Genomic DNA, 44,471 nt, shown 5'->3' with positions numbered 1-44,471 from the left:
CGGCCCCGTGCCCATCCCCTACCCCGACTCCTCGTTCACCAAGGACCTCAAGGACGGGTCCAAGACCGTGCTCGTCGGCGGCAAGCCCATCGCGCTCAAGAGCTCGAGCCACCTGGCCAGCTCGCCCCTGGGCAACGAGGCCGCGACCAAGAGCTTCGGCGCGGGCGTGGTCTCGCACCAGATCACCGGCAAGACCTTCTTTGCGATGTGGTCGATGGACGTCAAGGCCCAGGGCAAGAACGTCTGCCGCCACCTCGACATCGCGACTTGCAACCACGGCTCGCCGGGCAACTCCCCGCCGATGCCCGCCGCCGGCAGCATGAGCGTGGGCGGGACCGGCAGCAGCGCGAGCACGGGGCCGCTGTGCGAGTGCTGCGGTCAGCCCATGCACGACGGGCAAAAGGACGACTCGGGCAACCCCGCGCCGACGGTCTCCGAGGACGAGTGGTATTGCCTCGACGAGCTGCCCGCGATCGAGGCCGCGATCGAGGCCCTCCCCACCGTCCACCCCCTCAACAAGACCGGCATGAAGCACCTCGAGGCCGATGAGGACAAGCTCATCAAGCGCTGGGAAGAGCTCGAGCAGCGCAAGGAGGCCGTCGCCAACGCCCGCGCCAAAGGCTGCGAGAGCCTGCCTGAGCCGCCCTGCAACGTGTACCGCGTCACACCAACGGGCTCGGCCGACAAGATCGCCAACGAGTGGGACGACTACCGCTCAGATTACCTGAGTGCAAACGGCTACCCACCGGGCACCAAGACCAACCACCGCGTGCCCAAAGTCGCGGGTGGGTGTCCGGGTAACGCTCATAGTCAGGGTAACCTCGTGCACGACTCGGAGCTCTCGGCGGACTGCCTGAAAGCGGACGACGAGCTGGGCAAGGCCCAATCCAGCGCTGCGCGGATCTGGGAGACGAGAGGACCACCGACACCGTGAGCAAGGGAAACCTCGACTTCGCCGGGCCTGGAGCCCTGAGAATCCTCGCCCGGGGCTACCGCTACGACTGGCCCGAGGGCTTCGACGCCGACTCGCAGGCGATCCTGCGCCACACCGACACCGGCGTCGTGCTCGTCGCGGCCCTCGAGCGCCTGCGCCTGCGCGGGGACGACTCGGCCCTGCCCACCGTGCTCGAGCGCTGCCTCGACGACGAGCACCCCGTGATCAACGCCGAGGCCCACCTCCTCCTCGGCCTCGCCGGCAGCCCGGAGCTGATCGCCAACCTGATCCAGCGCTTTTGGGCGCCCCTGCAGGCCGGGACCCTCGCGTGGTGGCCCGCGCTCTACACCGCCGAGGCCCTGCTGCACAGCGGCCTGAGCTGGACCATACCCATCGTGCTCGCCCTCTACCGATGCGCCGCGCGCAGCTCGGGCCGCAAGGAGCTCGGGGCCCTGCCGCTGCTCATCGAGCTCGCCCTCACGCCGCGCTACGAGAACGTGCTCTACCCCCACTACGAGCGCGGCGAAGACCTGGCCCTCATCGAGCAGGCCATGGCCTGGTGGCGGCCCCTCGACGAGGCCCACGGCCCCAACGCCAGCTTGCTGTTCGGCGCCCCCTTCGATCTCCGGACCCTCGCCGAGTCCCTGCGCGAGACCGCGACCCAGCCCAGCGTGCCCTTCCTGGGCTGGTACCGACGGCGCTACGAGGGCGCCACCGGCATCGACTGCTCGAGCTGGTACGGCCACGGCGGACGCAAGCGCGGGCTGCAAGCCGCCGCCGAGGCCGAGCGCCTGCTCGACAGCCCCGCCGAGCTCGACCGCTACCTCCCGGGCCAGCGCTACTTCCTCGGTCACCCCATCGGTCACGCTCCCGGTGCGGGGCCCGAGTGGACCCAGGCCGAGTGGGTCGCCGGGCTGCACGCGTGGTGGGGCGATGTCCTCGACGCAGATCGCAAGCTCGCAGGCGTCAGCGCGGCCCCGAACGACGACGACGAGGAAGACGACGAGGAAGACGACGACGATCCCCCGGGCTGGGACGAGTACCTCTACGGCCCCTTCCTCGACGCCCCCGCGGACCCAAAGGGCGATCCCTGGAGCCGGCTGAGCGCGGCGATCCAAGACGCCTACCTCGGCGAGTTCGAGGGCCTCACCCCCGCCGTGCTCGCGGCCCTCGAGCTCGGCGACCCCGACCGCGACTTCGACCTCCAAGCCGCCTACTTCCTCGGCGACGCCGCGCCCCTGTCTCAGCTCCAGGCCCTCGTCGAGACCCTCGCCCCGCGCCTGTTCGACGACGGCGCGGACGCCAAGGGCGACCCGCGCTGGCGAGAGCTCGCCATCCTCATCCTCGCCCGCGCCGCCATGCCCTGGACCCTGCGCGCCGGCCAGGCCGTGTTCGAGGCCTTCGTGCCCCAGGGCGAGTATCCCCGCTACCTGCGGCCGTGGACCTACTTCCAGGACGCCCTGCCTCCCCTCGGCGCCATGGAGGGCCTCCGCGAGCGGGTCCGCGTCGACCACGAGCGCCTCGGCGAGCGCCTGGCCGCCGCGCTCGAGGGCCTCGAGCCCAGCACCGCCTTGGTCCACGGCGAGCCCCTGCGTCTGAGCGAGCGCGTCGACGCCCTCGCGGCCGAGCTGGCCAAGGACGCGCTCCGGCCCGACCGCATCTACCCGCTGCGCCACCTGCTCGAGGCCAGCACCGGTGTCGACATGCAGTCGCTGTGGGTCAACGCCGAGATCGTCGATCGAGCCGCGGGCCTGGCCCTCGTCGAGACCCTGCGCGAGACGGACTGCGTGCGCGAGCACGAGCCGGGCGTGCGGCTGTTCGCAGGGCATCGCATCCCCGACTGACGGAGATGGCGAATCCGTCGTCAGCCCGCGTGGTGTTCGTACCTTTGAGCAGAGTCTCGCCACGACCATCGACCAAGCTCAGCCCGACCCATGGGCTATTTGTGTTCATCCCTCCGGCCACGGGCGACCGCAGCGTCGTCCCTTGCCTTAGAGTTCGCCCATGTCCAAGACGAAGCGCCGCCCGCGAACGGCAGTCCTCCTCGCCACCATGCTCCTCGCCGCGCCCGCGCTCGTCTCGGGCTGTGACAAACAGGACGACGAAGCGAAGGCGAAGCCCGTCGAGGTCATCCCCAAGCAAACCAACGGCTCCCCCGTCGCGGCCAAGTTCGTCCGCTTCGTCGGCGAGGGCGAAGAACGCGGCGTGGAGATCCTGCTCTACAACCACGGGGACCGCACCGCCGCCGGCATGGTCGTCTTGCTGCGCTACTACGACGCCAAGGACCAGCTCCTCGTGGTCAAGGAGGGCACGCCCTTCCAGAGCGACAGCGACTTCACCTCGGTCTCCGGCAGCCGCTACACGATCGAGCCGAGCAAGAACGCGACCTTCGAGCTCGACGGTCGGAGCTTGGGCGTGCCCGCGGCGGCGGCCCGCGCCGAGCTTGCGATCTCCAAGGTCGACGCGCTCGCGGGCGACGGCAAGACCATCGAGAACTGGTGGGGGCAGGACAACTTCAACGAGTGGCCGGCCGAGTAGTCCCCCGACTCCTCCCACCATGGCGCCCACCCTGCCCAAGCTCCCCTCCGAGCTGATCCCCTACGCCGAGTTCCGCGAGCGCCTCGACGCCCTGGGGATGACCCCGATCACCGTCTCCGAAGGCGGCAGCGGCCGGGCGCGCTGGACCGGGCCCGGGCTGAGCCTCGTCGTCGAGCACTCGGGCTACGGCGGCGGCTACGGCGGGCGACGCCCCGTCCGGGTCCGGCGCTACTTCGTCGAGCACGCCACCCTCCCCGACTCGCCCGAGCAGCACGCCCAGGTGTGCGAGGTGCTCGGCCGGCTCACCGCCCCCGGTCCTGCCGTCCACGCCTACCACCCCGCGAAGCTCGAAGAGCGGCTGCTCCGCTTTTGGGACGAGCACGACTGCTCGCGCTTTCGCCTCGTATTGGCCTCGGACGAGCTCTTGCTCGCGCCCACAGCCGAAGGCGCGACCTTGGCCGATCGCCTGCGCGTCTACGCCGGCGTGGCCACGCGGCTCGGTCACGAGCTCCGGATGCTCCGCTCGGGCAAGGGCCCTCCCGTCACCTGGCCCGTGCTCTACGCGGGCGCCGGGGCTGACCTGGCGCCGCGGATCGACGAGGTCGTGCGCGCGATCGGGTCGTCTCGCTACCTGCTCACCGTGGGGGCCGACCTGTCCGTCGAGGAGCCGCTCGCCGTGAGCCGAGAGCGAGCGCGCAGCTTGGCTCCCGAGATTGCGCGCCGCAAACGGCAGGGCGCGACCATCTACGTCGAGATCGACGCCCAGGCAGCCGAGGCGGTAGAGGTCCACGCGAGCGACGACGTCCCCGCGATCAAAGCGAAGCTGCGCGCGCTCGTCGAGGCGACCCAGGCCAAAGAGTTCGTCGTCGAAGGCGCGAGCGAGACCGTCGTCAAGCCCCGCAAGCTGCTCAAGCTCGCCACCACCTTGCGCGCTCGCGCCAGCGGTGGCGAGGCCCTTCGAGTCCGACCCAATCGAGCCTCCCGCCCATCGGCGCGCCTGGTGCTCTGACTCAGCGGGCGGCCTTCGCCTTCGCCCCCAGATAGGCCTCGTAGGCCTCCTTCGCCTCCTCGAACGCCTCCGTCTCCTCCTCGGCCTCCTCCACGAGCTCGGCCCACTCCTGCGCCCCGAGGTAGCCCTTCGGATCGGCGATCATCGCCTCCGCCTCGGCCTTGCTCATGTTGCCCTGGCGCCACTGCCAGTAGGCCTCGAGCACGACCCCGAGCTCCGGGTTGCGGTCCGGCCCCGAGAAGTCCATGGCCATGGACGCCTCCCAGCCGGGCTCGGTCCCATCGTTGTTGGTCTCGGGGATGATCCGCGGGACGTGGTCGTAGGGCGCAAAGTCGGGGACGGCCGTGAAGAAGTCCCACAGCGGCGCCGCGACGGCGTCGCGCCGGCCCACCGGCGGCACCCCGAGGATCCGGTCGATGGTCGCAAACACGCTCGCAAAGCCGGCGTGCACGTGGGAGACGTGCCCGCGCCGGGCCCAGGGCGAGGCCACGACCACGTAAGAGCGGTGCGCGTCGACGTGGTCGCCGCAGCCTTGCGGGTCGTCCTGAAGGATGATCACCGCGGTCTTGTCCCAAAACTCCGACTTGCTCACGGCGTCGACGACGATGCCCACGGCGACGTCGTTGTCGGCGATCATCGACTCGGGCGAGGGCGTGCCCGGGCTGGTCCCGTTGGTGTGGTCGTTGGGCAGCAGCAGGTAGGTGAAGGGCTTTAGGGTCCCGCCGCTGATCTTGTCGGCGACGTACTGGGCCTTGTCCTCGTCCTTGACCGAGTAGTTGAGGTAGGGCCCGCCCGGGAAGCCGCCGTCGATGTGCTCGAACACCGCCCCGTTGCCCTCCTTCGAGGCCGAGAGCGTGCCGACGACCTCGCCGTAGACGGTGAAGTCCACGCCCTCGTCGATGAGGTGCACGAAGTAGTCGCCGGGCCCGGCCGCCTCGAGCAGCTGGTAGCCCTGGAAGTCCTCGCCGGAGTAGCTCTCGATCCACGTGCGCTGGGCGTACTCGCTGAGGTGCCCGCCGGTCAGCCACAGGTGGCCGGTGTCGGACACCTCCGCCTCGGAGTAGAAGTTGTCGGACAGGGCGAAGGCCTTGCCGAGCTCGTGGGTATTGGGGGTGTAGTCGTAGCCCCAGCGCAGCTCGCTGGCGTCGGTGTCGATGTCCGGGATGTCCGAGTCGGCGAAGATGCAGTCGAAGGTCTTGTTCTCCTTGACGATCAAGATGACGTGCTCGATGGGCGAGACGTCCCCGGGCTTGCTCGGGATCGGGAAATTGTCGAGCTCGCAGGTGAAGGGGAACACCTCGCCGGGGCGACGGAAATTCGCCTGAGCCTGGTCCGTGAGCCCGTCGAGGTCGAAGCCGTCTTCGAGGTCGACGACGCTGATCGAGCCGGTCATCTGGTCCTTGATGCCCTCGCCCGCGTTCGGCCCGTACCAGCCGCCCTTGCCGTCGACGACGACGAGGCGGTCGAGGGTCGAGGTCAGGGCGACGTCCGTGGGCCACCAGCCGGCCGGGAAGGCGCCGAGGACCTCGAGGCTGCTGCCGTCGAGGACGCTGACGGCGTTGTCGGCCCCGCGGGTGGCGTAGAGGCGGTCGCTGACGGCGTCGTAGGTGACGGCGTTGACGTTCGAGAAGCGGTAGGGGTCGCCCTCTTCGTCGAGCAGCTCGCCGACGGCGGCCTCGGCCGTGACCGCGCGGGTCTCCGCGTCGATGGCCACGACCAGGTCCGTGCCCGCGACGGCGGCGTAGACCCGCTCGTCGTCCTCGCCCACGGCCAGGCCCGCGGGGCTGAGGGTCAGGTCGAGGACCTCGGCGACCGTGCCCGTGACCAGGTCGACGACGGCGATGCCCTCGTCGTCGATGGCCGAGACGTAGAGCTCCTGGCGCGAGGGCAGGTGGACGACGTCCCAGGCCCACAGCGGGAGCTCGATCTGCCGGACCTCGCTCAGGCTCTGGGTGTCGAACTCGAACAGCGTGCTGGTCTTGTTGGTGCCCGAGCCCTCGCCGCGCCACTGCCCGGCCCACAGCGTGTTGCCGTCGGGGGACAGGGCCAGGCCCGAGGGGTAGTCGCTGCACGGAAGATCCGCGGCCTTGGTCAGCAGGCCGTCCATGCCGACGTCGTAGACCTCGACGATGTCGTCGCCGCCGCTGCTCGAGTACAGCCGGCTGCCGTCGGCGGACAGCTCCAGACCGTAAAAGGCGTTGTCACGGTCGATGTCCTGGATGACCTCGTTGAACTCGAGGTCGACGACGAGCAGGCGCCGATCCTTGCGCGGGGTCGAGGTGACGTAGGCGACGTCGGCGAAGGGGTGGACGACGACGTCGGCGGGGAAGCCAGGGAGCAGGGCGTGGGGGCCGGCGTAGGCGATGCGGTGGCCGCCCGCGGCGAGGATGACCTCGCCGTCCTCGGTCTGGTTGGGGCCCATCCGGAGCATCGCCTCCGGGGGCGGATCGGCGACGCAGTCCTCGACGCCGGTCTCGCCCGTGTCCGTGTCCGTGTCCGTGGCGGTCTCGGTCCCCGTCTGCGTTGGATCCGTGTCCGCCGCGCCCATGTCTGGGGGCGTCGACGTGGTCCCGATCTCGTCGTCGGTCGAGGGCGTGTCGTCGGCGCACGCGGCGAGGCTCAGGCCGAGAACGACGAACGAGGCGGGCAGCGTGGCGCGGCGCATGGCCGCAATGTACAGCGCCCAGCGCGGTCGTGGTGAGCCGTCACAGCCTCGTCACTCAGACCGCGAGCAGACGCGCCGCGCAGGGGGCCACGACCTCCGCGAGGCCCATTCGCCGCCAGCGCTGACGCATCGAGCGCGACGGACACCCGAGGCGGAGCATCGCCGAGGCCGACTCCTCGACCGCCTCTTCCAGCTCGTCCACGGCACACACCCGCGAGGCGAGCTCGGCCAGCTCCGCCCGCAGCTTCGGGTGCGCCTCGACGGCCCAGGCGACGAAGCGCCAGGCCAGCACGGCGTGGCTGCGCTCGTCGGCGGCGATCATCAGCATCGCGTGGCGCAGCTCGAGGTCCTCGCAGGCCTCGGCGGCCAGCTCGAGCTCGTGGGCCGAGAGGGTCTCGGCGACGCAGCCCTCGACGAAGGCGTCGCGGACGGCCGCGGCCAGATCCGTCACGCCCTCGAAGCCATCGCGGGTTGCGAGCGGTCCGGGCTCGACGGGGGCGCCGGCGAAGTAGGCCGCGAGGCCAAAGGCGACGCGGGCGTGACGGACCTCGTCCCCCGCGGCCTCCAGCGCGCCGAGGACCAGCTCCGGCGGCGCGCCGAGGGCCTGCAGCTGAGCGACGAAGCGGGCGAAGCTGGCGACCGAGGCGTGCTCGGCCAACGCGACGCGGCGCCAGTGCGCGGCGAGCCGAGCCCGGGTCGCGTCGTCGAGGGCCTCGGTGGGGGGCCTCGGGCTGAGCCGGGACCAGTCCCCCGCCCTGCCCTGCCCCATCGCCGCGACGCGCAGCCCGCCCTGGTCTGGCCGGAAGGGGCGGCCCTCGACCAAACCGCCCGTGTCGGTCTCCCACCACAGCTCGGCGACGACGAGCGAGCAGCACAGGCCGAGGTCCGCGTCGAAATAGGGGCCGCAGACCTCGATGTAGTCGTAGTTGGGCACGTCGGCGCACCACAGCGCCCCACACAGCCCGCTGGTCTCGCACAGCGCCTCGCACTCCCCCTCGGCGCCTTGGATGCACGCCGTGAAGATGTAGGGCTCGATGAAGGTGTCGGGGTTGATGGTGCAGTCGGGGTAGTCGTCGAAGGTCATCGAGTCGCCCTCGGTGACGAGGGAACACGGCGGATCTCCCGTGGTGCCCTCGTCCTCGGTGGCCGACGTCGACGTCCCCGTCCCCGTCCCCGTCGACGTCCCCTCGTCCTCGGTCGCGCCCTCGCCTGGACCATCGGTGTCGAGGTTGCCCGCGTGCGTCGTCACGCCGGCCTCCTCGTCCTTCGGGCCCTCCCCGTTGCACCCCGCGCTAGCGAGGAGCAGGGGCCCGAGGGCGGCGAGGAGCTCGGCGCGAAGGCGGAGGGTCGGGGAGGTCGACGCGCGAGAGGCCATGGCTACGGGAGTGCCACAGCTCGGCGTTTCGATCACGCGTGATCCCTTCGCTCAGGCCGACCCGGCCACCAACGTCGTTCCATCCGCGATGTCGAAGGAGATGGCGACCTCGGGAGGCTCGTTCTCCGAGTAGGCCGTGAGCCCGTCGCTGCCGCTTTGAAGGCGCGCTGACGCCCATCCACCGACGGCGAGCCACAGGCCGCTCTTTCCGGCCTCATCTTCGAGCCCGAGGTCAGCGAGCGCGCCCCAGAGGGCATCCGAGATCTGAGCCGCCTGCGCCCTCCGGACCGCCTCGGCAGCGACCTCGACGCTGACGCTGTGTTCGTCCCCGAGCGTGTCGTCGTCGAGGGAAGCGACGGCAGCGGGAACGCCAACCACAATCGAGAGCTCGTCGGCGTCCTCCACGTTGTCGACCGGAATGAGCGCGACCAACTCCAGAGCCCCCGCGTGCTCGGCGAGGCGCTCCGCGAGGGCAGCGGGGTCGACCCCTTCTGCGAACAGGGCGCGACCATGGACGACAGCTGCATGACAGGCTGCCCGACGGTCCCAGTCGGGCAGCTCGATGCAAGCCGACGACAGCGAGCCGCAGATGTCCTTGGACCCGCACAGCTCCTCGCACTCGTCCTCGGCTCCGTCGAGGCAAGAGGTGAGCACATAGGGCGCGCCGAAGCTCGCGTAGTTGATGGAACAGTCGCCGGGATAGTCCGCGACGGTCATCTCGTCCCCCTCGTACACCGTGCCGTAGACCGAGCCCCCAGCGTTCCCGCCCTCGTCGAGGGCGGTCATGTCCGCCGTGGTCGACACGTCCTCCCGCTCCTCGAGGCTGCGATCGCTGCACGCCGCGGTCGCCAGCAGCAAGGGGGCGATCGCGGCGAGGAGCTCTGCCCGGAGGCGGAGCGTCGGAGAGGTCAGCGTGGAAGGGGGGCGATTGGCACCTGAGTGCCACTGTCCCTCGATCCGATCACCAAAGACCACTCGAACGTCAGATACCGCTCTCCTTGGCCAACCGCGCCCTGAAGAGGCTCATGACGAGTTGGAGCCCCTTGCGCGTCCTTCGTAGAAAGCCTGCCTCCGACATTGCGTTTGCGAAGCGGTAGACCTAGATTTTGCGGGTTCGGCGCGAGCGCGCGAAGCCCAGCGCGAGCATCAGCAGTCCGAAGCCCGCACCCGCGCCGCGGCTGGGCTCGGCGCTCGAGCACGCGCAGCCCGCATCGCTGAGGCCGCCGTCGGCCCCAAACTCATCCTCACCGCCGACCTCGTCCGAGCCATCGTCAGACCCAGGCTCCTCGGGAGCCTCCGGGGCCTCTTGGTCGACGCCGATGCCGATCGAGGCCGACGCGGTCTCGTTGCCCGACCAGTCCACGGCGACGACGTTGAACACGTAGCTGCCCGGCGGCAGGGCCAGGTCCCACTCCCACGGCTCGACACCGTCGACGCCGTTGGGGATGTCCTCGCCCTCGAGCTGCAGGCGGACCTCCTTGACCCCGCTGCCCTCGTCCGCGGCCTCGGCCCGGATCGTCGCCGCGGCCGTGTCGGAGCCGTTGGTCTCGTAGGTGGTGCCGTCCGGCGGATCGACGATCTCGACGGTCGGCGGGACCTCCTCGGTCTCGAAGGGGTCGCCGCAGATCGATGAGATGCCGCCCTTGGGCGCGCCCGAGCTGCAGCCGTTGGCCCACGAGCCGTGGGGGGTGCCGGGGTCCGTGGGGAAGCCCTGGCAGTACGGCGTCGGGTTCCAGGTCCCGTCGGTGTCGTGGCAGGGCGTGAGGTCGATGCCCTCGGACGCGAGCTCGCCCTCGAACCAGTCCATGCCGGTGTGCATCATCGAGTAAAAGGCCGGGCCGCCGCACTCTTCGCTGAGGCCGTAGGAGGTGATGCCGAACACCCGCCAGGTGTCGTCGCCCCCGGCCTCGGCCGGCAGCCGCACGTAGGCCGGGCCGCCCGAGTCGCCAAAGCACGAGCTCTCCCCGCCCCCGCCGACGCTCGCCTCGTTGTTGTTGATGCCGTTGAGGGTGGTCCAGACCTCGGACTGGCGGCCGTACTGCGGGGTGATGTCGGCCTGGCCAAAGCCGACCAGCACGACCTCGCGCCCGGGGGTCAGCACGCTGGTCTCGCAGCCCATCAAGATGGGCACGATCGGCACGTCGAGGACGGGCTCGGCGAGCTTGCAAAAGGCCTGGTCCGTCCCGAGCCCGCCGCCACCGTAAGCGGGGTTCAGCTTGCAGTACTCGGTGGGCACCACGCGCGCGGCCAGGGCCCCCTGGCTGGCCTCGCCGAGGATGACGTTGTTGTAGTTGGCGCCGCAGTGGGCCGCGTAGATGACCACCTCGGGGTGCACCAAGGTGCCCGTGCAGCTGCCCAGGCTCACCGTCGTCGGCCAGGCGCACACCTCAGAATTCACACCGCCATAAATGTGAGTCTCGCTCGACTCACCGAGGACCTCCGGCATGGCGGGGGCTTGCGGCTCCCCGGCCTGGGCCGCGCCGCCGGGGACGAGCAGCAGCGAGGCAGATAGACCCAGACCGAGACCAAAACTCAAACGATCGACGCGCACGCTGCATCCTCGGCTGTTCTGGGCGAGTCCACAAGCGGCGCCGTGATGAGCCTCCCCACCTCGGTACTCGAATCGTTCGCGAAGTTCGGACAGTTTTCGCGAGGACCAGTAAAGCGTCGCAACAAAGACTCATCGCGTAATTGGCGTGATGCTCAGGGCCCCGAGCCGGGCTTGCGATGACCAAAGCGCGGCGCTCGTTGGCCGCTGGCCCACAGCAATTGCACCACGCGATAGCGCTGACCCGGCCACGCGTCGAGGAGCTCGAGCATGCGCGCGTCGTCGGCCCGGGCCTCCCCCGCCAGCGCCCACGCGATCATGGAAGGCATCTCGTAGTCGCCGACGATCACCGCGTCCGTATCGCCGAGGGCGTTGGCCCGCACCGTGCCGCTCGTCCACGGGCCGACGCCCCGCAACAGTTCCAGCTTGGCACCAAAAGCGGCAGGGCTGAGGGTCTCGGCCCAGCGCTCGATGGTCCGCTCCCGCGAGGCGACCTCGAGCAGCGTGCGGGCCCGCTTGCGCTCGAGACCGTGGGCCGCGAGATCGACGGCCCCGAGGGTCGCCCACTGCTCCTTGCCCGGCGGCACCACGAGCTCGCCGAAGCCGGCGCTCGGCCCCGGCGCCGGCTCCCCAAGGGCGCGGATCAGGCTGCGCTCGGAGTTGACCGCGTCGCGCCAGGCCACGCGCTGGCGGATCACCGTGCCGACGACGCAGTCGATCACGCGCGGGACCCGACCCATGCGCACGCCGGGGCGCTCGCCCTGGAGCCGGCCCAGCTTGCCTTCAAAGCGCGGCGGGCGATCGTCGGCGCCGAGCAGGGCCGGGAGACGATCGAGGAGCCAGCCCTGGGCCGCGGCGTCCCCCCAGACCTCGGCGTCCACGACACGCGCGCTCGCGTCGACGCGCAGGTGCAGGCTCGCCGGGCCCTCGGGCGTTCGGATCGCGCGCAGCAGCTCGGCCCGGCTCGGCCCGCGCGTGCAGGGGTCGCGCGCGCCCACGCCGATGATGTGCATGGAGGCCCACAGGTCGTAGGGCTCGTCACCCAAGGCCACGCGGCGACGCTGGCTCATCGCCGCAGCATCGAGCGGCGCACCAGGCAGTTGCCGAGCACGATCGCGTCGGCGCCCAGGCCCATGAAGCTGCGCATGGCCTCGAGGGGCGTGCACACGATGGCCTCGCCGCCGCGGTTGAAGCTGGTGTTGACGACCATCGGGACCCCGGTCTGCTCGCCGAAGGCCTCGAGCAGCGCGGCGTAGCGCGGGTGGTGCTCGGGGTGCACGACCTGCGGCCGCGTGGTCCCGTCGTGGTGGACGATGACCGGGACCACGGCGCGCTTGTCCTCGCGCACGGTCACGGCGAAGAGCATGAAGCGGCTGTCCCAGTCCTCCTCGAAGAACTCGCCCTGATGCCCGGCGAGCACCGAGGAGCCGAAGGGGCGCCAGGCCTGCCGGCCCTTCATGTCGTTGAGCCGCGGCTTGAGGTCCTCGCGGCGCGGATCGGCGAGGATGCTGCGCCCGCCCAGGGCCCGCGGCCCGAACTCCATGGGCCCCTGGAACCAGCACACGATCTGGCCGCCGGCGATGAGCTCGGCGGTCTGCCTGCCGACCTCGCGCAGGCGCTGGAAGGGCACGCGCATGCGCTTGAGCTGCTGGGCGATGGCGGCGTCGGTGAACGCCGGGCCGAAGTGGGTGTGGCCCATGTCCAGCCGGGGCAGCTCCCCGGTCAGCTCGCGGTGGGCGATGAGCGCGGCGCCGATGGCCGTGCCCGCGTCGTTGGCCCCCGGCGGCACGGCCATGTCCTTGGGCGCGAAGCGCTTGCGCAGCAGCCCGTTCATCTTGCAGTTCAGCGCCACGCCGCCGGAGTTGGCGAAGTTTTGCCCCTCCATGGTCTTGCCGACGTGCTTTTCGAGGTAGGCGATGACCGTGTCCTCGAGGGCCTTTTGGACGGAGGCCGCGAGGTCGTGGTGGGTCTCGAGCAGGGGATCCGAGCGCTTGCGGACGTCGTCGCCGAAGCGGTGCTGGGTGGTCCACTCCGAGAGCACCGGGGAGCCGTCGGCGTCGACGCCCATGCAGTCGGACACGTCGACGTTGGGGGTGCCCAGGGCCGCGAGGGCCATGGTCGAGCCCTCGCCGTGGGCGCCCATGCCGAGCACCTGGGTGAAGGTCTTGTAGACCCCGCCAAAGGAGCGATCGGGGCGCCAGGGCACGGCGTCGACGAGCTCGATGTCGTGGCCCTGCGCCTTCCAGATCGCCGCGGTCTCGAAGTCGCCGCGCCCGTCGATGGACAGGATCCACGCGTCGTCGAAGCCCGACAGGCCGTAGGCCGAGGCCGCGTGGGACAGGTGGTGGGGCACGTAGACCAGGGAGTTGGCGCGCATCACCGGCGGCGGCCGCCAGTTGACGCCGCCGTCCATGGCGTAGCGCATGCGCGCGGGGATGCCGTTGATGCCGACGATGTCGACGTCGTCCATGCTCAGGCCCTGGGAGGCGAGCACCCAGCGGATCGCCTTGGGCGGCCAGGCCTCCTCGATGCGCAGGCAGGGGTCGGAGGCCAGGGAGGAGCCCGGGCGGGTGGGGTGACGCCACGAGTAGTGGCGCTCCCGGGCCAGGCGCTCCTCCTCCACGGCGGCGACGAGCTTGCCGTCGACGAGCAGCGCGGCGGCGTGCTCGAGCAAGGTCACCGTGGCCAGGCCGAGGACCACCGTCGGCTTGGCGCTCACCGACGCGTCCCCGCGCTTGCGCGCGTCGAGGCGCCCCGGCGGCTCGGCGAGCACGCCCTCGAGGGCCCGCGGGCGCTGGCGCTTGCGGGCCTCGGCGAGGGTCAGGGCCTCGCGCACGAGCACCTTGCCGCCGACGCTGCCGTCGGTGTCGAGGATCGGGCGCAGGGCCTCGACCTCGCAGCGCTCGACGCAAAGCTGGCAGCGCACGCAGGCCGAGGCGTCGATGACCGGCAGGCGACGCGCGCCCTCGGAGCTGGGCTCGGCGAAGGACACGGCCCCCGTCGGGCAGATGCGCACGCAGTCCCCCGAGCCCACGCAGCGGCTCTCGTCGACCCAGATCGGCGCGTCGCTGGCCTCGATGGGGGCGCGCGCGAACGCGGGCCGGGTCCACGCCTGGAGGTTGACGCCGCGGATCAGGCTCTCGCCAAAGCGGGCCTCGATGTCCTCGGCGGTGGCCTCGGCGAGCTCGCCCTGGAACAGGGCGCGCGCGTTGGCGAGGGCCTCCCAGCTCGCGCTGCTGAGGATCATCGGCTCGCGCTCGTCATCACCGGGGAGCAGCTCGATGTAGCAGCCGACGTCCCGCCCAGGCTCGAGGCTCGCCGCCGGGTCGTCTCCGGCCGCCGCGCCCAGGAAGATCGTCAGCATGGGCTGCTGGTCCGGCAACACGATGCAGCCCTTGGCGTCGAGGGCCGCCCGCAGCGTCGCCCGGGCCTCCCCGGGGTCGTCGCCGCCCGCGGCTTCGGGGCGCAGATCCACGACGCCCGCGGACGTGGCCGCGTTGATCCGCGCCGCCGTGATCGCGCAGGTCCACGCCGCCCGCCGGGGCTCGCTGTCGGCCTCGCCGGCCCACAGCGCCCACACCTCAGGGCGCCCGTTGCTGCGCGCGTCGTCGAAGGTGGGCTCGTCGAAGCTGTGCCCCGCCGCGACCAGCTCCACGCTCAGGCCGGGGAGCACCGTGGCGTAGGCCTCCTCGATGCGCGAGGCGATGTCCGCAGGATCGGCCCCCGGCAAGGGCGAGACCTCGCACAGGGTGCCCTCGTCGCGGAACAGCACCCGGTAGTCGAACATCGGCATGCTCGCGAAGGCGTGGTGCAGCTCGTAGCTGGCGATGCTCTTGCCGCCCAGATCGCGGATCGAGGCGCTGGGCACCGTGGGCAGGAAGCTCGGCCGACCCTCGCGCTCGAACTGCATGGCCCACACCCCCAGGGCGCGGCCTTCGGCGTGCAGCAGCCCGGGCATGCCAGGGGGCGCCGGGGCGCCGTCGTCTCGAGACTCGAGGCTCCCCGGCCCGCGCAGGCCGAACAGCGGGTCCCCGCCGACGCGCGCGAAGGCCAGCCAGCCCCCGGCGACGTCCTCGATGGCCAGGCCCGGGCGGACGGCGTAGGGCGAGCCCTGCTCGAACACCTCGAGGCAGCCCTCGGTGGTCGGCAGCGAGGTCACGACGACCTGCACCCCGTCGCGGGCGCGCGCGGTGGCGATGGCCTCGGCGTGGCGCTGGCCCAGGGTCCACAGCTGCCCCGCGCTACCCACGAACACCAACGCCGCGCCGGCCTCGACCAAGGCGGCGAGACCCTCCGCGGGCAGCTCGTCGACGCCGCCCTCGAGCAGCAAGGTCCGCTCCCCCTCGCGCAGGCGGTTTGGCTTGCCCTCCTTGCGCACCAGCACGAGCACGGGCGCATCCGCGCGGACGCGGCCGTCCTCGTCGACGCAGCCCAGGGCCGCCAGCAGCTCGCCGCGCAGCAGCTCCAGGCGGCGCTGACCCGGAGCGCCAAACACCGCCGGGAGCTTGGTCCCGCCCTCCCCCGCGGCGATCGCCCGCAGGTGGGCGCGCAGCGCCTCGTCCTCGCTCGAGCCGGGCTCTACCCGGTCAGACACCGTTCCAGGCCAGTTCGTGGTCACCTGGAGGGGACCATACCAGCGCCGCCGGGCCCCACGGGCCGAAAAAGCCCGGCGCCAGCGCGCCTTCAAATTGACGCGATTGGCACGTGCTTTGGCGCGTCATGCGAGCGCGCGAAGGGCTCACGGCGGTAGCGTTGTGGCGACGCCCCCGGCACGGACCCCTCCGCCGGCCGGGGAGCGCGAAGGACGATCATGGCCACAGCTGACCCGGAACTCATCCAGATCCGTACGCGCGTCAACGGTGAGGCGCGCTCACTGACCCTCGACCCCCGCGCATCAGCCGCGGATGTCCTGCGTGAAGACCTCGACCTGACCGGCACGAAGATCGTGTGCGCCGCCGGGGTCTGCGGAGCCTGCACGGTGATGATCGACGGCATGCCCGCGACGGCGTGCACCTTGCCGGCCTGCGCCCTCGCGGACGCCGAGCTGCGCACCGTCGAGGACATGGGCCGCGACATCGGCGGGGGGCTGCACCCGATCCAAAAGGCCTTCCTCGTCCACGACGGGCTCCAGTGTGGCTACTGCACGCCGGGCTTCATCGTCGAGTCGATCTCCTTTTTCGATCGCTGGCGCGCCAAGGAGGGCAAGACCGAGCCGCCCCGGGACGCCATCGCCCACGCGCTCTCGGGTCACCTGTGCCGGTGCGGGGCCTACGTGGGCATCTACGCCGCCGTCGCGGCGGCCTGTCGCGGGGACTTCGACGGCGACGCCCTGCCCGACTACCCGCGCCACGACGGACCGCAAAAGGTCACGGGCGCGGCCCGCTACACCACCGACGTCCGCTACCCCGGCATGCTCACGGCCAAGTACCTCGGCTCGGCCCACACCCACGCGAAGGTCCTGGCCATGCGCTTCGAGGCCGCCCTGGCCGTCGAGGGCGTGGAGGCGGTCCTCGACGTGCTCGACGATCCCCACCGCGTGGCTCGCTACGCCGGCCAACCAATCGCGGCCGTGGCCGCCGTCGACGAGGCCACGGCCGCCCGCGCCCTCGCGCTCATCGAGGTCGAGTACGAGCCCCGGCCCTTCGTCGTCGACCCCTACGAGGCCCTGCGCGAGGGCGCCCCGGAGGTGTTCCCCGAGTCGAAAAAGCACCCCGCCAACGCCTCCGAGGGCCCGATCCCGCCGGCGACCTGGGAGGGCAACCTGCGCAAGCCGATGCTCAACAAGCTGCTCTCGAGCCACAAGGGCCGGGCGCACGACAAGCTCGCCCGGGCCCAGGCCGGCGAGGACGGGCTGGTCCTGGTCGAGGGCACCTACCACACCGCCGGCCAGAGCCACACCTCCCTCGAGCCGCACTGCTGCGTCGCCCGCTGGACCGACGAAGGGCTGACGGTGCACACCAGCACGCAGTCGGTCCACCTGCTCATGCAAGAGCTGGCCGAGCACTACCGGCTCAAAGAGAGCCAGGTCCTCGTGCACGCCGAGTTCGTCGGCGGGGCCTTCGGCGGCAAGCAGGGCCTCCAGCTCGAGACCACCACGGCCGTCGACCTGGCCAGGGCCACGGGCAAGGCCGTGCGCCTGGTCCACGACCGCGAAGAGGAGATGGTGTTCGGCGGCTACCGCCCGCTGACCCGCATCGAGCTGTCCGCGGTCACCAACGCCGAGCTCGAGCCCCTGGGCCTGACCATGCGCGCCTACGGGACCGCCGGCGTTGCCGTGCAGTCCCAGGCCGCGCCCTGGGTGCGCATGACCTACGCCGGGCCCAAGGACCTCGAGGACTTCGACGTCACCACCAACACCAGCCCGGGCAAGCCCATGCGCGCGCCCTCGGGTCCGCCCGCGTTCTGGGCCCTCGAGAGCCTCGTCGACGAGGTCGCCCACGCGACCGGCAGCGACCCCGTCGCCCTGCGCCGCAAGTGGGACGACTCCGAGGTCCGCCGCGGCCTCTACGACTGGGCCGAGTCCCTCCCCGAGTGGCAAGGTCGGCCCAAGGCCGGCAGCCAGCGCGGGCGCATGGTCTCGGGCGTCGGCCTGGCCATCGGCAACTGGTTCAACGCCTTCCACAACGCCACCAGGGTCCAGCTCGACGCCGGCCCCGAGGGCGTCGTGGCCCGCTGCGCCGTCCAGGACATGGGCAACGGCTCGCGCTCGGTCATCGCCAAGGCCGTGGGCGAGACCCTCGGGCTGCCCTTGCGCGAGGTCGCGGTCGACCTCGGCGCGTCCAACCTGCCGCCGGGGCCCAACTCGAGCGCCAGCCGGACCACGGCCTCGATCTACCCGACCTCGCTGCAGGCCGCCGAGATGCTCCAGGCCAAGCTCGTCGCCGCGGCCAAGAAGGCCGGCCTGCGCCACCCCAAGTACGGCCTCGACGCGGCCTCGGGGCGCGGCGGCATCGCCCACGACGGCGGCTTCGTGCCCCTGTCCGAATTCCTGCGCGGGCTCGAGGCGCCGATCCGCGTCACCTCCAAGCGGCGCGGGGGCAACAGCACCTTCGACCTGCTCGGGGCCATGCCCTCGGGGCGCATGGGCATCAGCGTGTACCCCAAGATGACCGGCTCCCTCGCGGTCGTGTCCGTCGAGGTCGACACCCTGCTCGGCCGCGTCTACCCGCGCAAGGTCTGGCTGGGCCTGGCCTCGGGCAAGATCGTCAACCCCGAGCTCGCCCGCAGCCAGGCCTACGGCGCGGTGATCCAGTGCCTCGGCGCGGCCCTGACCGAGGAGCGCCACTACGACCCGGCGACGGGTTTTTTGCTCAGCGCCAACCTCGAGGACTACCGCATCCCGGGCATCGCCGACATCCCGCCCATCGAGATCTTCTTCGACGAGGGCGGCTTCGAGGGCATGAAGGGCGGCGCGTGCGGGCTGTCCGAGCTCGCCGTGCTGCCCACGGTCGCGGCCGTCGGCAACGCGGTGTTCAACGCGACGGGTTGGCGCCCCCGCGACGTCCCCCTCCGACCCCAGCGCGTGCAAGAGCACGTCGCCCACCTCGCCCACTCCAGTCAGGAAGCCGGTTGATCGCCATGTCTGCCTACACCCGAGCCAAGACCATCGAGGACGTGACCCAAAGCGGCGCCGAGCTGCGCGCTGGCGGGACCGACATCCAAGAGCGCCTGCGCAGCGGCGTGACCTCCCTGCCCATCGTCGACGTCGCCGCCATCCCGGGCCTCGACGGCGTCGAGCTCCATGACGACAGGGCTGGGATCGGCGCGCTGGTGTCGATCCGCGCCGTCGGGGCCCACCCCGAGCTCCAGCGGCGCTACCCGGCCCTGACCCTGCCCGCGCAGCTCCTGGCCACGCCCCAGGCCCGGCTGCGCGGGACCATGGGCGGGGTCCTGTGTCAGCGCACGCGCTGTTGGTACTACCGCAGCCGGCACATGCCCTGCCCCAAGAAGGGCAACGCCGAGCGCTGCCCCTCGCGCGCGGGCAACCACCACTTCGGGGTCGTGTTCGACTTTGGGCCCTGCGTCTATCCGCACCCCTCGTCGATCGGCTGCGCGCTGCTGACCTACGACGCCGAGCTGAGCGTGACCGGGCGCGGGCGCATGCCCGTGGCCGAGCTCTACGGCGACGGCTCGGCCTTGCGCGACCACTCTCTGGATCCCGGCGAGATGATCACCGCGATCCACATGCCCGCCGCCGCGGCGGGGGAGCGCGGCGGCTACCAGCGCCTGATGAGCCGAGCCCTGGCCGAGTGGCCGCTGGTCGAGGTCGTCGTGCGCCTGGTCGTCGAGGACGGCGTGGTCCGTTTGGCTCGGGTCGGGATCGGCGGCGTCGCCAACGTCCCCTTCCGGCTGACCGAGGTCGAGGAGGCCCTCGAGGGCGAGGCGGCGACGGACGCCGAATTCGAAGCCGCCGCCAAGCTGGCGACGACTCGGGCCAAGCCCCTGCCGCAGACCCAGTACAAGCTCCCGATGGTCGAGGCCCTCGTGCTCTCGACCTTGCTGCAGGCTCGGGACGAGGGCGGCGGCGACCTCGACTTCGCCATGTGAGCGCCGACCCTCGCGCTGACTCTCGCATTGACGGAGCGGGAGGCGCGGAGCACAGTGCCTCCCGTGCCTCGCTTGATGCTGCGCCTGACCACGGACTGCAACAGCGGCTGCCACCACTGCACCGTCGCCGACGTGCCCGCGGACCAGACCCGCGCGCCCCGGGAGGCCCTCGCCGAGCTCGTCCAGGCCCGCAAGCAGGGCTCCGACGAGCTCGTGTTCATGCGCGGCGAGCCGACCCTGCGCCCGGACCTGCCGGCCCTGGCCAAGGCCGCGCGCAAGGTCGGCTACCGGCTGATCCAGATCCAGACCAACGGCCGGCGGCTGTGCTACGCGCCCTACCTCGACAAGCTGCTCGCCGCCGGGGTCGACTACTTCGAGGTCTCCCTGTTTGGGGCGACAGCGGCCACCAACGACGCCGTCTCCGTCGAGCAGGGGGCCTTCGAGCAGACCCTCGCCGGCCTGCGCCTGCTGGCCGAGCGCGGCGTCCAGAGCGGAGGTCGCGTCGGCACGCTGGTGACCTTCGCGGTCTTGCGCGCCAACCTCCACGAGCTCACCGCCGCGGCCGAGCTCGTCGCCGAGCTCGGGCTGTCGCGCCTTCAGTACAACTTCACCCGCCCCGTCCGCGTCGACGGGGCGTGGCGCCGGGAGGTCCTGGCCCGCCTCGACGAGGCCGGGCCGCCCCTGCGCGCGGCCATGGCCCGGGCCCGGGAGCTGGGCCTTTGGGTCTCGACGGAGGCCGTGCCCCTTTGCCAGCTCGACCCGGCCGACCGCGGCGCGGCGGAGCAAGCTCGGGACTTCGCCGAGGTCCGCGTGGTCGACTTCCACCAGCGCCACGAGAGCTTCGCCCAGCACCACCGGGTCGCGCGGCCCCTGGGACCGCGCTGCCCCGAGTGCGCCGTGGTCGATCGCTGCCCGACGACCTGGCGGGCCTACCAGGAGCTGTTCGGCACGGACGAGCTGCGGCCCCTCGCCGAACCCGACGCCGACGTGCCGAGCTGAGCCGAGCCGCGCTCACTGACACTCGGAACCGCCGCACTCGCCCACGCGCTCCATCGCCGCGCCGGCCCCCATGGCGCACCAGTCGGGCCACGGCGAGGGCAGCTCGTCGTAGTCGTCGTAGGGCGAGTAGCCGTCCTCGAGCCAGTAGGGGTGGGCGAGCATGAACTCCCAGGCGGGGGCGAAGGTCGGGAGCTCGGGCTGGTCCTCGGGGACCTCGAAGGGCGGCGTGGCGTGGGTGCAGTTGTGGATGCACTCGAGCACCGGGTGGCCGTTGGCCTCGAGCACCTCCTCGAGCTCGACGGAGGCCACGGCGAAGTCGATGAGGATGCAAAAGTCGTCGCGGCCGCCCCACAACACCAACGCCGGCATGACGTTGCCCCCGGCCTGCCACGGCTTGATCAGCCCGCCGACCCCGCCCGACAGCGAGATCATGCTCGACAGGCGCTCGCCGTGGCGGCTCGCCAGCATGCTCGTGAACATGGCCCCGGCGCTCACGCCCATGGCCGAGACGCACTCCTTGTCGACGCTGTACTGCTCGGCCACGCAGGCGAGCACGTCGTCGAACATCTGGAAGTCCTCCTCCATGATGAAGTCGAGGTCGCTGACGGCGAAGGGCCACTTGAAGGGGACCAGGTCCTCGACCTCGCGGCCCTCGGGGATCACGGCGATGAAGCGGTAGTAGTCCGCCGCGTACTGGACCTCGGCCTTGTTGAAAAACGAGTTCGCCGAGGCGCCGAGCCAGTGGTACATGAACATCACCGGGAGCTCCTCGCCCTCTCGGATGTCCGTGGGCGCGACCAGGATGAACTCCCGGGCGCCGCCGCCGGTGTCGAACACGTTCATCTCCCCGGGGATGAAGCCGGGGCACTCTCCGGCGTAGGTCGGCAAAGGGGGCGCGAGCTCGGCCCCCTCCGGCGGGGCCGTGCCGCACAGGGGCAAGCGCGGGGGCGGACCTCCGCCGGTCTCGCTCGACTCCGTCGTGTCGGTCTCGGTGCTGTCCGTGGACTCGGTCGACTCCGTCGACTCGGCCGATTCCGTCGACGTCGACGTCGACTCGGTCGACTCCGTCGACTCGCCGCTGCCTTCGGTCTCCGGGCTGGTCTCGGTCTCGGGCGCACCGACCTCATCGTCGCCAGTGGGTCCATCGTCGGCGCAGCCGAGGCTGCCGAGGGCGAGCGCCCCCAGCAGCGCGCAGCGCCTTGCCCAGGGGGTGCCCGCCGTCACGAGGGAGAGGTCCTGGACAGCACGCGTCGTCAACATGGAGACCAGTCTACCCCGCTCTTCCCCGCTCGGTGACGCCTCATCGCCCATGGCCTCTGCCGGCCGCGTGGGCGATCCACGTCCGCAAAACACGGGTCCCCACGGGGCCACAATCGATCCACGCCGCGGCCGCCGTTCATGCTAATTCGGCGCCATGGCCACTATCGAGATGCCCGCCTTCGACGCCCCGGACGACAGCTGGCTCGTCTACGCCGACGCCCTCCAAGCCGCCGGCGATCCTCGCGGCGAGCTGATCGCGATCAACCACGCCATCGCGACCAACACGGGCGCGAAGGGGCAGAGCTCCAAGTCCGAGCGCGCCGCCCTGCTCAAAGAGCACGCCGAGGCCATCTACGGGTCGCTCGGGGATCAGCTCGGCCCCTTCGAGATCGAGTGGAAGTGGTGCGTGGTCGAGCGGCTGACGCTGACCGTGGAGCCCAGGCACGACCTGGCCGCCCTCGCCAAGGCCCTGCTCGCCTCCCCCATCCTCGAGCAGCTCCAGGCCCTGCGCCTGGTCGTCAAGACCCCCACGGAGACCGTCGTCAAGCTCGGCCCGGTGCTCGAGACCCTCGCGGCCGGCTTGCCCGAGAGCTGCACCAGCCTCGAGATCATCGACGAGCGAGCCCAGCGCTCGCGCATCCTCGTGTCCGCCGACTACGACCCCAGCTCGAACCTCGTCGAGCTCGGCAGCCTCGACACGCTGTGGTCGATGAAGCAGCTCGAGAGCCTTCGACTCGTCGTCGCCGACACCGAGCAGATCGAGCTCGGCACCATCGACGCCCCCGCGCTGCGCGAGTTCGCCTTCCTCGGCCTGCGCTGGGCCCAGCCTTACAGCGGCTCGAGCCGCATGGCCCAGACCCTCGCCGAGGCCAGCTGGCCCAAGCTCGAGTCCCTCGCCCTGCGCATCCCCGAGACCTACACCTACAGCTGGCCCGAGCAGTACGGCGCCTACCGGCCCGTCGCGCGCTACGACGAAGAGAACGAGTACTACGACGACTACTACGACGACGACGGCTACCACGAGGACGTCAACTGGTCCGCGGAGTTCGGCGGCCTGCTCCAGGCCCTGCGCAAGACCCCGCTGCGGCGCCTGTCCATGACCTCCTTTGCGAGCAGCGCCAACCTCCTGCGCGCGTTCTCGGACCACGGCCTCCCGGAGACCCTGAAGGTCCTCGACCTGAGCGAGAGCGACCTCAACGACGAGAACGTCGAGTGGTTCACGAGCAACGCGGGCCTGCTCGCCCAGCTCGACAGCCTCGATCTGAGCGACACCCTCATCAGCGACCCGAGCCCGCTCGCGGCCCTCGACTGCGAGGTCGTGCACAGCACGGGCTCCGGCGCCCGCTACCGCTTCTCCGTGGGCATGGAGTGAGCCCGATTTAGACCAAACAAAAGGCTCCGAGGGCGCCCTCGGAGCCTTTGTGTTTGGTTGACCCGCGCTCAGGGGGTCATGTCCAGGGTGCCGACGAGGCCCACGAGCTGGAAGTCGATGTCGACGGCGAGCGGGTCGGTGATCATGAACACGTCCATGGCCATGACGAAGTCCGGGTCGTCGAAGTCGATGGTCAGGGAGTCCCCGGCGTCCAGGGTCTCGACGGTCATGATCGGCAGGTTGCCGTCGAGCTCGAGCAAGCTGGGCTCGCCGGGCATGCCGCCCACGGCCGCCTCGATGTTCGCGGTGGTCAGCACCGGGTGGGGCGCGTCGGTGTCTCCGCTGGCGATGCCCGCGTCGTGGTCGCCCTGGTCGTGGTCAAAGCCGACGGGGAAGGCGTCGCCGGCGTTGGTCATGGTGAACTCGGTCAGCGAGACGTCGGCCGAGATCAGGAAGTTGAGCTGGCAGACCTGGTCGAGGATGTCCTCGATGTCGAGGGACACGACCTCGACGCCGACCACCGCCGCGTCGTCGTCGAGCTGCACGAGCACCTCGCCGCCGGTGACCACGATGTCGACGGGGATGTTGCAGCCGCCGAGGTTCGAGTCGGCCACCGCGCTGCTCATCAGCGAGCCGCCGCCCATGGTGAAGGCCATGACGTCGCAGACGTTGCCCTCGCCGTCGCCGTCGAAGTCGAGCTGGTTGGGGTTGGCGGTGTTGGGGCAGTTGTCGTCGGCGTTGATGATGCCGTCCATGTCGGCGTCCCCATCGGCCGCCGTGGTCTCGCTGGGACCCTCGTCGGTGGTCTCCCCGTCGCTCGTCGACTCCTCGGTCGTCTCCGTGGACTCCTCGGTCGTCTCCCCCTCGGTCGTCGCGTCCGTCGAGCCCTGATCCATGTCCCCCACCTCGTCGTCGGTGGTGCTTTCGTCGGCTTCGTCGTTGTCGCCGTTTTCCGTGCCCGCGGTGTCACCGACTTCGTCGTCGCCGCCGACGTCACCGTCATCGGCGCATGCAACTGCGTTCAAGACCAAAGAGAGAGAGAAGAGACCAAGTGCCAAAGGAGAGCCAGCTCGAGACATACTGTGCCACATATCACGTCATGCGCGCTTTTGGCCAAGCAAAAGCCACAAAACCGACCTGCCCCGGGGCTGGGTCGCTGGCGGGTGGGATCTCCAACCAGAAATGACGCGACGCCGCGTGCTCCACGCCAATCGAGCGCGAGCGGTCCTTGCTCCCGGGCGCCCCGCAGAGGATCGCGGCGCGCTCCGTCGATGCAGCCCAACTCGAAGCGCTCGCGAAGCGCGGGTCGTCTCGGCCATGGGCGAGTCGACGCCCTCGGCTCTCGCTACCGGCGGCGCGAGCCGAGCTCCGCCACCCCCATCGAGTCCTCCCCCAAACCTCCGCGTGGGTGAGCCTGGACCCAAAGCGCGAGCAACGCGACGCCTGGGCCGAGCAGGCCCGGTGGTAGACTGCGTTCGTTCAGCTTCGGCCAACGCCCATGGAACCCAAAGAGCGCTTCGAGATCCAGCTCAGCCACGTCTGCAACAACCGCTGCGTGTTCTGCGTGAGCGGGCAGATGACCGAGATGCGCAAGGCCAAGCCCACGCCGCTGCCCGACGTGCTGGCCAAGTTCGACGAGGCCCGGGCCAAGGGCATCACGAAGGTCACGATCATGGGCGGCGAGCCGACGATCCACCCGACCTTCTTCCCGACGGTGAAGTACGCCCTCGAGCTCGGCTTCGAGACCATCGTGATCTTCACCAACGGCACGCGCCTGGACAAGCAGGACTTCATCGACCGGATCATGGCCGTCGGCAAGGACCGGCTGCGCTGGCGCATCAGCATCCAGGGCTGGGACCAGGAGACCCACGACGCGACCACCAAAAAGCCCGGCGCCTTCGCCAAGATCATCAAGGGCCTCGAGACCCTCAGCGCCCTGGGCCAGCACATCTCCTGCAACATGTGCGTGGTCGAGCAAAACTACCGCTCGCTGACCAAGCTCGCCGACTTGGTGGTGAAGTACGACATCCAGCAGGTCCACCTCGACATGGTCCGGCCCAAGGACTCCGGCGTGCGCACCGAGGACTACCTCGACGGCATCATGCCCGACTACGCCGATCTGGGTCGGGTGATGCGGCAGATGTTCGAGGACCTGGCCGTCAAGGCCCCCGGCTTCGACATCAACGTCGGCAACCTGCCCTTTTGCCAGCTGCCCGACTGGGCCCAGCGCATCCACCACGGCGGCAACCGGACCTACACGGTCTCAGCCGAGGGCGCGGGCCGGCTCTCGGTGGTCGCGTGGAACAAGTACGAGAACAAAAAGAGCGACAAGATCAAGCTCGACTCGTGCGACTCGTGCGTGTTCGAGCGGCGCTGCGACGGCTTCTTCAGCCTCTACGCCAAGCGCCGCGGCACCGAGCAGTTCCTGCCCGTGTCGCGCGAAAAGCTGCGTCGCTCGGACCCGGGCCAGCGCACCTTCGTCCACCAAATCGACGCGGCCCTGGTCGCCCTGGCCAGCCAGCGCTTCGAGGGCTGGTGGCTGCACGGCGCCGACGACAGCGAGTTCGACTGCTGGGCCCGGCAGTTTTGGGTCCACGAGGACGGCGGGCGAGCGACCCTGGGCTTCTTCCCCGCGGCCGACGAGGGCGGCGGCGACGGAGAGCACCGCGACTTCGTGATGCGCATCGAGGGCTGGACCGGCGTGTCCGAGGACCAGCTGCTCACCCTCGGCGCCGGCGTGTTCGAGCGCATGGTCGAGACCCTGGGCAAGGAGGCCGCCAAGGCGCCCCTGAGCGCGCCCAGCCGCGAACGCTTCCGGGCCCGGCGAAAGCTCGGCCACGACGACAGCAAGCTCGGCGCGGCCGTGCGCGGCGGCGTGGCTCGCCTGCTGCGCGACGATCACCTGGCCGAGGCCTGGCGCGTCCACCAAAGCCGCGACCGCCGAGAGGGCGACGGCTTGAGCATCGAGTTCACCGGCCCCGCTGGCGCGCGGGCGACCCTGCACCTGACCGGGCGCGACGCGAACATCTCCGGGCGCTGGGACTTCGGCAACGGCCACGCCGTGGCCAAGCGCGCCCTGGCCGTCGAGGTCGGCAAGCGCCTCAAGCCCCGGCGACCGGCGACCTCCGCCCGCGCCTCGAGCTGAGAGGGCGTGGCCTCGTCCTCGACGACTGAACTCGAGGCTGCCTCCGATCGCTTCATCCGTGACCGCGTCGACGCGGCGGGAGTCGGAGAGTGCCTGCTCTACTGAGCGACACCACAGACTGCAGCTGCGCATCGAAGCCCGCCCTCACTAACAGAACGCGTCATCTGCGAGCGCGCCGCGTTCGACCGATCTCCCAACCCCAAAGCGGGCCTGACTCGACGATCGGAGCGCTCGCAGTCTCGGAGGACTGCCCACATTCGTGAGCTGAGTGCTTCGCGACAAGTTCCCGCACATTGCGCTCGTGGGCGTCCTGCGATAATCGAGCGCGGCATGGATGGTTCGGCGAAGGCTCGCGGCTCCCGCGAGCACGGCATGCGCACGCTGCTGTGGTCGAGCAGCGACGCCGTGCTCGTATACGCCGACGTCGATCCACGGCGCGCTCGCTTCATCGACGCCAACCCCAAGGCCCTCGACCTCTTCGGCCTGCCCCGCGAGCGCCTGGCCGCGCTGCCCGAGGCCGAGCTGCTGCGCTGGGTCGACGAAGAGCGCGTCGAGCTGCGCCTCGGCGACGGCGCGAGCTTGACGGTCGTGGCCACGCAGGTCCACCCAGAAGGCACCGGCGAGCGCTGGCTGCTGCTCCGCGATCCCACCGCGCGACGCGTCGCCGAGCGGACCCGGACCGAGCTGCGCGACAGCAACCGCCTGCTCCGGGCCTTCACCGACGCGGCCTTCGAGGCCGTGTTCATGTACAGCGGGGGGGTCATCCGCCTGGCCAACCGCGCCGCCGAGAGCTACGCGCGCGTCGAGCCCGGCGGCCTCATCGGTCGCCAGCTCGCCGACTTCATCGCCCCGCGCTGCCGCGGCGAGATCGTCGCCCAGGTGCGCAGCGGCAGCGGCGAGCCCTTCGAGACCTGGGCCGTGCGCGCGGACGGGCAGGAGTACCCCGTCGAGGTCCGGCCGCACACGACCACGGTCACCCTCGAGGGCGGGACCCTGCACGTGGCCGCGATGCGCGACCTGACCGAAGAGCGCGCGCTCCAAGAGCAGCTGCGTCGAACCCAGCGCATGGAGGCCCTCGGCCGCGTCGCCGGGGGCGTCGCCCACGACTTCAACAACCTGCTCTCGGTGGTCCTCAACGCCACCGAGCTCGCCTGCCTCGACCTCGAGCCTCGCCACCCGAGCCGCGTCGAGCTCCAGGCCGTGCTCGACGCGGCCCGGCGGGGCACGGAGCTGACCCGTCAGCTGCTCGCCTTTGGCCGGCGGTCCACGGGCCGAGCGGGCGAGCGCGCCACGCCGGTCATCGACGCGAGCGAGGTCGTCGCGTCGATGCACGCCATGCTCCGTCGGCTGCTCGGCTCCAACATCGCCCTCGAGCTCGAGCTCGACGATCGAGACCTCGGCCAATACCTCCAGCTCGAGGCTAGCCAGCTCGAGCAGCTGATCCTCAACCTCGCCCTCAACGCCCGGGACGCCATGCTCGCCCGGGCGATCGACGGCCCGGCCCACACCGCCAACACCCTGAGCCTGCAGCTGCGGCGGCGCGAGCTCGGCGAGGTCGAGCTGCGCGCGCTCGACTGCCCGGGCGCCCCGCTCCACCCAGGACCCCACCTCGAGCTGCGCGTGCGCGACCAGGGCACGGGCATGGACGCCGAGACCCGGGCCCGCATCTTCGAGCCCTTCTTCACCACCAAGCCCGCCGGCGAAGGCACGGGCCTGGGCCTGGCCACGGTGTTCGCCGTGGTCCAGGAGGCCCGCGGGGCGATCACCGTCGACAGCGAGCTGGGCGTGGGCACGACCTTCACCTGCCTGCTCCCCCTCGCCGATCCCCCCGAGAGCGCCATCGACACGGAGCACGCCTTGCACGGCGAGCCCGAGCTCGAGCCCGAACTGGACGCGGCCGAGACCGCCGAGGCCCCTCGCCGCAGCGTCCTCGTGGTCGAGGACGAGGCGCCCGTGCGCCGCATCGTCGCCGCCTTGCTGCAGCGCGCCGGCTACACCGTGGTCGAGGCCGAGGGGGTCGAGGCCGCCCTCGAGCTCGCCCGCGCGCGCCCGGTCGACGTGCTGCTCACCGACGTCGTCATGCCCGTGTTCGACGGCCTCGAGCTCGCCAAGCAGCTGTGCTCCAACGACCCGCAGCTGCGCGTCGTGTTCACCTCGGGCTACACCCGCGACGAGCTGCTCGGCGCCAACCCGCGCTGGGCCGCGGCGCCCTTCCTGGACAAGCCGGTGACCCCGGCGGCGCTCCTCGGCGCCATCGAGGCCGCCCTCGCCGGGCCCTCGCCCTCGCTGGCCTGACGCGCTGCTGAACATCGCCCCGCGACCTCAGGCACGCGGCGATGTTCAGCAGCTCGCGCGCCGGGCCCCACCGAGCGCACCTCCAGGCCCGCCCACGAGCCTTTGGCGCCCCCACTCGCAGGCCAGGCCCTGCCGCGCTATCGTCTCCCTGTGCCCCGTTCTGGACGCCCGGGACGCCTCGCAGGCCACCTGTCGGGTCGGTTGTTCGACGACCCCGAGGTCGCCGCGCAGATCGAGCGCCTGCCCATCGAGTTCAACGGCTACGGCGTCGACCCCTTCGGCGTCTCGCGGCGCTCGCTGCTGCGCTTTTACTCGACCCTCGCGCCCATCTATCGCCGCTACCTCAAGGTCTCGGTGTTCGGCGGCGAGCACGTCCCGGCGCGCTCTCGGGGCCTGATCATCGGCAACCACTCGGGCGGCATCGGCATGGACGCGCTGATGCTCTTCCACGCCCTGCTCGTCAACGAGCCCCCGCGCCTGGCCCACGCCATGGCCGAGTACTTCTTCAGCACCACCCCCTTCGCGGGGATGATGCTCAACCGCGTCGGGCACCTGACCGGCCTGCCCCAGCACGCCAAGCTGCTGCTCGAGGCCGAGCGCCTGGTCGTCGCCTTCCCCGAGGGCACCCGCGGCGCGCTCAAGCCCTACAGCAAGGCCTACCAGCTCCAGCGCTTCGGCACGGGCTTCATGCGCCTGGCCCTGCGCCACCGCGCGCCGATCGTGCCCTTCGCGTTCATCGGCGCCGAGGAGGCCTTCCCGATCCTCACCCACCTCGAGCTGACCTCGAAGCTGCTCGGCACCCCGCCCCTGCCCATCGCCCCGCAGCTGGCCCTGTGGCCCCTGCCGGTCAGCTGCCAGATCCACTTCGGCGAGCCCATGGTCTTCCCCGGGGACGGCCGGGAGACCGAGGCCGTCATCGACAGCTACGTCGAGGAGGTCCGCGAAGCCATCGCGGGGCTCATCGACCGCGGGCTGTCCATGCGCCCGCGCCCGTTCACGACCAGCCGCGTAGAAGAGTAGTCGAGTAGTGGAGTAGGCGTGAACCGGCCTCTGACGCGCCCTGACGGCGTCCAGGGGGGTCACGGGTGAAACTCCCTCGGGCCTGCGGCATAGACTCGGTACATGTCCGCCTCGACCTCGCCCCGACGCACGACGAGCGCCGCCCTGGCAGCGCTCCTGGCCATCCCCCTGGCGACGACCCTGGCCTGCTCGCCCAGCGCCGACGCGCCCACGACGACCGCGCCGAGCACCGACGCCGACGCCTCCCCGAGCGCCCCGGCCGACGCCGAGGCCGACGCCAAGCCCGAGGGGCCCGGCAAGGCCGTCATCAAGGACGCGCCCTTCGACGTCTCCGCCGTCGAGGCCGCAGGCGGCGTGGCCTACTTCGCCGGCGGCTGCTTTTGGGGCGTCGAGCACTTCCTCGAGCAGATCGACGGCGTGCTCCGGGTCGAGTCGGGCTACATGGGCGGGCACGTCGACTCGCCCAGCTACCAGGACGTGCTGACCCACGAGTCCGGGCACTACGAGGCCGTGCGCGTCTACTTCGACCCGGCCAAGGTCAACTACGAGGTCGTCGCCAAGCGCTTCTTCGAGATCCACGACCCCACCCAGGCCAACGGCCAGGGCCCGGACATCGGGCCGCAGTACCGCTCGGCGGTGTTCGTGACCGGGGACGAGCAGCGGACCGTGACCGAGGGGCTGATCGAGCGCCTCAAGGCCCGGGACTACGCGGTGGTGACCGAGGTCCTGCCCGCCGCGACCTTCTGGCCGGCGGAGGAGTACCACCAAAATTATTACGCGCGGAAGGGCGACACGCCCTACTGCCACGCCCCGGTCGACCGCTTCGGGGACTAACTCGAAGGTTGATCAGGGCCCGCGCTCGAGCGCTGGCAGGCGCGCTCGGGTGGCCCTTGGCATGCGCGCGACGGGCAACAAGAACAGCCGCCACAGCGTCTCGGTCAGCGTCCACCCGATCATCGTCGACTTCATCACGCCCCAGCGTACGGACCCGAGGCTGAGCGCCCAGTGGACCCGCGCCGGGTTGCGATCGAGGATCTCGGCGAAGCTCGTCCAGGCCCGCAGGTCCCGGTCGATGGGCGCCCGCAGCCGAGCAAAGCGCGACGCCATCGCGGCCGCGCTGCGGCCCGCCTCGACCTCGGCGATGGTCTGCGCCGCCGCCTGCCCGCTGGCGATGGCGTAGAAGATGCCCTCGCCAAACATCGGCTCGGCCAGGCCGCCCGCGTCGCCGACGAGGAAGGCCCCGTCGGTCCGGGGCGCGCGGTCCTGGCCGCTCACGGGCACGCGCCAGCCGACGATGTCCCGGGTCTCGAGGGTCTGGTCCAAGCGCGCGCGCACGAACTCGACGAGGGAGGCCTTGAGGCCCTTGACCGAGCCGCGGGCGTAGATGCCGACGTTGAGGTGGTCGCCCTTGGGGAAGATCCACGCGTAGCCCCGGGGCACGTAGTCCAGGCGCATCTCCATGGCGAAGCGCAGGGGATCGTCGATGGGCACCTCGGCCTCGACGGCGGCGGCGAAGCTGTCGCGCGCGTGGTGCCCGGCGGCGCGCCCGAGCAGCTTGGCGCTCACGCCGTTGGCCCCGTCGGCGCCGATGAAGTAGCGCGCGGTGTAGTGGGCGTCCTCGGTGCGCAGCGACCAGCCTTCGTTGGCGCCCCCCTCGGAGCCCCCCTCGGAGCCCAGCCGGGCGAGCTCGCGGACCTTGCCGTTGCGCTCGAAGGTCACCCCCGCGGCGGCCTTGGTCTGCTCGAGGCAGTAGGCGTCCAGGCGCGAGCGCACGGTCATCGCTACGATCGGCATGGGCTTGGCCGGCCACGCGCCCATGCGCGTGGCCTCGTTCATGCCCAGGCCGAGCATCCAGTCGTCGGCGACGCGCTCGATGACCGGGGTGATCGAGTAGCGCAGCGCCGACACCGTGCGCATGGTCAGCCCGCCCGCGCAGGGCTTGGGCCGGGGAAATTCGTGCTTGTCGAGCAAGCGCACGCTCAGGCCCGCCGCCGCCAGGTCATAGGCCGCGGCGCAGCCGGCTGGTCCGGCGCCGAGGATCAACACGTCGCTGTGGCGAGCGGAGCTCATGGGCTGCGGGCGACGATGCCCGCTGACGGTTTGATTCGCAACAAAGGACGGGGGACCATCGACCGACGGTGAGCGCGACGACCCCCACTCCGACCGACGAGCCCCCCGCGCCCGAGGCCCCTGGCCCCGAGGCGATCGCTGAGCGCTTCGCGCCGCGCTGGCGCGATCGCCTGGCGGTGGCTGGCTTCATCCTCGTATTGCTGATCCCCATGGGCATGCGGGCCACCCTCCAGCGCGGGCTGCCCGGCAACTGGGTATTGGCCAAGCTGCACAACATTGCCTGCCTGTTCCCCCGCAAGCCCCAGGGGTGGAGCAGCTACTACATCCAGGCGCGCTTCGCCGACGGCGTGCGCTGGGAGACCCTCGACCAGGCCGAGCTCTTTCCCATGCAGCCCTTCGGCCGCCGGACCCGCTACCACCGATTGATGGTCGACTGGGGCGCGAAGGCCGGGCCGCGGACCGAGGAGCTCGCGCGCTGGGTCGTGCTCGAGTGGATGGCGCGGCACCCCGACGAGGCGCCCCCGGAGAAGGTCCGCTTCAGCCGCACCTGGATCATCCCCGAGCCCGGCGACCCCCCGCCCGAAAAAGGCTGGAGCCACCCGCGCTGGGAGGAGGTCCCCGCTCGCCGCCGCCGGGTCATCGCTACCTACGCGGTCGCCGAGCTGTTCGCCGAGGAGGCCCAGCCGTGACCGCCGTGACCGCCGTGGCCGAGCGATGGCAGCGCTTTTGGCACGCGCCCGTCGACCCCCTGCCCTTCGTCGCCTTCCGCCAGGCCTGGGCCTGGTCCATGCTGATCTACTTCGCCGCCTGGGCCCGGTTCGCGCCGGAGTGGCTGACGAGCGCGGGCTACCACCCCTCGGCCGCCGTCGACCCACGCAACGCCCCCGGCGTCCCGCTGATCCCCGAGGCCTGGCTGCCCGTCGTCGGGGTGATCTTCTTTGGCGCCCTCGGGGCGCTGATCCTCGGCTTCGCGCGCAAGCCCGCGCTGTGGGTGCTGGTCGTCAGCGCCGTCTACGTGTTGATGGTCGATCCCATCGCGGCCTTCACCATCAACCGCCTGTTCGTCATCGGCCTGTTCATCCTGGCGATCGCCCCCGACCCCCAACCGGTCTCCACACCCCATCGTGGGCCGGATTCAAAACCGGACAGTGGGCCGATTGCGGATGGGGACTCAATGGCTACACAAGTAGCGGACTCGACGGCAACTAAAGTTTCCAGCCCCGAGCCCCTCCCCCACCTCCAGCGCGCCTGGCCGACCCGCATGCTGCAGGTCCTGGTGGTCGCCCAGTACTTCGCCTCGGGCCTGTGCAAGATCATCAACGGTGACTGGCTAGACGCCGATGACATCCTGTGGATGCAGGTTCAGGGCATCTACATGACCGACGCCACGGCCTGGATGCTGCGCCACTTCCCGCACTGGGTGTGGGGTGTGCTCGAGGCGCTCGCCCTGTGGTTCGAGCTCCTCGCGCCCTTGTTGTTCGGAATTCGTCGACTCTGGCCTGTGGCGCTTTGCCTCGGTATTGGGCTGCATGTGGTCGTCGCAATCACGATGGATCAGCTGATCTATTTCAGCCTACAAATGTGCTGCTTTTATCTGCTGTTCATTCCGCCCGAGTGGATCCGGCGGCTGCGGCTGTTTCATCGCCCTTCGGAGCACCCCGAGCCCCCCGCGCTCGGCACCTGATCGCAACCACGCTCCGAGCGCGCTCGGGCCGATCCCGCCCCGAGCGGGGCATGGGGCGAAATGCTGCGCTGGGCTCGAGCCCGCGCGCGCGCTGGCCAGGGCTGGACGCCGCACTAGAGTCTTCCCATGGCGACTCGGTCGAGGGATTGGGCGACGAAGGTGCGGGTGGCGCTCGACCAGCGCGATCGCGGAGACGCTCTGGACACCTGGCACCACGCCCAGGTCCACTGGGACCGACTGCGCAGGGACGTCGAGGAGGCCCTCGAGGGTCTGCGCCAGATCGCCGAGCGGCACCGCGGGACCCTCAGCCGCCGCGACCATGGCACCCACGTCCCCGTCGCCATCGAGCTCTACCCGCCGCCGACCAAGCGCCCGCGAAACCGCGCCTTCCCGGGGGGGCTGCTGCTCGTGGTCGTCGAGGAGTGCTCGCTGCACGTCCGCGTGACAGCCCGGGACTTTGGCCGGCGCAAGGTCGAGATCACCGATCAGACCGGGCGCAAGCTGGGAAGCGACCTCGAGTTCGCCATCCGCTTGTGGATGGTCCAGCACGTGGGCGTTCGCCCAGGATCGCGCTGAGCACCCCCTCCGGCGCTGTGGCATAGTCAGCCCAGCGCATGAGCGAGCAGATCTTCTGCCCCGAGTGCGGGGCGCCCATCCAGTTCCGCGGGACCGCGGTCTCGGCGGTCTGCGAGTACTGCAACAGCACCGTCGTGCGCACGAGCGTGGACGTCGAGCTGGTCGGCAAGGTCAGCGCCCTCGTCGACAACGGCAGCCCGGTCCTGCTCCACTCCAAGGGCCGCTTTGACAGCGTGCCCTTCGTCGTCGACGGCCGCCTGCAGGTCGAGTACGAGCGCGGGACCTGGAACGAGTGGTTCTTGAGCTTCGCCGACGGCACGACGGGCTGGCTCGCCGACGCCCAGGGCCACTTCTCGATCACCCGGCCCATCGACCCCAACCAGGTCGCGGGGCGCATCCCGGGCTACGCCGACTTCGCCATCGGCCACGAGTACCGCGTCGCCGGCCGACCCCTGGTCGCCGTCGATCGCCGGGGCGCGGCCTACGTGGGCGCCGAGGGCATGCTGCCCTTCGCCGCCGCCCCGGGCATGCGCTTTTGGAGCGTGGACCTGCGCGGCTACGGCGGGGAGTTCGTGACCCTCGACTGGGGCACCGACCCCCGCGACCCCGCGCCCCAGCCCTACTTTGGCCGCGCCGTCCGCCTGGCCGAGGTCGGCCTCTTCCCCCTTCGACGCTTCGCCGGCTGGGCCCCCGCCAAGCCGCCGGCTGCCAGCTGAGTCGCTGCCATGAACGCCCCGCCGCCGACCAAGCTGTTCCGCGAAGAGGCCCAAGCCGGCGCCATCGAGTGCCCGGCCTGCGGCGCCCCGATCACCCTGCGGGGCTTCGGCGGCGCCGAGCAGGTCGCGTGCAGCTACTGCGGCACGGTCTGCAAGCCCGAGCACGACGGCAACCTCGACATCCTCCAGCGCGCCGAGCGACAGCGCCGGCCCTCGATCCTCCCGCTGCACAAGCGCTGCACCCTCGACGACACCGAGTGGGAGATCATCGGCATCACCTGGCGCGAGGTCGTGTCCATGGGCATGACCTACCCGTGGCAGGAGTTCCTGCTGTTCAACCCCTACGCGGGCTACCGCTGGCTCATCTACCAGATGAGCGACGGCCAGTGGAGCTTCGGCGGGGGCCTCGACGGCGCGGTCAAGGTGGTCTCCGGCCTGCGCCCCGAGGCCACCTGGGAGGGCGACACCTACAAGCACTTCAGCTCCGCCAACGCGCGCACGACCTACGTCGAGGGCGAGTTCCCGTGGCGCGTGCTGGCCAACGACGTCGCCCAGGCCAACGACTACATCTGCCCGCCCAAGCTGGTGTCCATCGAGGTCCAGGCCACCGAGCACGGCCAGGACCTCAACTTCACCCAGATGCGGCCCATCGACGCCAGCGAGGTGTGGCGCGCCTTCCAGATGCCCGGCAACCCGCCGCCGAGCTCTGGCGTGCACCCGGCCGCGCCCAACCCCCACCAGACCTGGTTTTACAAGGCCGCCTTCGTGGTCCTGATGATCCTGTGGCTCGTCGCCGTGGTCGGCTACGTCGGCGGCCGCGACAACGAGGTCGTCTACAACGCGTCCCTGCCCATCGGCGGGAGCGCCACCGAGACCCTCGAGTTCGGCACCCCGGGCGTCGAGACCAACCTCGAGTTCGAGTTCGTCGCCGGCGGCATGACCAACTCCTGGGCCTTCGCCGACGTGCTGCTCGTCGACGCCGAGACCGAGGAGGCCGTGAGCGTCCCCCTCGAGGTCGACGCGTGGAGCGGGGTCGACGACGGCGAGTCGTGGAGCGAGGGCACCAACCCCAAGCGCGTCGTCATCGGCGGGGTCGAGGGCGGCAAGTACATCCTCCAGGTCGCCACCCAGGTCGATCCGGGCACCACCTTCGGCAGCCACAAGGCCAACAGCCTCAACCTCGAGATCAAGCGCGACGTCCCCCTGGGCCGCTACACCATGCTGCCCTTTTTGGTGATCCTCGCCTTCCCGATCGTCAACTTCATCCGCAAGAAATCCTTCGAGAGCCAGCGCTGGTCCACGAGCGACCACGCGGAGTGAGCCCATGAAAGCCATCTACGTCCTGCTCAGCATCGGCGCCCTCGGGCTGCTGTTCATCGAGGCCCCCACCTCCAAGTGGCTCACCAGCACCCCCGAGCGCGGTAAGGTCGAGCGCAAGACCCCGCGCGCGAGCGGCAGCGGCAGCACCGTGCGCGCGCCGATGTTCATCTTCCTGTCGGGCTACCACGGAGGCAAATAGTCATGGCGCTCCTCGCAGAACAACTGGTCAACGTCAACAACATCGTCTCGGCGGCGATCTACTCCGTCCTCGGCCTGCTGATCTTTGGGCTGTTTTGGCTGCTCATCGTGTGGCTGACGCCCTTTTCGATCCGCAAGGAGATCGAGGAAGATCAGAACACCTCGCTGGGCATCATCCTGGGCGCGGTGATCATCGGGATCTCGATGATCATCAGCGCGGCCGTCTCGGGCTGAGCGGTGCTGCCCCCCGAAGGCCCGGCGAGCCCCGCTGACCCCGGGCCGAGCCCCGCGTCTGACCCGGAGCTGGCACCGCCGAGCGCCGCCGGACCCCGCCCCTCGCTGCTGCTGGCCTCCGTGCTCGTGGTCGCGACCTGCGGCCTGGTCTACGAGCTGATCACCGCGACCATGGCCAGCTACCTGCTGGGCGACTCGGTCACCCAGTTCAGCCTGGTCATCGGCGTCTACCTCAGCGCCATGGGCCTGGGCTCCTACCTCAGCCGCTTCGTCGAGCGCGAGCTGGCCACGCGCTTCGTCCACGTCCAGCTGATCATCGCCGTGGTCGGGGGCTTCTCGGCGCCGGCGCTGTTCTTTGGCTTCGGCCTCCTCGACAGCATCCGCCCGCTGCTGTTCGCCATCCTGATCCTCGTCGGCTGCTGCGTCGGCCTCGAGATCCCCCTTTTGATGCGGCTGATGCCCGGCGAGCAGGTGCTCAAGGACCTGGTCGCCCGGGTCCTGGCCTTCGACTACATCGGCGCGCTGCTGGCCAGCATCACCTTCCCCCTGCTGTTCCTGCCGTGGCTGGGCCTGGTGCGCACGAGCTTGATGTTTGGGCTGTTCAACGCCCTGGTCGCGCTGTGGTCGGCGCGGGCCTTTTGGGACCAGCTAAAGCGGCCCCGGCTGATCCTCGCGCAGGGCCTCGTGGTCGCGGCCCTGTGCGGCTCGGGCTTCGCCTTTGGCGACCGCATCGAGACCCTGGGCGAGCGCTCGCTCTACGACGCGCCGGTGATCTTCTCGAAGAAGACCCGCTACCAGCGCCTGACCATCACCCGCTGGAGCGACGACATCCGGCTCTACATCGACGGCAACCTGCAGTTCTCGAGCGCCGACGAGCACCGCTACCACGAGTCCCTGGTCCACCCGGCGTTCGCGGCCCGCGAGCAGTTCGGCGACGCCCCGGCCAAGCGCGTGCTGATCCTCGGGGGCGGCGACGGCCTGGCCGTGCGCGAGCTGCTGCGCTACCCGGAGATCGAGCGCGTGGACCTCGTCGACCTCGACCCGGAGATGACCCGGCTGTTCCGCGAGACGCCGGCCCTGTCCGCCCTCAACCACGGCTCGCTGGCCGACCCGCGCGTGCACGTGCACAACGCCGACGCGATGCGCTGGCTCGAGGAGCACCGCAGCGCGGCCAACTCGGGCGCGGGCGAGCGGGCGAGCTGGGACGTGATCGTCGTCGACCTGCCCGACCCCAACAACCTGTCCCTGGGCAAGCTCTACACCCGCAGCTTCTACCGCCTGGTCCGCTGGGCCCTCGCCCCCGACGGCGTCGCCGTGGTCCAGTCGACCTCGCCCTACCTGTCGCCGCGGGCCTTTTGGTGCATCGTCCAGACCCTCGACGCGGCCGACCTGCACCCGCGCCCCTACCACGCCCACGTGCCCAGCTTTGGCGACTGGGGCTACGCCCTGATCGCCCGCAGCCCCCTCGAGCTGCCCGGCGCCCTGCCGACCCAGCTGCCCCCGGACGAGCGGACCAAGCTGCGCTTTTTGGCCGACGAGCTGGTCCCGAGCCTGTTCGCCTTCCCGGCCGATCAGCGGCCGCCCGAGGGCCTCGAGATCAACCGCCTCGACACCCAGATGCTGGTCCACTACTACGACCGCGATCTGGCCAGCTTCGGGCCCCTGGCCCGCCGCGCGGGGAGTTGAGCTTGGGTGCGTCGGGTGAGTCGGGCCTGAGCCGGCGATCGCTGCTAGCAGGCGCGGGCCTGGGCCTGGCCGCGGGCTGTCGCCAGGCACCGCGCGAGGCGGCTGGACCCGTCGCCCCTGCCTTCGTCGGCCAGAGCCCCGAGCGCGGCCACCTGCTGCGCTCCGCCGAGCTCCTGAGCGCCCCCATCGACGCCCGCGAGCGCGTCGCCGTGGCGATCGTCGGCGGCGGCGTCTCGGGGCTGTGCGCGGCCTGGCAGCTGCGCCGCCGCGGGGTCGAGGACCTCGCCCTGTTCGAGCTCGAGGACAGCCTCGGCGGCACCGCCCGCAGCGGCGCCCTGCCCCGCTCGAGCTACCCCATGGGCGCCCACTACCTGCCCACGCCGCCCCGGGAGCTCGTCGAGCTCCACGCCCTGCTCGAGGACATCGGCGTCATCGTGGGCCGCGAGCACGACGGGCGGCTCGAGTTTCAGTCCACGGCGATCTGCGCGGGGCCCCTCGAGCGCCACTTCGACCCCGAGACCCGGCAGTGGGGCCCAGGCCTGTACCCGAACCTGGGCGAGACCGCGGCCGAGGCCGAGCAGTTCGAGCGCTTTTGGGCCGAGCTCGAGGCCCTCGACGGGCGCCGGGACGCCGGCGGGCGCCTGCACTTTCGCCTGCCCGCGCGGCGCAGCTCGGGGGCGCTGGCCCACCTCGACGGCCAGTCCATGGCCGACTGGCTCGACGCCCGCGGCTACGACAGCTGGCGCCTGCGCTGGTTCGTGGACTACGCCTGCCGCGACGACTACGGCTGCTCCGCCGAGCAGACCTCGGCCTGGGCCGGCCTGCACCACTTCCTCGGCCGGGGCCTGGCCCAAAACCGCGAGGGTCAGCTGCTGACCTTCCCCGGGGGCAACGGCGAGCTCGTCGAGCGCATCGCCGCGCGCGTGGCCCTGGGCGCGCGCCAGCGGCCGGGGCACCTCGTCTACGCCCTCGACCCCGACAAGGGCGAGCTGCGCGTGCGCGACCTGAGCACGCAACGCTCCATCGCCGTGGCGGCCGAGCGCATCCTGTGGGCCGCGCCCCGCTACCTCCTGCCCCACGTGCTCCCGCGCCCCGAGCACGACCCCCTGCTCCCGGACCTGCGCGCGGGCGGCTTTTCCCACGCGCCCTGGCTCGTCGCCAACGTCGAGCTCGCCGAGCACCCCGGGGGCCTGGGCGCGCCCCTTGCCTGGGACAACGTCCCGGTCATCGCCGATCCCAAGGCGCGCAACCTCGGCTACGTCGTCGCCAACCACGGCGACGATCGCCTCGACGCCCACCGGCCCGGGGCCGTGCTGACCTACTACGAGCCCCTGGTCGACGCCGACCCGCGCGAGGCTCGGGCCCGCCTGCTCGCCGGCGACGCGGCGCAGTGGGGCGAGCACGTCCTGCGCAGCCTCGAGGCCATGCACCCGACGATCCGCGCCCAGGTCCGCGGGCTGCACGTGCACCGCTGGGGCCACGCGATGGTCCGACCCACGCCCGGGCTATTGTTCGGCGGAGTGCTCGAGCGGGCCCGCGCGCCCCTGGGCGAGGGCGGACGCGTGCGCGCTTGCGCCACGGACGTCGGCGGCCTGCCGCTGTTCGAAGAGGCCTTCTACGCCGCCACCGAGGCCGCCGACTGGGCCGCGGAGCGCCTGGGATGAGCGCTGGCATGAAGCCGCGCTGGATCGTCTCGCCAGCCTTCGATCTGGGCTGGTTCGTGCTCCCCGGCCTGCTCGCCCTCCTCGTCGGCGTGGCCGTGGGTCTGGGCCTCCCGCCGAGCGAAGGCGAGAGCCTCGGGCTGTGGATCGTCGGGGTCGTGCTCGTCGATGTCGCCCACGTGTGGGCCTCGCTCTACCGCACCTACCTCGACCCCGAGGCCCGACGCCTGCACGGCAACCTGCTCCGCGCCGCGCCCGTGCTCGCCTTCGTCCTCGCCTTCGTGGCCCACGCCGTCTCGCCCGCGCTGTTTTGGACGGTGCTCGCCTACGTCGCGGTGTTCCACTTCATCAAGCAGCAAGAGGGCTTCGCGCTGCTCTACCTGCGCGCCGAGGCCCTCTCGCGTCGGCGCGCCTCCTCCGACTCCGGCGACGACTCCGGCGACGGGGCCAAGCTCGACCGCCGACTGACCCGAGCGGCGATCTGGGCGGGCACGGCCGCCCCCGTGCTGTGGTGGCACGCCCACCTCCCGCGGCGCTTCGCCTGGTTCATGGACGGGGACTTCATCCCGGGAGCGCCCGAGCTCGTCGGCCAAATCGCCCTCGGCGTCGAGGCCCTCGTGCTCGCTGCGTTCGCGCTCCGGCGCGTGCAGCTGCGCGTGCGCGGCGAGGGGGCCCACCCCATGGTCGACGCCCTCGTCGCGCTCACGGCCGCGAGCTGGACCCTGGGCATCGTGGCCTTCGACGACGATCGCGTGTTCACGCTGACCAACGTCTTCCTCCACGGCGTGCCCTACTTCGCCCTGGTCTGGGTCGCCGGCGGGCGCGAGCGGGTCGAGGCAGGCCTGGGGCGAGCGCGCGCCCCCCTGGTCCTCGCCCTCGCCTTCTACGGCCTGCTCGCGCTCCTCGCCGTGACCGAGGAGACGCTGTGGGACCGTTTGGTGTGGCACGACCACGAGTCCCTGTTTGGCGTCGGCGGCCTGGAGCTCGGCGAGCTCGGCATGGCCCTGGTCGTCGCCGCGCTGACCCTGCCCCAGGCCACCCACTACGTCCTCGATCGCTACATCTGGCGCAGCGGCCCCGACAGCAACAACCCGCGCCTGGCCGCGCAGCTCAACCTCGAGTCCCGCCCCTGAGGGTCCCTGCCCACGACTCGGCGGGGCGATGCATCCTGCAACACGCCCTCCGAGCGGCGCAGAATGCCGCCTAGACCCTGTTCCGCGCCCGATCTCGACTCTTGCTGCGCCGCGGTGTCCCTCAGTGCTTCCATGGACGGGTCGTGTCCCGCTTCTCTCTCCTCGCCCTCCTCCTCCCCACTTTGGCCCTCACCCTGGGGGCGGCCGCCGGCTGCTCCGAAGACGAGGGCGCGGCCCTCAAGCCCACCGGCGGGGTGTGGACCTACGAGGAGACCGAGGCCGTCCAAAACAGCTGCTCCATGGATCTGCAGCTCGATCCCCTGACCGTGTTTCTCCTCGACGACGACCCCGGCGACACCTTCGAGGTCAAAGCCTACGAGCGCGACATCGAGTGCGTGGTCAGTGGCTACGACTTCGACTGCGCCCCGACGATCATCCACACGGCCGATCTCGCGCCCGCCTTCTCGGCCGTGCTGCCCTTCGAGGTCACCTACGACGGGACCTTCGACTCCGAGGTCGCGGGTAGCGGGACCGAGACCGTCCGGGTCACCTGCACCGGAGACGACTGCGCCCTGCTCGGGGACGCGGTCCCGTGCCAAATCATCACGCGCTTCGACATCGAGTACGACGGTTGAATCACAGCCACGCTCCCCCGCGAGCTGCGCGGGCTTGCTAGAGTCCCGCCGTGAACCGACAGACCCGCACTCGCGCATCGATGCTCGTCCTCGCAGGCGCCCTGGCCCTGGGCTCGGGGCTCGCCTGTGACCTCCAGCTCCCGACCGGGACCACCAACGCCGGCGGCGCGGCGAATGCCGTGGCCAAGGGCGCCGCCTCGGCGAGCTGCCCCGAGTGGGCCTCGGGCAAGATGATCGGCGGCAGCTTCACCTCCGACGCCGAGCTCAACGCGGACATCGCCGCGTTCATGCAGGCGAGCGCGGACATCTCGACCCTCGCCGACTCCTCCTACAAGGCCGTGGCCAAGGCCTGCGTCAACATGGCCGCGGATCTGGGCATCCCCGGCGACCAGATCAAGCCCAAGGACGGCGACGCGGCGACCCCCGCGTGCAACGCGGTGTCGGCCAAGATCGGCCAGATCATCAAGGCCAACGCGGCGGTCAAGGTCAACTACACCCCGCCCAGCTGCCAGATGGACGCCAACTTCAAGGCCCAGTGCGAGGCCGAGTGCGGCGTCGAGGTCGACCCCGGCAAGGTCGTCGCCGAGTGCGAGCCGGCCCGGCTCTCGGGCTACTGCGAGGGCACCTGCGGCGGCCGCTGCGAGGGCACCTGTGAGGGCAGCTGCCAGGGCGAGTGCTCCGCCAAGGACGCCCAGGGCAACTGCATCGGCGAGTGCAAGGGCACCTGCTCCGGGCAGTGCTCGGCCACCTGCCACGCCAAGTGCACCGGCGAGTGGAAGGCCCCGCACTGCGAGGTCGAGGTCCAAAAGTCCCAGGTCAAGGCCGAGTGCTCCGCCAACTGCGAGGCCAACGCCAACGTCCGCGCCAGCTGCAAGCCCCCCGTCGTCGACGTCCAGGCCCAGGCCCAGGCCGACGCCATGAAGGCCCTGACCGCCACCCTCAGCAAGAACCTGCCCGCCCTGCTCCAGGCCCAGGTCCGCATCGGCAAGCAGCTGTCCAGCGACATCAAGATCGTCATCGCCTCGGGCAAGCGCCTCAAGGGTCAGATGAGCGGCGCCGGGGCCAAGGCCGTCACCTGCGTCGGACAGGCCGTCAACGCCATGGCCTCGGCGAGCGTCAAGCTCAACGTCAGCGTCAAGGCCAGCGCCAGCGTCAGCGGCAAGGTCGGCGCCAAGGCTGGCACCTGAGCCTGGTCTCGCTTTAGACAGCTCTCTCGTAGTCGACCCCCGAGCGGCCTCGCCCTCGGGGGTCTTTGCGTCTCAGCGACTTTTTGCTCCTCGGCCGTGATCCCCACCGGGGCTCGCTACTCTATGGGGCCGTACGAGTGGGGCTGAGCCTCGAAGGTTGGTGAGGACGCGAGCAATGGGCCCGCGGCTCGCCTTCGCGGTCAAACGCGGCCTCACGCCAATGAAAGGACAGACGATGAATGAATGGAACGACGCATTCCGAAGGCGAATACGAATGACGACACTCGCGGCATCCCTCACCCTAGCGCTCTCGGCCAGCGCGAGCGCCTGCTCGGACGACGTGACGCCCTCCCAGGGTGAGACCGAGTCTGAGACCCAGTCCGGCTCGACCACCACGGGCGATGACGAGGTCGGCTCGACCACCGAGAATGACGAGTCGAGCTCGGACGGCGAGTCCGAGTCGGAGTCCACGAGCGACTCCGAGTCCAGCTCGAGCTCCGAATCCGACTCGAGCGCCGACACCGAATCCTCCGACTCCGGCTCCGCCGGCTGCCCGCCGCTGTTCGGTCAAGGCCAATTCGGATGCAGCCAGTACCCCTGACCCCCACCAAGGACAAGAACGATGAACGACGAGACCAACGAAAACACCCTCTCGACCCCCACCTGGACGAAGCGTCGGCTCTACCGCCTGCTCGCTCCTTGCGCGCTGCTCGGCAGCATCGCGCTCTCGCCCATGCTCGCCCGCGCCCTCGACAAGCCCTACGCCGACTTCGACACCGGCGAGCTCATCGAGGCCGAGCCCTTCAACGCGATGCTGACCGAGCTCTACGAGCGGGCCACGCCTACGGGCGGCATCATCTTGTGGTCGGGGCCCCTCGACGCGATCCCAGCCGGTTGGGCCCTGTGTGATGGCAGCGTACTCGAGGACCCTCTCGATCCGGAGGCGGAGCCCTTCGTGACCCCGAACCTCACCGACCGCTTCGTGGTCGGCGCGGGCGCGAGCTACTGCCGGCCGAGGTCGGCGGGGCGAACGAGGTTACCCTCGCCGTCGAAGAGATTCCGGCTCACGATCACAGCTACGCCCACGCGTCTAGCGCGGGCGTGTGGGACATCTGGGGAGTCGCGCCCTGGCCCGCTCCCCCTGCACAACCCATCGCAGGCATCAACCACAGCACCCAGCTGACCAGCTCGACCGGAGGCAACAGCGCCCACGAAAACCGGCCGCCCTACTACGCCCTCGCCTACATCGTGAAGCTCCCGCCGGAGTGGAGCTTCTGATCGGCTGAGGACCGACGAACCAATAAAAGAAGCCCCGGACCTTTCGGTCCGGGGCATAGATCTGGCGGCGACTTACTCTCCCACAGGGTGGCCCCTGCAGTACCATCAGCGCTGGAGGGCTTGACTACCGAGTTCGGGATGGGATCGGGTATGGCCCCTCCGCCATGACCACCAGAAAACATTCAGTAGGCTCGACAGCTCCAAAGAGCTAGCGCCTACCGGGCGACCGAGTACGTCAGACTCTCCGCGCACCGTCCCTTCCAGGACAGCGGGAGAATCCACCGTAGCTTTCAACTTGCACATTTCCGTGTAAGGCGTGTGTCGCTCGGAACCTCGAATCCGACTGCTACCCAAGACGGGTCTACAGACTTATTCGGGCCAAGCCG

General features: G+C 70.9%; 35 protein-coding genes and 2 rRNA genes (1 of these 37 cut by a window edge). 26 read left to right on the top strand and 11 right to left on the bottom strand.

Annotated elements, in window-relative coordinates:
- From PPSIR1_RS44050 to PPSIR1_RS28230, 4 genes are all read left to right on the top strand, one after another.
- On the top strand, nucleotides 1–934 hold a 934-nt coding region (locus PPSIR1_RS44050; RefSeq protein ID WP_006974618.1), incomplete at its 5' end, for a DUF4150 domain-containing protein.
- Nucleotides 931–2,778 carry a hypothetical protein gene (locus tag PPSIR1_RS28240; protein ID WP_006974617.1) on the top strand — a complete coding sequence of 616 codons (1,848 nt, stop codon included), beginning with the start codon at nucleotides 931–933 and terminating at the stop codon, nucleotides 2,776–2,778. The genes PPSIR1_RS44050 and PPSIR1_RS28240, both read left to right, overlap by 4 nt.
- A 160-nt stretch (nucleotides 2,779–2,938) precedes the next feature.
- Nucleotides 2,939–3,472: a hypothetical protein gene (locus tag PPSIR1_RS28235; protein ID WP_006974616.1), complete on the top strand. Its 534-nt coding sequence runs from the start codon at nucleotides 2,939–2,941 to the stop codon at nucleotides 3,470–3,472.
- A 19-nt stretch (nucleotides 3,473–3,491) separates the two neighbouring features.
- The gene (locus tag PPSIR1_RS28230; RefSeq protein ID WP_006974615.1) at nucleotides 3,492–4,481 is read left to right on the top strand and encodes a hypothetical protein; all 990 of its coding nucleotides are present in this window, start codon (nucleotides 3,492–3,494) and stop codon (nucleotides 4,479–4,481) included.
- 1 nt (nucleotide 4,482) lies between these two features.
- On the opposite strand, the gene PPSIR1_RS28225 is transcribed toward PPSIR1_RS28230, so the two are convergent.
- The 6 genes from PPSIR1_RS28225 to PPSIR1_RS28200 form a co-directional block, all read right to left on the bottom strand.
- Nucleotides 4,483–7,146 carry a bifunctional YncE family protein/alkaline phosphatase family protein gene (locus PPSIR1_RS28225; RefSeq protein ID WP_006974614.1) on the bottom strand — a complete coding sequence of 888 codons (2,664 nt, stop codon included), beginning with the start codon at nucleotides 7,144–7,146 and terminating at the stop codon, nucleotides 4,483–4,485.
- A gap of 55 nt (nucleotides 7,147–7,201) precedes the next feature.
- A complete protein-coding gene (locus PPSIR1_RS44045) occupies nucleotides 7,202–8,521 on the bottom strand; it encodes a ferritin-like domain-containing protein (protein WP_006974613.1) in 1,320 nt (439 codons plus the stop codon).
- Between the two features lie 51 nt (nucleotides 8,522–8,572).
- Nucleotides 8,573–9,307 carry a gp17 family tail completion protein gene (locus PPSIR1_RS28215; protein ID WP_157596063.1) on the bottom strand — a complete coding sequence of 245 codons (735 nt, stop codon included), beginning with the start codon at nucleotides 9,305–9,307 and terminating at the stop codon, nucleotides 8,573–8,575.
- A 313-nt stretch (nucleotides 9,308–9,620) separates the two neighbouring features.
- On the bottom strand, nucleotides 9,621–11,072 hold the full coding sequence (locus PPSIR1_RS28210; RefSeq protein WP_232296560.1) for a trypsin-like serine protease: 1,452 nt from the start codon (nucleotides 11,070–11,072) through the stop codon (nucleotides 9,621–9,623).
- Between the two features lie 152 nt (nucleotides 11,073–11,224).
- The gene (locus tag PPSIR1_RS28205; RefSeq protein ID WP_006974609.1) at nucleotides 11,225–12,139 is read right to left on the bottom strand and encodes a DNA-3-methyladenine glycosylase family protein; all 915 of its coding nucleotides are present in this window, start codon (nucleotides 12,137–12,139) and stop codon (nucleotides 11,225–11,227) included.
- The gene (locus tag PPSIR1_RS28200) at nucleotides 12,136–15,663 is read right to left on the bottom strand and encodes a carbamoyltransferase C-terminal domain-containing protein (RefSeq protein WP_006974608.1); all 3,528 of its coding nucleotides are present in this window, start codon (nucleotides 15,661–15,663) and stop codon (nucleotides 12,136–12,138) included. The genes PPSIR1_RS28205 and PPSIR1_RS28200 overlap by 4 nt, the downstream gene beginning before the upstream one ends.
- A 216-nt stretch (nucleotides 15,664–15,879) precedes the next feature.
- On the opposite strand from PPSIR1_RS28200, the gene PPSIR1_RS28195 reads away from it, so the two are divergent.
- From PPSIR1_RS28195 to PPSIR1_RS28185, 3 genes are all read left to right on the top strand, one after another.
- Complete coding sequence (locus PPSIR1_RS28195; protein WP_045116903.1) at nucleotides 15,880–18,642, top strand: molybdopterin-dependent oxidoreductase; 2,763 nt, start codon at nucleotides 15,880–15,882, stop codon at nucleotides 18,640–18,642.
- A gap of 5 nt (nucleotides 18,643–18,647) precedes the next feature.
- Nucleotides 18,648–19,616 carry an FAD binding domain-containing protein gene (locus PPSIR1_RS28190; protein WP_045116910.1) on the top strand — a complete coding sequence of 323 codons (969 nt, stop codon included), beginning with the start codon at nucleotides 18,648–18,650 and terminating at the stop codon, nucleotides 19,614–19,616.
- A gap of 63 nt (nucleotides 19,617–19,679) precedes the next feature.
- A complete protein-coding gene (locus tag PPSIR1_RS28185; protein WP_157596062.1) occupies nucleotides 19,680–20,615 on the top strand; it encodes a radical SAM protein in 936 nt (311 codons plus the stop codon).
- A gap of 12 nt (nucleotides 20,616–20,627) precedes the next feature.
- Here PPSIR1_RS28185 and PPSIR1_RS28180 read toward each other — a convergent pair whose 3' ends face one another.
- Nucleotides 20,628–21,875 (bottom strand): PHB depolymerase family esterase, encoded by a 1,248-nt coding sequence (locus tag PPSIR1_RS28180; RefSeq protein ID WP_157596061.1) that lies wholly within the window; start codon nucleotides 21,873–21,875, stop codon nucleotides 20,628–20,630.
- Between the two features lie 154 nt (nucleotides 21,876–22,029).
- On the opposite strand from PPSIR1_RS28180, the gene PPSIR1_RS28175 reads away from it, so the two are divergent.
- Complete coding sequence (locus PPSIR1_RS28175; protein ID WP_006974603.1) at nucleotides 22,030–23,247, top strand: hypothetical protein; 1,218 nt, start codon at nucleotides 22,030–22,032, stop codon at nucleotides 23,245–23,247.
- Nucleotides 23,248–23,315: 68 nt separating this feature from the next.
- On the opposite strand, the gene PPSIR1_RS28170 is transcribed toward PPSIR1_RS28175, so the two are convergent.
- A complete protein-coding gene (locus PPSIR1_RS28170; protein WP_006974602.1) occupies nucleotides 23,316–24,272 on the bottom strand; it encodes a hypothetical protein in 957 nt (318 codons plus the stop codon).
- A 473-nt stretch (nucleotides 24,273–24,745) separates the two neighbouring features.
- On the opposite strand from PPSIR1_RS28170, the gene PPSIR1_RS28165 reads away from it, so the two are divergent.
- From PPSIR1_RS28165 to msrA, 4 genes are all read left to right on the top strand, one after another.
- Complete coding sequence (locus PPSIR1_RS28165; protein ID WP_006974601.1) at nucleotides 24,746–26,392, top strand: radical SAM protein; 1,647 nt, start codon at nucleotides 24,746–24,748, stop codon at nucleotides 26,390–26,392.
- A 330-nt stretch (nucleotides 26,393–26,722) separates the two neighbouring features.
- Nucleotides 26,723–28,687 carry a hybrid sensor histidine kinase/response regulator gene (locus PPSIR1_RS28160; RefSeq protein WP_006974600.1) on the top strand — a complete coding sequence of 655 codons (1,965 nt, stop codon included), beginning with the start codon at nucleotides 26,723–26,725 and terminating at the stop codon, nucleotides 28,685–28,687.
- A gap of 150 nt (nucleotides 28,688–28,837) precedes the next feature.
- Nucleotides 28,838–29,707 (top strand): lysophospholipid acyltransferase family protein, encoded by an 870-nt coding sequence (locus PPSIR1_RS28155; RefSeq protein WP_157596060.1) that lies wholly within the window; start codon nucleotides 28,838–28,840, stop codon nucleotides 29,705–29,707.
- 102 nt (nucleotides 29,708–29,809) lie between these two features.
- Complete coding sequence (gene msrA / locus PPSIR1_RS44040; protein WP_006974598.1) at nucleotides 29,810–30,541, top strand: peptide-methionine (S)-S-oxide reductase MsrA; 732 nt, start codon at nucleotides 29,810–29,812, stop codon at nucleotides 30,539–30,541.
- A 12-nt stretch (nucleotides 30,542–30,553) separates the two neighbouring features.
- On the opposite strand, the gene PPSIR1_RS28145 is transcribed toward msrA, so the two are convergent.
- Nucleotides 30,554–31,777, bottom strand: coding sequence for an NAD(P)/FAD-dependent oxidoreductase (locus PPSIR1_RS28145; protein ID WP_006974597.1), 1,224 nt, complete (start codon nucleotides 31,775–31,777; stop codon nucleotides 30,554–30,556).
- 68 nt (nucleotides 31,778–31,845) lie between these two features.
- On the opposite strand from PPSIR1_RS28145, the gene PPSIR1_RS28140 reads away from it, so the two are divergent.
- The 14 genes from PPSIR1_RS28140 to PPSIR1_RS44035 all read left to right on the top strand — a co-directional run bounded on the left by PPSIR1_RS28140 (nucleotide 31,846) and on the right by PPSIR1_RS44035 (nucleotide 43,990).
- A complete protein-coding gene (locus PPSIR1_RS28140; protein WP_006974596.1) occupies nucleotides 31,846–32,466 on the top strand; it encodes a hypothetical protein in 621 nt (206 codons plus the stop codon).
- On the top strand, nucleotides 32,463–33,461 hold the full coding sequence (locus tag PPSIR1_RS28135; RefSeq protein ID WP_006974595.1) for an HTTM domain-containing protein: 999 nt from the start codon (nucleotides 32,463–32,465) through the stop codon (nucleotides 33,459–33,461). The genes PPSIR1_RS28140 and PPSIR1_RS28135 overlap by 4 nt, the downstream gene beginning before the upstream one ends.
- A 165-nt stretch (nucleotides 33,462–33,626) precedes the next feature.
- Nucleotides 33,627–34,037, top strand: a complete 411-nt coding sequence (locus tag PPSIR1_RS28130; protein WP_006974594.1) for a hypothetical protein — start codon at nucleotides 33,627–33,629, stop codon at nucleotides 34,035–34,037.
- 38 nt (nucleotides 34,038–34,075) lie between these two features.
- On the top strand, nucleotides 34,076–34,753 hold the full coding sequence (locus tag PPSIR1_RS28125) for a DUF4178 domain-containing protein (RefSeq protein WP_006974593.1): 678 nt from the start codon (nucleotides 34,076–34,078) through the stop codon (nucleotides 34,751–34,753).
- Nucleotides 34,754–34,762: 9 nt separating this feature from the next.
- On the top strand, nucleotides 34,763–36,073 hold the full coding sequence (locus PPSIR1_RS28120) for a DUF4178 domain-containing protein (protein ID WP_006974592.1): 1,311 nt from the start codon (nucleotides 34,763–34,765) through the stop codon (nucleotides 36,071–36,073).
- A gap of 4 nt (nucleotides 36,074–36,077) precedes the next feature.
- On the top strand, nucleotides 36,078–36,272 hold the full coding sequence (locus PPSIR1_RS28115) for a hypothetical protein (protein ID WP_006974591.1): 195 nt from the start codon (nucleotides 36,078–36,080) through the stop codon (nucleotides 36,270–36,272).
- A gap of 2 nt (nucleotides 36,273–36,274) precedes the next feature.
- The gene (locus tag PPSIR1_RS28110; protein ID WP_006974590.1) at nucleotides 36,275–36,505 is read left to right on the top strand and encodes a DUF350 domain-containing protein; all 231 of its coding nucleotides are present in this window, start codon (nucleotides 36,275–36,277) and stop codon (nucleotides 36,503–36,505) included.
- 3 nt (nucleotides 36,506–36,508) lie between these two features.
- Nucleotides 36,509–38,191 (top strand): polyamine aminopropyltransferase, encoded by a 1,683-nt coding sequence (locus PPSIR1_RS28105; RefSeq protein ID WP_006974589.1) that lies wholly within the window; start codon nucleotides 36,509–36,511, stop codon nucleotides 38,189–38,191.
- 2 nt (nucleotides 38,192–38,193) lie between these two features.
- Complete coding sequence (locus PPSIR1_RS28100) at nucleotides 38,194–39,855, top strand: FAD-dependent oxidoreductase (protein WP_198154634.1); 1,662 nt, start codon at nucleotides 38,194–38,196, stop codon at nucleotides 39,853–39,855.
- Nucleotides 39,856–39,863: 8 nt separating this feature from the next.
- Complete coding sequence (locus PPSIR1_RS28095; RefSeq protein ID WP_053335434.1) at nucleotides 39,864–40,985, top strand: hypothetical protein; 1,122 nt, start codon at nucleotides 39,864–39,866, stop codon at nucleotides 40,983–40,985.
- A 143-nt stretch (nucleotides 40,986–41,128) separates the two neighbouring features.
- On the top strand, nucleotides 41,129–41,620 hold the full coding sequence (locus PPSIR1_RS28090) for a hypothetical protein (RefSeq protein ID WP_006974586.1): 492 nt from the start codon (nucleotides 41,129–41,131) through the stop codon (nucleotides 41,618–41,620).
- 50 nt (nucleotides 41,621–41,670) lie between these two features.
- The gene (locus PPSIR1_RS28085; RefSeq protein ID WP_157596058.1) at nucleotides 41,671–42,807 is read left to right on the top strand and encodes a hypothetical protein; all 1,137 of its coding nucleotides are present in this window, start codon (nucleotides 41,671–41,673) and stop codon (nucleotides 42,805–42,807) included.
- 274 nt (nucleotides 42,808–43,081) lie between these two features.
- On the top strand, nucleotides 43,082–43,408 hold the full coding sequence (locus tag PPSIR1_RS50865; RefSeq protein ID WP_006974584.1) for a hypothetical protein: 327 nt from the start codon (nucleotides 43,082–43,084) through the stop codon (nucleotides 43,406–43,408).
- A gap of 21 nt (nucleotides 43,409–43,429) precedes the next feature.
- Nucleotides 43,430–43,990, top strand: a complete 561-nt coding sequence (locus PPSIR1_RS44035; RefSeq protein ID WP_006974583.1) for a phage tail protein — start codon at nucleotides 43,430–43,432, stop codon at nucleotides 43,988–43,990.
- A 154-nt stretch (nucleotides 43,991–44,144) separates the two neighbouring features.
- Here the strand turns inward: PPSIR1_RS44035 and rrf are convergent.
- Together rrf and PPSIR1_RS28065 are read right to left on the bottom strand one after the other, a co-directional pair.
- Nucleotides 44,145–44,261, bottom strand: a 5S ribosomal RNA gene (gene rrf, locus PPSIR1_RS28070).
- Between the two features lie 198 nt (nucleotides 44,262–44,459).
- Nucleotides 44,460–44,471 (bottom strand): 23S ribosomal RNA (locus tag PPSIR1_RS28065) (it continues 2,923 nt past the right edge of the window).

It is taken from the genome of Plesiocystis pacifica SIR-1, from assembly GCF_000170895.1.
GTDB classification, from domain to species: domain Bacteria; phylum Myxococcota_A; class Polyangia; order Nannocystales; family Nannocystaceae; genus Plesiocystis; species Plesiocystis pacifica.
The sequence above is the reverse complement of the archived record's forward strand: the minus strand, read 5'-3'. Positions and strand labels throughout refer to the sequence as shown.

Bases quoted from the DNA above. Each gene is read 5' to 3' on its own strand.
- PPSIR1_RS28235 (WP_006974616.1), top strand. From the start codon at position 2,939: ATGTCCAAGACGAAGCGCCGCCCGCGAACGGCAGTCCTCCTCGCCACC.
- PPSIR1_RS28230 (WP_006974615.1), top strand. From the start codon at position 3,492: ATGGCGCCCACCCTGCCCAAGCTCCCCTCCGAGCTGATCCCCTACGCC.
- PPSIR1_RS28225 (WP_006974614.1), bottom strand. From the start codon at position 7,146: ATGCGCCGCGCCACGCTGCCCGCCTCGTTCGTCGTTCTCGGCCTGAGC.
- PPSIR1_RS44045 (WP_006974613.1), bottom strand. From the start codon at position 8,521: ATGGCCTCTCGCGCGTCGACCTCCCCGACCCTCCGCCTTCGCGCCGAG.
- PPSIR1_RS28215 (WP_157596063.1), bottom strand. From the start codon at position 9,307: ATGACCGCCCTCGACGAGGGCGGGAACGCTGGGGGCTCGGTCTACGGC.
- PPSIR1_RS28205 (WP_006974609.1), bottom strand. From the start codon at position 12,139: ATGAGCCAGCGTCGCCGCGTGGCCTTGGGTGACGAGCCCTACGACCTG.
- PPSIR1_RS28195 (WP_045116903.1), top strand. From the start codon at position 15,880: ATGGCCACAGCTGACCCGGAACTCATCCAGATCCGTACGCGCGTCAAC.
- PPSIR1_RS28190 (WP_045116910.1), top strand. From the start codon at position 18,648: ATGTCTGCCTACACCCGAGCCAAGACCATCGAGGACGTGACCCAAAGC.
- PPSIR1_RS28180 (WP_157596061.1), bottom strand. From the start codon at position 21,875: ATGTTGACGACGCGTGCTGTCCAGGACCTCTCCCTCGTGACGGCGGGC.
- PPSIR1_RS28175 (WP_006974603.1), top strand. From the start codon at position 22,030: ATGGCCACTATCGAGATGCCCGCCTTCGACGCCCCGGACGACAGCTGG.
- PPSIR1_RS28165 (WP_006974601.1), top strand. From the start codon at position 24,746: ATGGAACCCAAAGAGCGCTTCGAGATCCAGCTCAGCCACGTCTGCAAC.
- PPSIR1_RS28160 (WP_006974600.1), top strand. From the start codon at position 26,723: ATGGATGGTTCGGCGAAGGCTCGCGGCTCCCGCGAGCACGGCATGCGC.
- msrA (WP_006974598.1), top strand. From the start codon at position 29,810: ATGTCCGCCTCGACCTCGCCCCGACGCACGACGAGCGCCGCCCTGGCA.
- PPSIR1_RS28145 (WP_006974597.1), bottom strand. From the start codon at position 31,777: ATGAGCTCCGCTCGCCACAGCGACGTGTTGATCCTCGGCGCCGGACCA.
- PPSIR1_RS28125 (WP_006974593.1), top strand. From the start codon at position 34,076: ATGAGCGAGCAGATCTTCTGCCCCGAGTGCGGGGCGCCCATCCAGTTC.
- PPSIR1_RS28120 (WP_006974592.1), top strand. From the start codon at position 34,763: ATGAACGCCCCGCCGCCGACCAAGCTGTTCCGCGAAGAGGCCCAAGCC.
- PPSIR1_RS28115 (WP_006974591.1), top strand. From the start codon at position 36,078: ATGAAAGCCATCTACGTCCTGCTCAGCATCGGCGCCCTCGGGCTGCTG.
- PPSIR1_RS28110 (WP_006974590.1), top strand. From the start codon at position 36,275: ATGGCGCTCCTCGCAGAACAACTGGTCAACGTCAACAACATCGTCTCG.
- PPSIR1_RS28095 (WP_053335434.1), top strand. From the start codon at position 39,864: ATGAAGCCGCGCTGGATCGTCTCGCCAGCCTTCGATCTGGGCTGGTTC.
- PPSIR1_RS50865 (WP_006974584.1), top strand. From the start codon at position 43,082: ATGACGACACTCGCGGCATCCCTCACCCTAGCGCTCTCGGCCAGCGCG.
- PPSIR1_RS44035 (WP_006974583.1), top strand. From the start codon at position 43,430: ATGAACGACGAGACCAACGAAAACACCCTCTCGACCCCCACCTGGACG.